Genomic DNA, 54,992 nt, shown 5'->3' on the forward strand with positions numbered 1-54,992 from the left:
CGATGAACTTCGGCGCCGCGCCGACGGCGTGTTCGGCTTCGGCAAGACCGCGTTCGGCCTCCCGCAGCAGGGAAACTGCCGCGGGGGTGGCAGGCGGCCGCACCGGCAATGGCAGCGCCGGCTGGCTGGAGTCGGCGCGGGACTCGACGACTAGGGACATAGCGCCTCCCTGTTCAGGCTGCTGGTGGCGGCATCCGGCGCCGAGGTGCTTCCCCCACCCCAGCACCGGATGCATCACCGGTGTCGAACCTGTGTTCGAGCAAGTTCGAGTCTAGCTTCGAACATGTGTTCGCTCAAGTCTTCGCACCGGCACTTCATCCGGTCAGGTCAGTTCGGCGACCACTTCGCCGATCGTGACCACGCTTCCGCGATCTCACCCGCCGGGCTCACCGCCGAGCCGAGCGCGAGTCGTGGCTGGCCAGAGCGCCGCCGATGCCAGGACAACGGCCGCGCTTTAGCCCCCGCGCGCGAGCACCGCGGCCGCCTGTTCGGTATCAGCGAACACCTGATCGAAAGTGATCACCAAATGCAAGTCGACCGCCGCTCCGTGCACCTCGGCACGTCCTCACGGTAACGACGGGGTACGACAATCCAGCCCACTCGGGATTTCGCACCGAGACGGGCCGGCATCGCAGTGGTCGGCGGCGGCCTGCTCGCACGATCGGGTGAGCCCAGGAACCGGGCCGCTCCCGGGCCCGACCTGCAGATCGTCACGCCGGGCCGGTCCGCCGCCCAAGCCCACCTGCCCGGCGTCACTTTCCCTCCCGCCGCGGCGCGCGGGATTCGCGGGAACTATCCGGCGAACGAGGACGACCTGCACGATCGGGAGGGTTCCGGCAGAACCAAGGAAGGTCGTTGCACCCCATGATCCTCAGGCGTTTTTCCGTCGCGCTGGTAATCGCGGCCGCGGCGCTGGTGGCCGCCGCGCCCGCAGCACTGGCCCATGCCGATCTCGAAAGCAGCGATCCGGCAGAGGGCTCGTCGCTGACGGCCGCGCCCCAGCAGATCCAGCTGAAGTTCGAGACCGCCGTGACGCTGCCCGCCGATCCGGTCAAGGTGACGGGCCCGGCCGGGGCGAGCTGGACGGTCGGCAAGGCCACCGTGTCCGGCCAGACGGTCACCGCTCCGGTGCAGGCGACCGGCCCCGCGGGCGCGTACACCATCAACTGGACGGTCATCGCGAGCGATGGCGACGAAGTGCACGGCGAGGTGCATTTCTCCCTCACCGCGACCGCTCAGCCGAGCAGCACGACCCCGGCCCCCGCCCCGGCTTCGGCTCCGGCGAGCCAGGCCGCCGCGCAGACCACCCAGGACGCGACCGGTTCCAGCGCCTGGATCTGGATCGTCATCGTCGTGGTGGTGGTCGTGATACTCGGCGGCTTCGCCTTCGTGCGCTCCCGCCGCTCCCCGCGCTAGCCAAGGGGGATACGCCGTCGCCTGTGAAGGCGGTTCGTGATCTCATATCCGTATGAGCAGCCTCGAGCATCCGGCGGTGGCCAAGGTCGCCGCCGCACTCGCCGAAGCGGGCCAGAACCACGCCGCGCAGGGCATTCGGATCCTGCCGGCGGAAGTACGCACGGCGGCGCAGGCAGCCGAGGCGCTCGGGGTGGCGGTCGGGGCCATCGCGAACAGCCTGATCTTCCGTGCCGTGTTCGACGACGGGGCCAGGCCGCTGCTGTCGCTGACCTCCGGCGCGCACCGCGCGGACACCGGCGTGCTCGCGGAGCTGATCGGCGCGACAGCCGTGGAGAAGGCCGATCCGCGGTTCGTCAAGGAGCACACCGGTCAGGTCATCGGCGGGGTCGCCCCGGTCGGGCATCCGGCATCGGTCCTGACCCTGGTCGACACCGCGCTGGAGCAGTACGAAGAGATCTGGGCGGCGGCGGGGCACGCGAAGTCGGTCTTCCCCACTACTTTCGCCGATCTGCTGACGTTGACCGGCGGGCAAGCGGCGGACGTCGCGGGAGCGGGGACATGACGACGGTGTCGACCGAGTTCGTGCAGCTGACCGCAGACGACTTCCGCAGCCGCCTGCGCGAGGCGCTTGCCATCTACGTCGAGGCGATGCGCTACCCACCGGGCACGGCCGAACAACGCGCGCCGATGTGGCTGACGCACGCGCTGCGTGAGGGCTGGCGCTGTGTCGGTGCCTTCGATTCGCACGGCACGATGCTCGGGATCGCTTACGGCTACAAGGGAAGTCCCGGCCAGTGGTGGCACGAGCAGGTGCGCCGCGGGCTGATCAAGAGCACCGGCGAGGAGCACGCCGAGCACTGGCTGCGCGACTACTTCGAACTGACCGAGATCCACGTCAGCCCGCGTAGCCAGGGCGGCGGCATCGGTGAGCAGCTGCTGCGGCGTCTGCTCACCGGGGTGACCAACCAGCACGTCCTGCTCTCCACCCCGGAAGGCCCGAGCCGCGCGTGGAAGCTGTACCGCCGCGTCGGTTTCGTCGACGTGCTGCGGGAATACCACTTCGCCGGTGATCCGCGGCCGTTCGCGATCCTCGGCCGGAAGCTCCCGCTCGACGCGCCCACCGGATAGCCGGCGCGATACCGGCTATCCGGTGGTTTCCGCTACGCCCTCGTGTAGGTCAACGCGAGTGCGCCGACGAGCAGCGCCGCACCGGTCCAGCCGACCACACCGAGCTGGTCATGCAGCACGAACGCCGACAGGAACGCGGCGATGAGCGGCTCCAGCAACGCGGACAGCGCCGCCACCACCGCGGGCGCGGTACGCAATGCGAGGAAATACATCGCATACCCGATCCCGGTCGGCACCAGCCCGAAATACAGCGCCACCGCGAGCACGTCGGCCCGTAACGGCAACGCCATCCCGAACCACAACCCTGCCGGGGTGAGCAGCAAACCGCCGAGGAGACAGCCGAATGCCGTGGTACTGAAAGCATCCAAGCCCTCGACCGGCCGACGGGTGAGCAACGTGAGCGCCGCGAACCCGCCGCCCGCGGCGAGCGCCAGCGCGACACCCGCGGCCAGCTGCCAGCCGCCCGGGATTCCCTCGGGCGACCAGGTGAGCAGCACCAGGCCGAGCACGGCCACGCCGATCGCGACCAGGTTCACCGCACCGGGCAGCCGCCGCGTGCGAATCGCCGTCACGAGCGCCACGAACACCGGCACACTGCCGATGGTGACCATTGTGGACACACTGACCGAAGTCAGCGAAATAGCGCCGAAATAACAGGTCTGGAACTGGGCGAGCAGCACCCCGGCGGCCAGCAGCCGCCGCAGCACCGACTTGGTCCAGACCATTCGGCGCAGTGAGCCACGGGCCCACAGGAACAGCACGGTGCAGCAGCCACCGAGCAGCAGCCGGTACGCGGCGACCGGCAGCGGCTGCAGATGTCCTTTCGTGGCAAGGAGAGTTCCGGACAGGCCGCCGGTGCCCCAGAAGACACCGGCGATCATCAGCGTGACCGCCGACCGGCCGCGCGCGGGCGCGGCAACAGATGTGGACATGAAAAATCGCTCCTGCGTCGAAGAAGTCAAGGGACGACGACGCGGGGCGAAGACGTGGTGTGTCCGCCCCGCTAGACGCGGGGCGGCGGGGTGACGCGGAAGATCCGGTGCATGATCAGTCCAGTTGGGCCAGTTGTTCGCGGAGGGTGTCCAGTCCCATCCCGCCGAGCCGGAGCGCGCGGGTGTGGAAGTCCTTGATGTCGAAGCCCGGCCGCCTGCGCGCGTCCTCACGCGCCTCCAGCCACAGCTTCTCCCCGAGCTTGTACGAAGGCGCCTGCCCCGGCCAGCCCAGGTAGCGGTTGATCTCGTCCCGTACCAGCGGCGGGTCGGTGATGGTGCGGGTGAGCATGAACTCCAGGCCCAGCTCCGGGGTCCACCGCTCGCCCTCGTGGAATCCGGTGCCCTTCGGGATCTCCAGTTCCAGGTGCATCCCGAAGTCGACGAGCACCCGGCCGGCACGGAACAGCTGCTCGGACAACATGCCGAACAGTTCGCCGTCGTCGGAGAGGTAGCCGAGGTCCTGCATCAGCCGCTCGGCGTAGAGCGCCCAGCCCTCGCCGTGCCCGGAGGTGAAGGCGAGCAGCCGCTGGTAGCGGTTGAGCGAGCGCTCGTACACCGCCGTCGCGATCTGCAGGTGATGGCCCGGCACGCCCTCGTGGTAGACGGTGCTGACCTCACGCCAGGTGGAGAACTCGTCCCGGCCCGGCGGCAGCGACCACCACATCCGGCCAGGGCGGGAGAAGTCCTCGTTCGGCCCGGTGTAGTAGGCGCCGGCCCCGCCCCCGGGCGGCGCGATCTTGCACTCCAGCGCCATCAGCTCGTCGGGGATCTCGAAATGCTTGCCGCGCAACGCTTTCAGCGCGTTGTCGGACAGTTCCTGCATCCAGGCTTCGAAATTCGCCTTGCCCTGCACGCGATACCGGGGGTCCTCGTCCAGCGCGGCGGCTGTCTCGGCGAGCGTCGCGCCGGGCTTGAGGCGCGCGGCGACCTCACGCATTTCGGCTTCCAGGCGGGCGAACTCACCCCAGCCCCACTCGTAGGCCTCGCGCGGGTCGAGCGCGGCGCCGGTGAAGTACCGCGACCACAGCCGGTACACGTCCTCGCCGACGGCGTCCTTGGCCCTGGCCTTCGGGGCCAGCTCCGCGCGCAGGAACCCGGCCAGCTCCGCGTACGCCTCCTGGGCCTGGCGGGCGCCGTGCTGAAGCTCCTTGCGCAGCGACTCCGGCACGTCCTTCGCCTCGCCGACGAAGCTGTCGAAGAAGCCCGTCTCGCCGCCGAGACCGGCCCAGGTCTCCGCCTGCTCCGCGACCTTGGTGACCTGGCGCAGCGCGGGCGCGTTGCCGGCGTCCGCGGCCACCAGCAGCGACGCGCGCACGCCGTCGAGCGCTTCGGGAACCTTGGTCAGCCGGGCCGCGATGGTGGCCCACTGCTCCGCGGTGTCGGTCGGCATCAGGTCGAACGCCATCCGCAGCTCCTGCACCGGGCTCGCGATGACGTTGAGCGAAGCCTCGTCCAGCCCCGCTTCGTAGATCTCGATGTCCAGCCCGACGCGCTCGGCGAACACCGCCTTGGCGGCACGCTCGGACGCGTCCGACGGCTCCGCCGCCTGCACCGCGGCCAGCGCGCGCCTGGCCAGCGAGGCACGCGCGGCGTGGCCTTCGGGCGAATAGTCGGTCAGCTGGTCGTCATGCCCCGGGATCCCGATCTCGGTCGCCGCGACCGGATGCGCGGCCGCGAAGTCGTCGACGTACTGGTCGCAGATCTCGTGCACGGAAGCCATGCAAGAAACCTACCTCGACCCGCAACGGCTTTACGCGCGCGCGGGGAGGAGGCCCAGTCTGCTCACCACTTCGCGGGTGGCCTTCGCCCGGTTGAACGTATAGAAGTGCAGATCCGGTACGCCCTCGGCAAGCAGGCGTTCACACAGCTCGGTGACCACGTTCAGCCCCTCCTCACGGAAGGCCTTCGGCTCGTCCGACAGCGGCTCCAACCGGTCGAGCAGCGAACGCGGGCAGGACGCGCCGGAGAGCTTGATGGTGGTGTGCAGGGTGCGTGGCGTGGTCAGCGGCATCACGCCCGGGATCAGCGGCGCGTCGCAGCCGGCCGCGGCGACCCGGTCCCGGAGCCGGAGGAAGTCCTCGGCCTCGAAGAACAGCTGCGCGATGCCGAAATCCGCACCGGCGTTGAACTTGCGCACCAGGTACTTGGTGTCGGTGTCCAGATCCGGCGAACGCGGATGCCCGTAGGGGAACGCCGAGACACCGACGCAGAAGTCGCCGAGGGAACGCACCAGCGTCACGAGTTCCTCGGCGTAGTTGAGGCCCTGCGGATGCGCCACCCAGTCGCCGTACGGGTCGCCCGGCGGGTCCCCGCGCAGCGCCAGGATGTTGCGCACGCCGACGGCGGCGTACCAGCCGATGACGTTGCGCAGCTCGGCCACCGAGTGGTTGACCGCCGTGAGGTGGGCCATCGGGACCAGCGTGGTCTCCGTCGCGGCGCGGGCGATGTTGCGGATCGTGCCGTCGCGGCTGGAACCACCGGCGCCGTAGGTGATGGACATGTACGCCGGGTCCAGCGGCTCCAGCTGGCGGATCGACTTCCACAGGACGGCCTCGTCTTCGGCGTCACGTGGGGGGAAGAACTCCACCGAAAACACCGGGGAATCGCCCCGCAACCGCTCAAGCACCGAAGTCATGCGCACATCGTAGCTAGCCGACCTCGGCGAGGTCCCCACTCTGGGACAGGGCACTCCATCGCCGCGCCAGCACCGCGCAGATCATCAGCTGCGCCTGATGGAACAGCATCAGCGGCAACACGATCAGCCCGACGGTGTGCGCCGGGAACAGCACGGTGGCCATCGGCAGCCCGCTGGCCAGGCTCTTCTTCGAGCCGCAGAAAACGATCGCGATCTCGTCCTCGCGCGAGAACCCCAGCCGCGGCACGGCGAACTTCAGGGTCCAGAACACGGCGTAGAACAGCAGCAGGTTGACGGCCAGCAGCGCGACCAGCGACACCCAGCTGAGCTGGTGCCAGATCCCGGCGACCATGCCCTCGCTGAACGCCGTGTAGACCACGATCAGGATGACCGTGCGGTCCGCGCGGCCGAGCACCTTCTTGTGCCTGGTGATCCAGCCGCCGATCCACCGCCGCGCGATCTGCCCGGCGATGAACGGCACGAGCAGCTGCACCACGATCGACGTGACCGAATGCAGCGAGAAGCCGTTGCCCGTGGTGTTGAGCAGCAGCCCCACCAGCAGCGGGGTGAGCACGATCCCGATCAGGCTGGAAAAGGTCGCGCTGCAGATGGCGGCCGCGACGTTGCCGCGGGCGATCGAGGTGAACGCGATGGACGAGTTCACCGTGGACGGCAGCGCGCACAGGAAGATCACGCCGGAGATCAGCGCCGGGCTGAGCACGCCGCCGGGCAGTAGCCGGGTCAGCAGGCCCAGCAAGGGAAACAGCACAAAGGTGGCCAGCAGGATCGTCAGGTGCAGCCGCCAGTGCTTGAGCCCTTCGAGGGCCTCCGCGGTGGACAGCCGCGCGCCGTAGAGGAAGAACAGCGCACCGACACCGATCGCGCTGACCGCCGAGGCGACGTCCGCCCCGCCGCCGCGAGCGGGCAGTAGCGCGGCGATGCCTACCGTGGCCAGGATCCCGAGGATGAACGGGTCGAGCCTGGTCTTGGCGAGCAGCGCGGAGCCACGCATCACTGTCCTGCCTTCCGTACTGGGTACCCCTCGATCCTCCGGCGACCGTCGCCGATTGTGAAGCATGATTACTTCCATAACTGTTATCGCAAACCGTGATATAGGCTGCAGGCATGCTCGACCCGGTCTGGCTGAAAACGTTCCTCACGGTCGCGGAAACCCGCAGTTTCACCCGCGCCGCGCACCGGCTCGGGCTCCGGCAATCCACCGTCAGCCAGCACGTTCGCAAGCTCGAACAGGCCGCGACCCAGCAGCTGTTGGTACGGGACACGCATTCGGTCGAGCTGACCGCCGATGGGGAGGCGATGCTCGGGTTCGCCGCGAACGTCATCGAGACCATCGACCGCGCTATGAGCTATTTCACAGGGACCGAGCTGCGCGGCCGGGTGCGGTTCGGCGCCTCCGAGGACTTCGTCGTCGGCCCGCTGCCGGAGCTCCTCGGCGAATTCCGCCGGACGCATCCGCAGGTGGATCTGGAGCTGACCGTTGCGCTGTCCGGGGTGCTGCACGAGCAGCTGCGCGCCGGAGAGCTGGATCTGGTGCTCGCCAAACGGCATCCGGGCGAAGACAGCACCGGTGCACTGTGGACGGACGAGCTGGTGTGGGTCGGCCGCGAGGGGTTCGAGCTCGACGAGAGCGCGCCGGTGCCGCTGATCGCGTACCCGCCGCCGAGCATCACCCGCGCCCGAGCGATGGAATCCTTGCACGCCAACGGAAAGAACTGGCGGATCGTGTGCACCAGCGGCAGCCTCAACGGGTTGCGCGCGGCGGCACTGGCCGGGCTGGGGGTGGTGGTGTTCGCGCGCAGTCTCGTGCCGGCGGGGCTGGTGGAGCTTCCGGCCGGGCACGGGCTGCCGGATCCGGGCCGGGTGGAGTTCATCCTGACCGCGCGGCGGGCGGCGATGCGCGGGCCGACGGCGGCGCTATCCGAGGTGATCCGCGCCGGTGCCAGCCGGTTGCACGGCACGCCCTGACCGCTCGCGCAGCAACGCCGTCGGCGTGATCCCGGCCAGCCCACGGACTTCACGGGTGAGATGGGCCTGGTCGGAGTAACCGGTGTGGGCGGCGAGATCCGCGAGTGTCCACAGGGGATAGTGGCGGTCGGCAACGGTCAGGAATCGCTGGAAACGACCGACGCGCTGTACCGCTTTCGGCCCCACGCCTGCGTTCTCCAGCAACAACCGCCGCAGATGCCTTGCTGTCACACCGATCTCCCCCGCCACCCGGCTCACATCGCCCGAGGACCACAACATCCGCACCGCTTCGCGCACCCGAGGATCGAGAGAAGCGGGACGAAGCAGCTCCGGGACCCGGCCCGCCCACACCTGTTCCGCGAGCAGCCGCGCGGCATGATCGGACAGCACGGCGTCCAGCGGGACGGCCTGATCGCGGATCTCCTCCGCGGAAGGCCCCAGCGCGGCCCGCAACGCGCCGGGCCGGAAACGGACGGCACGGAAATGCGTACCCGGGCGAAGATCATGCAGCGCCACGGACATCGTCGGGCCGACCAGCGTCGCTTCCCCGTCGGCGCTCACGATCACGTCGGCACACGCGTCCGGCAACACGCGTTGCAGCTTGCCTGTCCCGGCGATCCGCTGCTCCCACCAGCAGCTCAGCAGGCCGGGCCCGGGCAGCTCCCGGTACACCGAACGGGGGTCCGTTTCGTGCAAGACCGAGCCGGCTGCCGGTGCCATGCTCCCATTATGGAACAGAACGTGAGCTTCGTGACTCTCGCGACCGCGGACCTCGACGCGGCCCGCGACTTCTACGTGACCGGTCTCGGCTGGACCACGATCCTGGACGTGCCAGGGGAAGTCCTCTTCTTCCAGATCGCGCCCGGCACCGTGCTGGGCCTGTTCGACGCCGCGAAATTCGCCGAGGACATCGGACTTCCCACCGCGCCCGGCGTTTCCGGTGTGACCCTCGCCCACAACCTGAACAGCGCGCGGCAGGTGGACGAGTGCGTCGCGGCGGCCGAACGCGCCGGCGCGACGGTGGTGAAACCCCCACAGCAGGCGGCTTTCGGCGGTTACCACGGGCATTTCGCCGATCCGAACGGGGTCGTCTGGGAGATCGCGCACAATCCCGGCTGGACAGTCGATGCATCCGGTCGGGTGGCAATCGGCGTGATCGAGTAACGACCGGGCGCACGAGGACGACACACCAGAGTCCAGAGCAGCGACGAAGGGGCACGGATGCTGCGGGTACTCGGTGTACACGGCACCGGCACCTACCGTTATCACCGGCGCGCCGGTTCGGTCGAGGGCGCGGCTGTCGCGCTGGGTACCGACTGGTTCCGTCACCTTGGCACGGCGATGCCGCCCAACTCGGCGGTCGATCTCCGGCTCGCCTACTACGGCCACGAGCTGCGCACGGAACTCGAAGAGGATCCGGCGTTGCTGGAGCCCGGCGAGCAGCAGCTGCTCATCCAGTGGGCCGAGCTGCTGCGGCCGGGAGCAGCGCCGATCACGGACCCGCGGGACGCCGCGGAGCTGATGGCGCACAACTTCGGCCCGGCCACCCGCCTGTTCGCGCTCTCCTTCTGCCGTGAGCTGCACGCCTACCTCACCGATCCGGAGCGGCGCGCGGCCTGCCGGCACGCGGTCGCGGCAGCGCTTGCCGAGCACCGGCCGGATGTGGTGCTCGCGCATTCGCTCGGCGCGGTCGTGGCGTACGAATCCCTGTGGGACAACAAACACGCCGACGTCGGACTGCTGCTCACGGTGGGCAGCCCGCTCGCGATGCCGGGCATGCTGCCCACCGGGGCCGAACGCAGTCGCCCGCCGTCGGTCCGGCGCTGGGTGAACATGGCCGATGTCGGGGACATCGTCGCGGTGCCGACGATGGACTTCCCCGGCGCGGAGAACGTGTCGATCGTCGCCGGGATGTGGGAGTACCAGACCCCGGGCGCCTACCTGCGCTCCCGCGACGTCACGCTGACGATGTTCGGCTCGCGGCCGACCGGCACCCTCGGCTGAGCCGGATTCCCCTTACTCCCCACCAGGTTTGAAGAGGTCCTTCTCGGTGATACCCGGGCCCTGGCCGGCCCGGATGAACCATTCGGTGCCGAAGACGTAGGCGAACGCTTCGTCCGGAATGGACAGAAAGAACGACTCCTCGCTGATCTGGCTCGCGTGCGCCCGCATCGCGCGCCGCTTGAAGTCCAGGTACGCCGTCACGTCGACGGCCGCGGTGAGCTCCGCCTCCGGCTTGCCCATCTCGGTGGTTTCCGCCGGCTCCGGCTGCCCCGTCTGCCTCGCCATCTCCCGGATCCCGGCCAGCATGTGCTCACGGTTCGTGGTCGCCTGGTAGACCCGCGGGGTGCCGGCCAGCTCGCCCGCGCGCAGGCCGACCCGGTGCACCTGGATGTGGTCCGGGTGGCCGTAGTTTCCGTAGTCGTCGTAGCAGGTGAGGACGTCGGCGTTCTCCTCGCGCAGGATCTGCGCGAGCTTGGCCGCCGCCTCCTCGACCGACGCCGTCCAGAACGAACCGGGCTCGTCGTTGGTGGGCTCGCCCATCATCCCGGAGTCCACGTAGCCCAGGAACTCCACGCGCGCCACGCCGAGGATTTCCGCCGCCGCCTTCGTCTCGATCACGCGGCGGTCGGCCAGCAGCTCTCCCTCGGCGAGGAACCCGTCCGGCACCTCGCCGTGCTCGCCGCGAGTCGCCACCACGAGCACCACCCGGTGCCCCTCCTCGAACGCCTTCCGCATCACCCCGCCACAGGCGATGCACTCGTCGTCGGGATGCGCGTGAAAGGTCACCAAGGTCGCCACACCGCCGAGGTTACTGATGAACGACTCAGTCGGGCCACCGTCACACCACGGCCACCCCGCGATCGCGAAACCCTTGGCGACCCCGGACGATAGGGCGTATGGACTACGACGCCGACCTGCCGGAGCACGTGGAAGCCGAGCTCGCCCGCTTCCTCGACGAGGCCGGGGCCGACATCCGGGCCGTCGAGCCCGGCTTCGCGACGGGCGTCGACGCGCTGGGCGAGTTCGTGCTGCGCGGTGGCAAGCGCTTGCGCCCGACATTCGCCTGGTGGGCCTGGCGTGGCACGGGCGGCGACCCGGCGGACGCGGCCGGGGTGCTGCGCGTGGTGTCGAGCCTGGAGCTGGTGCAGGCCTGCGCGCTGATCCACGACGATCTGATCGACTCCTCGGATTCCCGCCGCGGCCGCCCGACGGTGCACGTGGCGTTCGCCGACCTGCACACCGCGGAGCGCTGGCTGGGCCCCGCGCCGGCGTTCGGCCTCGCCGCCGCCGTGCTGATCGGTGACCTCGCGCTGGCCTGGGCCGACGACATGTTCGGCTCCGCCGCCCTGCCCGCCGCGAAGCTGGACGCGGCCCGGCCGGCCTGGCGCGCCATGCGCACGGAGGTGCTGGCCGGGCAGTTCCTCGACGTCCGCACGCAGGTGACCGGCGACGCCTCGCCCGCGGCCGCGCTGCGCGTGAGCAGGCTGAAGACGGCCGCTTACACGGTCGAGCGCCCGCTGCACCTTGGCGCGCTGCTGGCGGGTGCGCCGCGGTCGCAGATCGAGACGCTGCGCGAGTTCGGCCGTGACATCGGGGTGGCCTTCCAACTGCGGGACGACCTGCTCGGCGTGTTCGGCGACCCGTCGGTCACCGGCAAGCCCGCGGGCGACGATCTGCGTGAGGGCAAGCGCACCCTGTTGATCGCGCTCGGCCTGCGCCAGGCCGGGGACGAGCAGGCGAAGGTGATCACGAACGCCATCGGCAATCCCGCGCTGTCACAGGGTGACGTGGACCGGGTACGCGAGACCCTGACGGAGGTCGGCGCGGTGACGGCGGTCGAGGAGCGCATCGACGAGCTGACCGAGACAGCACTGAAGGCTCTCGACCGAGCGCAGTTGGCCGAGCCCGCGGGCGCCGAACTGGCCGGGCTCGCGGCCAAGGCGACGCGAAGGACGTACTAGTGCGCGGCGATCATGTGGTGGTGATCGGTGCCGGCCTGGCCGGGTTGTCGGCCACGCTGCATCTGCTCGGCGCCGGTCGTCGTGTCACGTTGCTGGAGCAGGAAGACCGGCCGGGCGGCCGGGTCGGACAGCAGGAGCGGGACGGGTTCTCGGTCGACACCGGCGCCACCGTGCTCACCATGCCGGAGCTGGTGGACGAGGCGCTGGCCGCGGTCGGCGAGCGCAGCAGGCTGCGGCTGATCCGGCTCGATCCTGCCTATCGCGCGCATTTCGCCGACGGCAGTTCGATCGCCGTGCGCACCGACCCGGAGGCGATGGAAGGTGAGATCCGCGCCTTCGCCGGCGCGCGTGACGCCGAGGGCTATCGGAGGCTGCGACGCTGGCTGACCGAGTTGTACGCGGTGGAGAAGGACAGGTTCATCGGCGCGAACTTCGACTCGCCGCTCGATCTCGTCCGCCCGGAACTCGCGAAACTGGTGGCACTGGGCGGTTTCGGGAGGCTGGGCCCGCATATCGCCCGGTTCCTGGCCGATCCCCGGCTGCGCCGCCTGTTCTCCTTCCAGGCGCTCTACGCCGGGCTCGATCCACGGCACGCGCTGGGCGCGTACGGGGTCATCCCTTACATGGACACGATCGCCGGGGTGTACTACCCGCTCGGCGGGATGGGCCGGGTCGGGCAGACGATGGCCGATGCCGCCGAAAACGCGGGCGCGAAACTGCGGTTCGGCACCGAAGTCGCTTGGCTGGAAAGGATTTCCGACCGTGTCCGCGCGGTGCGCACCCGGGGCGGCGAGCGGATCGAATGTGACGCCGTCGTGCTGGCCACCGAGCTGACCACCTCCTACCGGCTGCTCGGCGTCCGGCCGAAACGCCTTGTGCCACTACGGTTTTCGCCATCCGCCGTGGTGTTGCACGGCCGTACGGCGCGCCGCTGGCCGAAGCTGGATCATCACACGATTTTCTTCGGTGACGCCTGGGAACGCACCTTCGCCGAGATCATCCGGCACGGCACGCTGATGACCGACCCGTCACTGCTGGTGACCCGCCCGACGGCGACCGATCCGACGCTGTCGTCGAACGGGCATGTGGTGTCCGTGCTCGCCCCGGCGCCGAACCTGCGCGCCGGGCGGATCGACTGGCCGCGCGTCGGCCCCGCCTACCGCGACGAACTCCTGCGCACCCTGGCCGCCCGGGGGCTCGACGGCTTCGCCGAAGAGTACGAAGTGGACGAAATGGTGACCCCGCACGACTGGGCGCAACGCGGAATGGCCGCGGGCACACCGTTTTCGCTCGCGCACACCTTCGGCCAGACCGGCCCGTTCCGGCCGCGGAACCTGGTGCGCGGAGTGGCGAACGTGGTGCTCGCCGGCTGCGGGACCACGCCCGGCGTCGGCATCCCGCCGGTGCTGATCTCCGGGAAACTGGCGGCCGCGAGGATCACCGGGCGATGAGACTGGAGGACGCCTACCGGGCCTGCCGCCGGATCAACGCCCGCCACGGCAAGACGTTCTTCCTCGCCACCCGGCTGCTTCCCGCGCACGCCCGGCCGGCAACGCACGCGCTCTACGCCTTCGCCCGCACCGCGGACGAACTGGTCGACAACCCCGAACCGGGCAGCAGCCCCGAAACCGCGCTCGACGAGCTGGAACGCGCGCTGGACAAGATGTTCGGCGGGCACCCGCAGACCGATCCGGTGTTCCAGGCGCTGGCCGACACCGTGCGACGCTACGACCTCGACCGCGACCTGTTCGACGCGTTCCTGCGGTCGATGCGGATGGACCTGACTGTCACCGAGTACACGAGTTTCGCCGCGCTGGCCGAGTACACCTACGGTTCGGCGAGCGTGATCGGCCTGCAGATGCTGCCCGTGCTGGGCACCGTCGTGCCGCGGGAAGAAGCGGCGCCGAGTGCCGCGGCGCTCGGGGAAGCGTTCCAGCTGACCAATTTCCTTCGTGACATCGGCGAAGACCTCGACCGTGGGCGGCTCTACCTGCCCACTTCCGAGCTGGCCGCGTTCGGCGTGGACCGGGCGCTGCTCGAATGGTGTCGAACGCGCGAACGCAGCGACCCGCGGGTGCGCCGCGCGCTGGCGCTGCTCGTGGCGCGCGGCCGGGCGCTCTACCGCCGGGCCGAGGGCGGGATTCCGTTGCTGAGCAAGGAATCCCGGCCGTGCATCCACACCGCGCTGGTGCTCTACCGGGGCATCCTGGACGAGATCGTCCGGCACGACTACGACGTGCTGTCCGCGCGAGTTTCGGTCCCCTTGTCCCGCAGGCTGCGCGTGGCCGCCGCACACGCCGGAAAGGCCGGGTGGAGTTCAGTCTTCTAGGTGGCGAAGCCACTCCAACCACCTGCGGAACCGGCACCGCTGCGGGTTCCGAGGTTCCGCCACCCGCGCCGGATCAAGATATTCACTAGGCTGGGGATCATGACGAGTGCCGACCGGTTCGTGCGGGTGGGCCTGCAGTTGCAGCCCCAGCACGCCGACTACAAGACCATCCGTGAGACGGCTTCGCGTGCCGAGGACCTCGGCGCGGACATCGTTTACAACTGGGATCATTTCTATCCCCTCTACGGTGACCCCGATGGCCCGCACTTCGAGTGCTGGACGATGCTCGGCGCGTGGGCCGAGTCCACGTCGCGCGTCGAGATCGGCGCCCTGGTCACCTGCAACAGCTACCGCAACCCCGAGCTGCTGGCCGACATGGCGCGCACGGTGGACCACATCAGCGGCGGCAGGCTGGTGCTGGGCATCGGCTCCGGCTGGTTCGAAAAGGACTACGACGAGTACGGCTACGAGTTCGGCACGGCGGGCGGCAGGCTCGACGACCTTGCCGAGTCGCTGCCGCGGATCGAGTCCAGGCTCGCCAAGCTGAACCCGGCGCCCACCAGGAAGATCCCGGTGCTCATCGGTGGCGGCGGCGAGAAGAAGACGCTGAAGCTGGTGGCCAAGCACGCCGACATCTGGCACAGCTTCGGTGACCCCGAGGTGGTCGAGCGCAAGGTCGGCATCCTCAAGCAGCACTGCGCCGACGTCGGCCGCGATTTCAACGAGCTGGAGCTGTCGGTCGGCGTGCGGGGCGAGCCGGCCGAGCTGGGCCCGAAGCTGCGCGCGCTGGGCGTCTCGCAGTTCACCGTCGGCGTGGGCGGGCCCGAGTACGACCTGACCCTGCTCGGCAAGTGGATCGACTGGGCCAAGACGCAGAACAACTAGTTTCCTCAGGACCGGGCGCGGTGAGCGGCCACGCGAGCGCGCGTGGCGCAACGGCTTGAGCAGTACCGTTTCCGCTCCCCGCGCCCGGTGTCTACAAAGGACTTTCCGCATGCGCAGATCCCGCCGGGCGGACGCTGCCGCTCGGTGAGGCGGAAGGCCAGCGCCAGGCTCGAAGACGTCAGCAGCCACTCGCCCCATGGCGCATCGTCGCTGCTGTCCACGTGCAGGTGCCACGCGAAACCGCCGTCGTGCGTGGTGAGCCGGGGCGGGCGGGCGTGTTCGGCCAGTGCCACGTTGAGCGCGGCGGCGGCCGCGGCCGTCGTCTCCGCCGCGAAGACCTCCCGCAGCACCACCGCCGCCTCGCGCATCTCGGCCAGGTCGTCCTCGCCCAGCTCGATCGGCTCGGGTTCGTCGTGCGCGAGCAGGACCTCACGCACCTGAGCCGCGGTCGCGGGCCCGGGCAGCAGCACGTTCACCAGGTCCGCGGCTCGCTGGGCCGGATCCATCATGCCGATAGTGTAACGTCTTTTTCATGTTAAGCCGTTACCTGGCGGGCGCGGCGACGGCGCGTACTGGGGACGAGATGTCCGGGCCGGCCCTGTTGCTGCTCGGGCTGACCGTGACCGGCTCACCGATCGCGGCTTCCGCCCTGCTGGCGGGGCTCACGGTTTCCTCCGCTGTCGGCGGCCCGATGTTCGGCACGCTCCTCGACCGCAGCAACCGTCCGGGCCGGCTGCTCGCTGTCACGCTCGCGGCATACGCGCTGGGCCTCGGCGCGATTCTGGCTTCACTCGGCCACTTGCCGATCGTGGCCGTGGTCGCGCTCGCGGTGCTCACCGGATTGTTCAACCCTGCCGTCGCCGGCGGCTGGACAGCTCAGCTGCCGCACGTGCTCGGCGCGCGCGGCCTGACCCGGGGCACGGCGCTGGACGCGCTCACCTTCGACGTCGCCTCCCTCACCGGCCCGGCGCTGGCCGCGCTGATCGCCGACCGGCTTGGCGCCCCCGCGGCATTGGCCACCGCCGTGGGCCTTGTCGTCCTCGCACTGCCCTCGGCGTGGTCACTCCCGGCAACGGCACCCAGCACCGGGAAAACCGCCTGGACAGCCGGTTTCAGGGCGATTCTCGCGTATCGCCCGCTGCTGCGCGCCACCGTGACCTCGACGCTTTCCTACGTCGGGGTCGGCATGTTCGTGGTCTGTCTGCCGTTGCTGGGCGAACGACGCTTCGGCGCCGCCACGCTCGGCACGCTCCTGCTCACCGTCGTGGCCGTGGCTTCCCTGTTCGCGAACGGCCTGCTGGTGCGGAAACCGTGGCCGTGGCGGCAGGACACGCTGCTGCTGGGGAGCACGCTCCTGCTCGCCGCGAGCTACGCGCTGGCCATCCTGCCCGGGTTCGCCGTGGTGTTCGCCGCCGTGCTGACCGGAATCGGTGAAGGCCCACAGCTCGTCGCACTGATGGGCATCCGGCACCGCGAAGCACCGGCGGAACTGCGCGGACGCGTGTTCACGACCGGCGCCAGCCTGAAAGTGACCGGGTTCGCCGGCGGTTCGGCGCTGGCCGGACCACTGGCCGCCCACTCGCTGACGGTGTGCCTGTGCACGGCGGCGGCGATGGAACTGCTGGCCGCGGCGGCCTATCCGGCGCTCAGAACGCCATCGCCTGCGCGCGCCGCTTGACCTCCGTGCCGTGGTTGGTCCGCAACGCGTTGATGGGTGTGACCCCGGGCAGCGACTCGTCCTCGGTGTAGAGCCACCGCAGCATCTCGGTGCGCGTGAAGCCGGCGTCGCCGAGCACTGTCAGCAGCCCTGTCAGCCCTTTCACCGGGGTCGCGCCCGTCAGGAAATCCGCGGGCACGAGGAGATCGCCCTTGCGGCGGATGGCGATCAACTGCCCGTCCCGCAACAGCTGGCGCACCTTGTTCTCCGACAGGCCGAGCTCCGTGCTCACCTCGGCGAGCGAGAGCACCGAGACCTCCGGGCCGAGAATGTCATCAGCGACTGGAATCGCACTCACAGCTGACACTGTGCCACATGGGGTATCACTCAGGGCAATAACGCACGAGCGACGTAACGAAACTTCAACGCGACGAACAAGTTGATCATGGCCTGCGGCCACACGGGTGGCGGAAGTCCGTACGATCGCCTCCGTGACAACCACCGACACCGGTCTGGCCGGAACGCTGCTGGAGCGGCGTTACCGGGTCGACACCCCCATCGCGCGGGGCGGCATGTCCTCGGTGTACCGGGGCGCCGACACGCGGCTGGACCGTCCGGTCGCCATCAAGATCATGGACCCCCGCTTCGCCGACGACCGGTCCTTCGTCGAGCGCTTCGAGCGGGAGGCCAAGTCGGCGGCCAGGCTGCACCATCCGAACGTGGTCACGGTGCACGACCAGGGCGTCGACGGCGATCACGTCTTCCTGGTGATGGAGCTCGTTGACGGCGGCACCCTCCGTGACCTGCTCGACGACCGCGGCGCGCTCGATGCCGCACTCGCCCTGAGCGTCACTGAGCAGATGCTTTCGGCGCTGGCCGCCGCGCACGCCGCCGGCCTGGTGCACCGCGACGTCAAACCGGAGAACGTGCTGATCGGGCGCACCGGCACCCCGCCGACCGGAGTGGTCAAGGTCGCCGACTTCGGCCTCGTCCGCGCGGTCGCCAGCTCCGGCACGACCAGCTCCAGCATCATCCTCGGCACCGTCGCGTACCTGGCGCCCGAGCAGGTCACCACCGGTCTGGCCGGTGAGCGCGGCGACGTGTACTCGGCCGGGATCGTGCTGTACGAGATGCTCACCGGGCGGGTGCCCTACACCGGGGACACCGCGATTTCCGTGGCGTACCGGCACGTGAACGACGACGTGCCGGCGCCGAGCGCGGTGAATCCCCAGGTGCCGGCGGCGCTGGACGACCTGGTGCTGCGCGCCACCCGCCGCGATCCCGAAGCCCGCCCGGCCGACGCGGGCGCGTTCCTCCGGGAGCTGCGCGAGATTCGCGCGTCACTGGGCCTGGGGCCGGTCGCCATCCCGGTACCGCCGGGCAAGGACGACCGGGTTCCGGATGTGGAAAAAACCGTGCCCGCTTTCGCCCCGGTCGGCGGCACTTCCCCGGTTTCCGGGCCGCGCGGCACGCGCGCGCTGCTGCGCCCCGAGGCGACGCGGGCCACCGGGTTCGGCCAGCTGCCGCCCCCGGTTCCGCCACCGGCAGCATCCGCCGAGCCGTCGGCGCACAGCGACCGCAACCGGAGAATCACCCTGTGGGCCATCGCCGCGGTGGTGCTCGTCGCGCTGCTCGGCGGCGGGTTCTGGTGGCTGACCAGCGGGCAGCAGGCATCTCGCACGGCCGCTGTCCCGGCGGTTGCCGGAATGGATCAGGCGACGGCGACGGATACGTTGCGCGCCAACGGTTTCACCGCGAAGGTCACCCAGCAGCGGAGCAACACGGTGGCCGCCGGGCTCGCCGTGCGCACCGATCCGGCAGGTGGTTCGTCGGCCCTCAAGGGCTCCGAAGTCACGCTGGTGATCTCCTCCGGCAAACCCACGGTGCCTGACATCTCCTCGGACACTTCGGTGCAACAGGCCGAAACCGCGATCATCGCGGCCGAACTCGTGCCGGCCCACGACGCCAACGCCGACCAGTACAGCTCCACCGTGCCCAGCGGCAACGTCATTTCGGTGAATCCGCAACCGGGCACCCAGCTCGACGTGAACGGCACGGTCACGATCATCGCGTCCAAGGGCCCCGCGCCACAGCCGGTGCCCGATGTCAGCGGAATGTCCCACGACCAGGCGTTCCAGACCCTGCAGGCGGCCGGGTTCCAGCCGTTCGACGCGGGCACGGAGTTCTCCGACAAGGTCACTGCGGGCAACGTGACGCGCACGGACCCTGAGGCGGGCTCGGAGCCGGAGGGGTCCGCGCTGCGCGTCGGTGTGTACGTTTCCAACGCCGTGCAGGTTCCGTCGGTGATCGGCCAGTCGATCCAGGACGCCGTCCAGACCCTGGAGGCCGCCGGGCTTCAGGTGGAGGGCAAGGGCAAGAACAATCACGGCTTCGGCATCGTCATCCAGACGGATCCGGACGCGGGCAAACTGGTGAAGAAGGGCAGCAAGGTCAATCTGAAAACATTTCCGTAATTAGCCCGGAAATGGTCGCCGAGCCGGACCTTTCGCTGGAATAGTTCGTCTACTGTGGACAATTGCTCCTCCTTTCGAGTGAAGGAGGATCCTGTTAGCGCCCTTGAAACACAACGACTACGCTCTCGTCATGTCTGTGCGCTCCAGTAGTAGCAACTCCATTCCTGTACCCGACCACCGAAGGGTCGACTATGGCTGGCCGCCAACTCAGCGGGCTCGATGTCGCTTTCCTGTGCCTTGAGGCTGAATCCACCCCCATGCACATGGGCGCCGTGGTGATCTTCACTCCGGGCCGGCCGGTGGATCCCGGCGAAATCGCGAAACTGCTTGCCGAACGGGCGACCAGGATTCCCCGGCTGCGGCAGCGCGTCAGCCCCGGTTTCTTCCCGCCGGGCGCGGCGAACTGGACCGACGACCCGTTGTTCGACCCGCACGAGCACATCGACACCCACGAACTGGGTGAGTTCTACGAGGAGGATCCGCTCGCCGCGCACGCCGCCGAGTGGATGGAAGAGCCGCTGGACCTGCACCGTCCGCTGTGGCGGGCGCACGTGGTCACCGGCCTGCCGGACAACAGATTCGCCTTGCTGCTCAAACTGCACCACGCGCTCACCGACGGAGCGGGCGCGTTCGCCGTCGCCGCCGGCCTGCTCGACGAACTGCCCATCACGAAGGCACTGGTGAACGCGCCGGAACCGCGGGCGCGGCCGCGTTCCCCGATCGCGATGCTCAAGGAAACCCTCAGCGACGGCAGGCAGACGGCCGGGATCGCCACCTCGATCCTGCGCGCCGCCCGGCCGTATCCGGTTTCCCCGTTGTCCGCGCCGAGTTCCGCCAGCCGTCGGCTCGGCTTCGTCCGGCTGGAGGAAGCGGAACTGCGCCAGATCCGCGGCGCTCACGGCGGAACGACCAACGACGTGATTCTCGCCGTGCTCTCCGGAGCGTTGCGGCAGTGGATGATCAACCGCGGGCAGCGGGTCGAGCGCAGGCCGTTGCGGGCGCTGATCCCGGTGAGCATGCGCGCCAGGGAAGGCGTCGGCGCGAACCGGCTTTCCGGTTACCTGTGCGACCTTCCGGTGCACCTGGATGATCCCGTGCAGCGGCTGCGCGAGGTCCGGCACGAGATGAACCGCAACAAGGCCACCGGCCCGCACACCGGCGCGGGCGCGGTGCCCGTGCTCGCCGAGCGGATCCCGGCGCCGTTGCACCGGCTGGCCACGCGTGCCGCCGGACAGGCATCCGGGCTGCTGTTCGACATGGTGGTCACCAACGTGCCGCTGCCCAAACTGGAACTGACCCTCGACGGCGCACCGCTGCGCGAGGTGTACCCGCTGGTCCCGCTGGCGCCGCGCAACGCGCTGGGCATCGCGGCGGCGGTCTTCCACGGTGGTGTCCACATTGGACTCCAGGTGAACGGCGCGGCGGTGCCGGACACCGGTTCGCTGCGGGACGCGGTACTCAAGTCGGCCGCTGCTCTATACGAGCGGTCTGTCTAACTCATCGCGGCGTGTGTAGGTCATTATTGATCCATGCCGGTCCCCCCAGCTGCGTGGCTGCCCCATGCGACCAGAAGCGCGATCATCGTGCCGGTACCGGACGCGGAACAAACCGTGGCCTGGCACCGGCGCGGACTGGCCCCGCCGGGTGTGCCGCTGGTGCCCGCGCACGTGACCGTGTTGTACCCGTTCGTACATCCACAACGGATCGACGCGGACACGATCACCGGAATCGAGACGGCGTTGTCCGGGGTCGAGGCGTTCGACTGTGTGTTCTCGCAGGTCAAGTGGTTCGGCGAGGAAGTACTGTGGCTGGAACCCAAGCCGGATCAGCATTTTCGGTCGCTGACCCATGCGGTGTGTAAGCGCTTTCCGGCGCTGCTCCCGTACGACGGCGAGCATCCGGACACCGTGCCACACCTGACGGTGGCGGACAGTCGCACCGGGAACGCGGAGAGCAAACGCCGGGTGGCCACCGACATCACGGCCGCACTCCCCATCCACGCCCGCATCGACACGGTGCGGCTCGTGGCGGGTTATGACGAACATGGCCCTTGGCACCCCATCGCGGAGTTCTCGCTGGGGTAGGGGTCGCGTCGCAGACCCGCCCGGAGTTGGGTGATCGTCCCGTCGCGTGCGACGCCGAAATCACTTTGCCCCGGGCCCGCGCCTCCGGCGAGGAGAATCGTTTTTCCCTTGCGTAGCAACGGTTACGCTGCAACAGCAACGGACGCGCGCGGAGCGCGCTCTGTGTACCCCACCCCCGCCCCGATCGCGCAGTGTTCAAGGGCGCTGGGGATCGGTTCGGTGGCGGCGTGTGAGCAGGGTGGCGGCGCGGCTTGCGTTGCCGGGTCGCTGGTGCCGGGGTGGCGGTTGGGTGTGGCGTGTCAGCCGCGCAGCATCTCCGCTACCAGGAAGGCCAGCTCCAGGCTCTGCTGCGTGTTCAAGCGCGGATCACAAGCCGTCTCGTAGCGGCCGGCCAGGTCGACGTCCGAGATCTCCTGGGCACCGCCGAGGCATTCGGTCACGTCCTCGCCGGTCAGCTCGACGTGGATACCGCCGGGGTAGCTGCCCAGCTTGTGGTGCACCTCGAAGAAGCCTTGCACCTCATCGATGATCCGGTCGAAATGCCGGGTCTTGTACCCGGTCGACGACTCGTGCGTGTTGCCGTGCATCGGGTCGCACTGCCAGATCACCTTGTGCCCGGTGGCCTCGACCTTCTCCACGATCGCGGGCAGCACCTCGCGCACCTTCCCGTTGCCCATCCGCGCGATGAGCGTCAAGCGGCCGGGCTCGTTGTGCGGATCGAGGCGTTTGACGTACTCCACGGCCTGCTCGGGCGTGGTGGTCGGGCCGATCTTGACACCGATCGGGTTGGCCAGCAGCTCCGCCAGCGCGATGTGTGCCCCGTCCAGCTGCCGCGTCCGCTCGCCGACCCACAGGAAGTGCGAGGACAGGTTGTACAGCTTCGGGTTCGCCGCATCCGCGTTGTCCAGGCGCAGCAACGCCCGTTCGTAGTCGAGCAGCAACGCCTCGTGGCTGGCGAAGATCTCGGTGGACTGCAGCGAAGTGTCCGTGACGCCACAGGCCGACATGAACCGCAGCCCGCGGTCGATCTCCCCGGCCAGCGCCTCGTACCGCTCGCCGGCGGCCGACGTCCGCACGAAGTCCTTGTTCCAGTCGTGCACCTGCGCCAGCGAAGCCATCCCCGCCCCGGTGAGCGCGCGCACCAGGTTCATCGCCGCACCGGCGTTGGCGTACGCGCGGATCATGCGGCCGGGATCGGGGATCCGCAGCTCGGGCTTGGCGACCAGCGAGTTGACGATGTCGCCTCGGTAGACCGGCAGGCCCAGCGCGTCGGTGGCGTTCGAGCGCGGCTTGGCGTACTGGCCGGCGATCCGGCCGACCTTCACCACCGGCAGGCTCGCGCCGTAGGTGAGCACCACGGCCATCTGCAGCAGCGTGCGCAGGTTGGCCCGGATATGCGGCTCGGTGTTGGACTCGAAGGTCTCCGCGCAGTCGCCGCCCTGCAGCAGGAACGCCTCGCCGCGGGCGACCATCGCGAGCCGGCCGCGCAGGCGGTCGATCTCCAGCGGCACGGTGATCGGCGGGACGCTCTCCAGCACCCCGCGGACCCGGCGGGTGGCATCGGGATCGGGCCACTCCGGCTGCTGCGCGGCAGGGCGCGACAACGCGACGTCGAGCTGTTCGCGCAGCTCGGGCGGCAGCGGCGGAAGTTCCGGGAGGGTGTCGACGGGGACGTCCACTGTCCAGTTCACGGCACCCAGGATATCGACGCCACCGTGAGCCCTGTCCGCCGGTAGCCGACGACACCGGATCGTGCGCGACCGGCCCGGCTGAGGCCGGCCGCGCACGAACGGCTCAGCGTTGCCCGGAACTCACCGGATCACGCGGCGCGACCGTCGGCTTGGCGCGGTCCCCGTGCCCCGGCCACCACGCGGCGCGGCCGATGAGCGCGGTCAGGCTCGGCACGAAGAACATCGCCATCACGAACGCGGCGACGAGAATGCCGAAGGAGAGCGCGAAACCCATCTCCGCCAGCAGCGAGTTCCCGGCCAGCATGAGCGCGCCCAGCGAGCCGGCGAGGATGACGCCTGCCGCGGCGATCGTCGGCCCGGTGTGCCGGACCGCCAGCGCAGCCGCTTCGCGGGGCGATTTGCCCGCCTTCACCTCCTCGCGCAGTCTCGCCATCATCAGGATGTTGTAGTCGGTGCCCAGCGCGACCACGAACATGTAGATGATCAGCGGGATCATGAAGATCAGCCCGGACTCGCCGACGATGCCCTGGAACAGCCATGTGGTCGCGCCGAGCGTCGCGGCGAAGCCGAGGCCCACCGACGCCATCACGTACCACGGCGAGACCACGCTGCGCAGCAACAGCCCGAGCACGATCATGATCAGCACCGCGGCCACCGGGAACACCACGCGATAGTCGCGGTTCATCGTGTCCTGGATGTCCACGTACACCGCCGTGACGCCGCCGACGAGCGCCTTGGCACCTGGGGGCGCGGCGGCGTGTGCGGTGTCACGCAGCGGGCCGCTCACCGTGTCGATCGCCGCGGAGGAGGCCGGATCGTCGGCCAGCACCACCGAGTAGTTCGCGACGGCGTGGTTGCCGTTCAGCTGCGGTTTGCCGACCTGGCCCACCCCGTGCACCCCGGCGATCTTCGCGCCGAACTCGTCCAGCTCGGCCTGGCTGAGCGCCGTGCCGTTCTCGTTCTGCAGGTAGACGTTCGTCGGCGAGGTCGCGCCCGCGGGCAGGCTCCTCTCCAGCGCCTTCATGGTCACCTGCGATTCGGCCGTGTCCGGCATCGAGCCCGAGGACAGGTCGAAGCTCGGATTGAAGCTGAACAGCCCGATCGCCAGCGCCACCATCACCACGCCGGACACGCCCGCGAAAACCGCCGGACGGCGCCCGACCGCGCGGCCCACCGCACCGAACCGGGCGGCCTTGGGCTCACTCCGCCAGGCCTTTGACGGCCAGAACACCTTGGTACCCAACAGCGAAACCACTGCCGGGACAAGGGTCAGCCCGGCCAGCAGGGTCACCGCGACGGCGATCGCGAGCGATGGGCCCATCGACCGGAAGAAGCCGAACAGCGACAGCGCCATGGTCAGGAACGCGATGATCACCACGGCCGCCGCCGACGTGATCGCCTCGCCGACCCGGCTCACCGCCGTCACCATCGCCTGTTTCGGTTCGTCGCCGGCGCGCAGGCGTTCCCGGTAACGGAACATCAGGAACAGGATGTAGTCGGTGCCGACGCCGAAGAGCACCACGATCAGGATCGAGGAGATCGACGAATCCGCCTGCATACCGAAGAGTTTGACCACCCACGCGATCAGCCCGTTGGCGATCTGTGAAACGACTCCGATGAGGATGATCGGCAGCAGCGCGATGATCGGACTCCGGAAGATCAGCAGCAGCAGGACGAGGATCAGCAATACGGTCGCGATCCCGACGATGCCCTGCGAATTGCTCGACGCCTCCTGCGAATCCAGTTGCTGCGCAACGGTTCCCGTGGTGCCGGCCTTGAGGTCCGTGCCCGCGACGGCCGCCTGCAGCTCGGTGCGGAACGCCTTCGCCGACGAGGTCAGCTCCTGCGCGTTGGACCCGGACAGCTGCGGCATCTTCAGCGCGGAAATCGCCACCGGCGCACCCTCCGCGGCCGGCGGCGGCACGATGGCCTCGATGTCCTTCAGGTGCTTCCCGCTCAGGTCGGTGACGACCTGGGAGACCTTGTCGGCATCCGCTTTGGTCAGTTTCCCGCCGTCGGCGCGTTCGAACACCACGATCATCGACGGGCTGAAGGCGGACGGGAAGGCCTGCTGGCCCAGCGTCGCCGCCTGGATGGACTCGTAATCCCTTGGCAGCGCGTCACTTTCGTCCGTGCTCTTCGGCAGCCCCGGCGCGGTGGCGATGACCACGACGGCCAGCAGCACCCAGGCCGCGACGACCCACCACGGCCGGTGCACGACAAATCTGCCGAGCCTCGCGAACACACCTTTGTCCAGTGTTTCCGGCACGGAAACCATGCTCACCCCTGTCAGCCCCTGTGTCGGGTCGAAATTCACCCGATGTTGAGGCCAGTGAACCGAGAAGGGCGGCGGGCTGCCAGGTGAGTGCGGTCACTCCTGAGGGTTCGCTGAGAACCCCGCACCAGGACGCGAACAGGAACCGGGCGCTAGACCACTGCCAGCGGCAACGCCGTGGGGTGCACGGGCGCCGGGAGATCAGAAGCACCGGTGAGGTACGCGTCGACGGCGTTGGCCACCGAGCGGCCCTCCGCGATCGCCCACACCACAAGGGAAGCACCGCGATGCGCGTCGCCGCAGACGAAGACGCCGGGCGCCTCGGTCTGCCAGTCCGCACCGCAGCCGATCCGGCCCCGCTCGGTCAGCTCGATGCCGAGGTCGTCGAGCAGCCGCATGTGCTCCACGCCTTCGAAACCGATCGCCAGCAGCACCAGGTCCGCCGGGATCTCCTCGACCTCGTCGTTGACCAGCACGACCTCACGCACGCCCGTCTCCGGGTTCCGCGAGACGCGCACCTTCTGCAGCTCCAGCGCGCGCACGCGGCCTTCGTCGTCACCGACGAACCGCTTCACGGCGACCCCGAACACGCGCTCGCCGCCCTCCTCGTGCGCCGGGTACGTGCGCAGGATGTACGGCCACGTCGGCCACGGCGACCTGTCGTCGTCTCGGGTGCTCGGCGGCATCGGGTAGTTGTCCAGCTGCGTCACCGACAGCGCACCCTGGCGGGTGGCGGTGCCGTAGCAGTCGGCGCCGGTGTCCCCGCCGCCGATGACGATGACGTGCTTGCCCTCGGCGTCGATCTCCGGCGGCCCGTCGCCCTCGACCTGCCTGTTCGCCTGAACCAGGTGCTCCATGGCCAGGTGCACACCGGCCAGCTCGCGGCCCGGGGTGACCGTGTCGTCCCGGCCGCGCAGCGCGCCCACCGCGAGCACCACCGCGTCGTAGCGGGCACGCAGCTCCTCGACCGTCAGGTCGACGCCGACCTCGCAGCCGGTGACGAACTGCGTTCCTTCCTTGCGCAGCTGGGCCAGCCGCCTGTCCAGGTGCTTCTTCTCCATCTTGAACGCCGGGATGCCGTAGCGGAGCAGCCCGCCGAGCCTGTCGTCCCGCTCGAAGACCGTCACCTCGTGGCCGGCGCGGGTCAGCTGCTGCGCCGCGGCCAGACCCGCCGGCCCGGACCCGACGACCGCCACCCGCTGCCCCGAGGACACCTCCGCGGCCTGCGCCTCGACGAGCCCCATTTCCCAGGACTGGTCGGCGATCGTGGCCTCGACCCGCTTGATCGCGACCGGACCGCCGGAGGCGGGCGAGATCGACAGCACACAGCCCGCCTCGCACGGTGCGGGGCACAACTTCCCGGTGAACTCCGGGAAGTTGTTGGTGGCGTGCAGCCGATCGCTCGCGGCCGCCCAGTGGCCCTCGCGCACCAGGTCGTTCCACTCCGGGATCAGGTTGCCCAGCGGACAACCGGAACCGCCGGAGTGACAGAACGGGATACCGCAGTCCATGCACCGGCTCGCCTGGGTGCGCACCTCTTTGTTGCGCTCCTCGGCACCGAGGTCGGCGTAGACCTCACGCCAGTCGTGCACTCGCTCCTCGCGCGGGCGCTTCTTCGGCTCCTCGCGCTCGAACTTCATGAAGCCCGTCGGGTCAGCCACGAGCCACCTCCATGATCGCCTCGTCCACATCGCGCCCGGACGCCTTCGCCGCCTTGGCCGCCGCCATCACCCGCGCGTAGTCGCGCGGCATCACCTTGGTGAAGGAGGCGGAACGGCGCGGCCAGTCGCCCAGCAGCGACGCGGCCACGGCCGAGCCGGTCAGCTCTTGGTGGCGCGTAACGATTTCCTTGAGCCAGGCCAGATCCTCGGGCTCCGGCGAAAGCAGTTCGACCATCTCGTCGTTGACCCGGGCGCGGTCGAGATCGAGCACGTAGCCGATGCCGCCGGACATCCCGGCGGCCACGTTCCGGCCGGTCGGCCCGAGCACCACGGCCCGGCCGCCGGTCATGTACTCGAAGGCGTGGTCGCCCACCCCCTCGGCGACGAGCACCGCGCCGGAGTTGCGCACCGCGAACCGCTCCCCGACCTGCCCGCGCAGGAACATCTCGCCGCCCGTGGCACCGTACGCCAGCGTGTTGCCCGCGATCACCTGGCGCTCGGCCGCGAAAGTCGCGTCCTGGTGCGGGCGCACGATCACGCGGCCGCCGGAAAGGCCCTTGCCCACGTAGTCGTTCGCGTCGCCGATCATCTCCAGGGTGACCCCGCGCGGCAGGAACGCGCCGAGCGACTGCCCGGCCGAACCGGTCAGCGTGACGTGGATCGTGCCGTCGGGCAGACCCTCGCCGCCGTAGCGGCGGGTGATCTCCGAGCCGAGCAGCGTGCCCACGGTGCGGTTCACGTTGCGCACCGGGAGCTCGATGTTCACCCGGTGCGCGTCCTCCAGCGCCGCCTCGGCCAGCTGGATGAGCGTGCGGTCCAATGCGTGCTCAAGCCCGTGGTCCTGCTCGCGGATCTTGCGCCGGGAACCTCCGTAAGGGGTGTCCTTCGGCATCTCGAAGATCGGCGCCAGATCGAGGCCGTTGGCCTTCCAGTGGTCCACGGCCTCGTCCACGTCGAGCACGTCGGCCCGGCCGATAGCCTCGTCGAGGGTGCGGAAGCCCAGTGCGGCAAGGGTTTCCCGCACTTCCTGGGCCACGAACCGGAAGTAGTTGATCACGTGCTCGGCCTGCCCGGTGTAGCGCTTGCGCAGCTCCGGGCTCTGCGTGGCGACCCCGACCGGACAGGTGTCGAGGTGGCAGACGCGCATCATCACGCAGCCGGCCACGATCAGCGGCGCGGTCGCGAAGCCGTACTCCTCGGCGCCGAGCAGCGCGGCGACCACCACGTCCCGCCCGGTCTTCATCGCGCCGTCCACCTGCACGGTGATCCGGTCGCGCAGGCCGTTGAGCATCAGCGTCTGCTGTGTCTCGGCGAGGCCGATCTCCCACGGCGTGCCCGCGTGCTTCAGCGAGTTCAGCGGCGAAGCGCCGGTGCCGCCGTCGTGCCCGGAGATGAGCACCACGTCGGCGTGCGCCTTGGACACGCCGGCCGCGACCGTGCCCACGCCCAGCGAGCTGACCAGCTTCACGTGGATGCGGGCCTTTTCGTTGGCGTTCTTCAGGTCGTGGATCAGCTGAGCCAGGTCTTCGATCGAGTAGATGTCGTGGTGCGGCGGCGGGGAGATCAAGCCGACACCCGGGGTGGAATGCCGGGTGCGCGCGATCCACGGGTAAACCTTGTTCGGCGGGAGCTGACCGCCCTCGCCGGGCTTCGCGCCCTGCGCCATCTTGATCTGGATGTCGTCGGCGTTGACCAGGTACTCGCTGGTCACCCCGAACCGGCCGCTGGCGACCTGCTTGATCGCGCTGCGGCGCTCCGGGTCGTACAGGCGCTCGGGATCCTCGCCACCTTCACCGGTGTTGGAGCGCCCGCCGATCCGGTTCATCGCTATCGCCAGCGTCTGGTGCGCCTCGGCCGAAATCGAACCGTAGGACATCGCGCCGGTGTTGAACCGCTTGCAGATCGACTCGATCGACTCGACCTCTTCGATCGGCACGGGCTCGCGCTCACCGGGCTTGAACTTGAACATCCCGCGCAGTGCGCCACCCTCGCGGGCGAGCCGGTGCACCTCGTCGGTGTAAGCCCGGTACGCCTCCTCGCGGCGCGTCTTCGACGCGTGCTGCAGCAGGAAGACCGTCTCCGGGGTGAACAGGTGCAGCTCGCCCTCGCGCCGGTACGCGTACTCGCCACCGGTGTCCAGGCGGCGGTGCACCCGGTCGGTCGGGTTGTCCGGATACGCCCGCCGGTGCCGCACCGCGACCTCCTCGGCCAGCACCTCGAGCCCGACCCCGCCGAGTTTGGAGGTGGTGCCGGTGAAGTACTCGTCGAGCAGTTCCTGCGACAGGCCAAGGGATTCGAAGACCTGGGCCGCGGTGTACGCGCTCACGGTCGAGATGCCCATCTTGGACATGATCTTCTGCACGCCCTTGACCAGCGCCTTGACGTAGTTGCGGATCGCCTGGCGCGGCTCGATCCCGGTCAGCGTGCCCTGGTTGATCATGTCTTCGATCGTTTCGAAGGCCAGGTACGGGTTCACCGCCGCGGCGCCGTAGCCGAGCAGCAGCGCGATGTGGTGCACCTCGCGCGCGTCCCCGCTCTCCACGACCAGCGCGACACGCAGCCTTTCCTTGGTGCGCACCAGGTGGTGGTGCACCGCGGAGACCAGCAGCAGCGACGGGATCGGCGCCATCCGGTGGTCGGAGTCGCGGTCGGACAGCACCAGCGTGCGCGCCCCGGCCGCGATCGCCTCGGACGCCTCGCGGCGGACGCGCTCGATCGCTTCGTGCAGCGCCTTCCCGCCACCGTCCACTTCGAACAATCCGGACAGGACGGTGCAGGCGAACCCGGGCAGGTCGCCGTCGTCGTTGATGTGGATGAGCTTGGCCAGCTCGTCGTTGTCGATCACCGGGTACGGCAGCTGGATGTGCCGGCAGGACGCCGGGGACGGGTCGAGCAGGTTGCGCTCGGGACCCATGATCCGGCTCATCGAGGTGACCAGCTCCTCGCGGATCGCGTCCAGCGGCGGGTTGGTGACCTGCGCGAAACCCTGCTTGAAGTAGTCGTAGAGCTGCCGCGAGCGCTTGGACAGCACCGCGGGCGGGGTGTCGGTGCCCATCGAGCCGATCGGCTCCGCACCCTTGGCCGCCATCGGCCCGAGCAGGATCTTGAGCTCTTCCTCGCTGTAGCCGAAGGAAAGCTGGCGGCGCAGCACCGAATCGTGGCTCTGCGTCACGTGATCACGGTCGCGCAGGTCCGCCAGCTGCAGCAGCCCCGCGTGTACCCACTCGCCGTAAGGCAGCTTGCGGGCGAGCGCCGTCTTGACCTCGTTGTCGTCGACGAGACGGCCGGCTTCGGTGTCCACCAGGAACATCCGGCCCGGCTTGAGCCGTCCCTTCGCGACGACCTCCTCCGGCGGCACGTCCAGCACCCCGGCCTCACTGGCCAGCACGACACGGCCGTCAGCGGTCTGCCACCATCGCGCCGGGCGCAACCCGTTGCGGTCGAGCACCGCGCCGACGAGCGTACCGTCGGTGAACGTGACGCAGGCCGGGCCGTCCCACGGCTCCATCAGGTTCGTGTGGAACTGGTAGAACGCGCGGCGCTCGGCGTCCATCGTGGCGTGGTTCTCCCACGCCTCGGGGATCATCATCAGCACCGCGTGCGGCAGGCTGCGCCCACCGAGGTGCAGCAGCTCCAGCACCTCGTCGAAGGAGGCGGAGTCCGACGCGTCGGGCGAACAGATCGGGTACAACCTGGACAGATCGCCGGGCAGGATGTCCGACTCCAGCAGCGCTTCGCGGGCGCGCATCCGGTTCCGGTTGCCGCGAACGGTGTTGATCTCGCCGTTGTGCGCGACGAACCGGAACGGGTGCGCCAGCGGCCACGACGGGAAAGTGTTCGTGGAGAAGCGGCTGTGCACCAGCGCGATCGCGCTCGCCAGCCGCTCGTCACGCAGGTCGGCGAAGAACGCCGGCAGCTGCTCGGGGGTGACCATTCCCTTGTAGACGATGGTGCGCGAGGACAGCGAAGGGAAGTACGTGCCGCACTCGGCCGCCTCGGTGTCGTGCTCGGCGCGCTTGCGCAGGCAGAACGCGAGCCTGTCCAGCGCGATCCCGGACGGCCGGACCCCGTCGGCATCCGGTTTGCCCGCCACGAAAAGCATCGCGAAATGCGGCATCACCGAACGCGCCGTCGGCCCGATGCCGGCCGCGTCGGCGTCGGTGGGCAGTTCACGCCAGCCCAGCACGTCGAGGCTTTCCTCTTCGGCCAGCCGTTCGATCAGCGCGACGGCCTTGGCGCGCTGCTCCTCGTCGACCGGCAGGAAGGCGATCCCGGCGGCGTAACGCTGCGCGCCGGACGAGTCCGGTGTGGGCAGTGCGAAGGGGGTTTCGGTCCGCAGCAACGCATCCGGCAGCTGCAGGAGGATACCGGCACCGTCGCCGGAGGTCGGTTCGGCGCCCGCCGCACCGCGGTGGTCGAGGTTGGTCAGCGCGGTCAGCCCGTCGGTGACGATCCGGTGTGATCGCCGTCCGCGGATGTCGGCCACCATGGCGACACCACAGGAATCCTGTTCGGTGGCAGGGTCGTACAGGCCCTGCTTGCCTGGGAGGGCGGAGAAGATCATGCGGGGACCTCCTTCGTCGTCGTCGTGCTCAGTTCGGAAAGTTCCCCCGGTTTTGCTGTGCTCGGGACGACGATGGCCCGCTGATTAGCGCGACCTTAACACCCAGGAAACACAACGGCACCCTCTCGGAGAGTGGATTTTCTCATCGAGGAGGTAACGATCTGGCTGCGGCGAACGACATCGTTCCTGATGGGCGGAAACGCCTCGCTGCGGTCCAGTGTAGCCCTGCGCTGAATCCTTCCAAGATTACGCGAACGTCCGCCCTGGCGGCCAGATCCGCCGGTGGTAGCGTTCCTCACGCTGGTCAGCGGCGTGCTGACCGCGGACGCGTTCGGCAGCGAAACCGGTGTGAACCCGGTGCTGTGCCGCAACTGTGATGGGTCGGCCACGTTCGGTCGACCCGAGCCAGGTCGCCTGCCGTTCTCGCCCGACGCCACCTACCTCCGGTACAGAGGTGCGGCGTGACCGGGGACGGCACGGCGCGCCACCGGCCGAACCCCCGAGGTCGCCATGTCGCGCAGGCTCGCAGTCCTGCTGCTGTCGTCACTGCTCGTGCTCGCGGGCTGCGCCAGCCACGAACAGAACGAGGATTCCACCGCCAAACCGGACACCGAGGCCACCTTCCCGGTGACGATCGGCTCGGTCACGATCGACAGCCAGCCCACCCGGATCGTCTCGTTGTCACCGTCCGCGACCGAGACGCTCTTCGCCGTGGGCGCGGGTCAGCAGGTGGTCGCGGTCGATTCTTATTCGGACTATCCGAAAGAGGCGCCACACACCTCGCTTTCCGCGCTGAGCCCCGATCCGGAGGCCATCGCCGGCTACCGCCCCGACCTCGTCGTGGTGGCCGCCGACAACACCGGACTTGCCGCCGCACTGGCGAAAACCGGCACCAAGACGCTCGTCATGCCGGACGCGAAGAACCTGGACGAGGCCTACGCCCAGTTCGTCGAGCTCGGCAAGGCCACCGGGCACCAGGCCGAGGGCGAAAGCCTGGCGAACCAGACCCGGTCGGACATCGACAAGATCGTGGCCGGCACCCCGAAACCGGCGAAGCCGCTCAGCTACTACTACGAGCTGGATCAGACGTACTACAGCGCGACGTCGGCCACCTTCATCGGCCAGGTGCTCGGCCGGTTCGGGCTGACGAACATCGCCGACGGCAACGATCCGTCGAATTCCGGCGGATACCCGCAGCTTTCTGCAGAACGCATTTTGCAGGCCGATCCGAGCCTCATTTTTCTTGCCGACAGCACGTGCTGCGGGCAGAACGCGCAGACCGTCGGCGCGCGCCCGGGCTGGAACACGCTGACCGCCGTCAAGCAGGGCCACATTTTCGCGCTCGACGAGGACATCGCCTCCCGCTGGAGCCCGCGCATCGTCGACCTCGCGCGTGCGGTGTCGGACGCGGTCACTCGCGCCGAGCAGTGATCCGTCCCTCGTGAACACGACCCGGTTACGCCTGTGGACGGTGTTGCTCGCCGTGCTCGTGCTGCTGGTGGTGCTGGTGGTCGCGGTGCTGCTCGGCGCCGGCGATCTCGGCTGGCAGCGCGTGCTCGGCGAGATCTGGGCGGAGGTCACCGGCGGCCGCTCCCCGCTGTCCGAACGGGAGGCCGCGATCGTCTGGCAGCTGCGGGTGCCGAGGGTGCTGCTCGCCGGGCTGGTCGGTGCCGCGCTTGCCATGTCCGGCGCCACTTTCCAGGGCGTGTTCCGCAACCCGCTGGCCGATCCGTACCTGCTGGGCGCGGCCGCGGGCGCCGGGATGGCGGCAACGATCGTCGTCGTACTCACCCCGCACGCTGGCGGCTGGCTGCCCGCGGCCGCGTTCGTCGGCGCGCTCGGCGGGGTCGGGCTGAGCTGGCTGCTCGGCCGTTCCTCGGGCGGGACAGGAACATCCACCCTGCTGCTCGCGGGCGTCGCGGTGGGTTCGTTCCTGTCCGCCGTGCAGACGTTCGCGCAGCAGCTGAACACCGAGACGATCAAGCAGGTCTACACGTGGATGCTCGGTGGGCTGAACGTCAGCGGGTGGCACGAGGTGCTGATCGCACTGCCCTACATCGCCGTCTCCGCCGTGGTGCTGTGCGCTTCCGGCCGGTTGCTCGACGTGCTTTCCCTCGGGGACACCGAAGCCGCGTCGCTCGGCGTCCGGCCGGGGCGGGTGCGGCTGGTGTTGCTGGTCGCCGCGTCGCTGGCCACGGCGGCGGCGGTTTCGGTCAGCGGGCTGATCGGGTTCGTCGGCATCGTCGTGCCGCACATCGTCCGGATGCTGGCCGGGTCCAGCTACCGGGTGGTACTGCCGCTGTCGCTGCTGGCCGGGGCCGCGTTCCTGATCGTGGCGGACCAGATCGCGCGCACGATCCTGCCCGGCGAACTGCCACTGGGCGTCGTCACCGCGTTCGCCGGAGCGCCGTTTTTCGTGGTGGTACTGCGTTCTTCCCGGGGGCAGCGCACATGACGTCACTGAAGCTGCGGAACGTGCACGCGGGCTACGACGGCCGCCCGGTCGTGCGCGACGTGAGCGTGCAGGTGCCGGACGGCAGCTGGCTGGCGATCGTCGGGCCGAACGGCGCGGGAAAGTCCACCCTGCTCAAGACGATGGCCGGGCTGCTGCCGGGCGGCGGTGAGCTGTCCGTCGACGCACATCCGGTGAACACGTTGTCCCGCCAGGAAAAGGCCCGGCTGCTCAGCTATGCCCCGCAGGACCCGGTGCTGCCGGCCGGACTCACCGTGACCGACTACGCCTTACTGGGGCGCACCCCGCACCTCGGCCTGCTCGCCCGCGAGAGCGCCGCCGATCTGTCCATTGTGGAGGATGTGCTCGCCAGGCTCGACCTGACCGCGCTCGCCGGGCGGCGGCTGGCCACGCTTTCCGGTGGGGAACGCCAGCGCACCGTGCTGGCCAGGGTGCTTGCCCAGCGCGCCGGCCTGCTGCTGCTCGACGAACCCACGACGGGGCTGGACATCGGGCACGCGCAGGCGCTGCTGGAGCTGATCGACCGGCTGCGCCGGGAGGACGGCACCACGGTGGTGTCCACATTGCACGACCTGACTTTCGCCGCCCAGTACGCCGGGCACCTGCTGTTGCTGGCCGGCGGGGAGGTCGTCGCCGCGGGCGCGCCTGACAAAGTGCTGACAGCACCGGCGCTGGCTCGCCACTACGGTGCAGCTGCCGACATCCTGACCGCCGAGCACGGCGAACTCGTGGTCGCGCCGGTCCGGCCGAAGTAGACGTTCCGGACTTTTCGCTTTTTCCCCGAAAGCGAGTACGGGGCGGGTACGGGTGCTTTATTCTCACCCCCGGTAACAGGTGACGAACTTCTGTGGGGGGACTGTCCGTGGACTTCCATGTCGACCCGGATGCGGTGAAGGGCTACGCCGAGACGCTCGACGGGCTCAACTCCGCGATCGACGCGATCAACGAGTACATGCACACCTACGGCCTGGACAAATCCGGTTTCACCGGGCTGTTCATCGTGCTGCATCCGGTGATCGACCTCGTCGGCTCGCTCTTCGGCGACACGCTCGGTTTCGGCAGACAGCGGCTGGCGTCGCTTGTGGACGGTGTGAAACAGACAGCGCAGGCGTACCAGGACATCGACGAGCAGGCGGCCAAGGCGCTGGAGGACCTGCTCCGGGAACTGCAGAACGAGAACGTTCCCGTCATCAACTGACCCGGCCGAAACGGATCCCACCCCATGGCACGCACGCACCACACGACGCCCCACAACCGGCCAACCCAGCCGACGCATACGCCGCCGCGCACGCAAACGCCGCCGAACCACCCACAGACGCAGCACCCGAACCAGCCCGCGCAACCCACACAGCCGACGCAACCGCCGCAGCAACAGCAGCCGCAACATCCGCAGCAGCCAGGTCAGACGCATCCGCAGCAGCGCGGCGGCACTGGGGACGACGGCTCCACCCGCCCCAGCCAGACCGACGACAGCGGCACCACGCGCCCGTCCTCGGAAGAGGGCGGCGAGGAGCGCCCGCGGTCCTCTTCGGACGGTGGTGATTCCGGCTCGGACGAAGGCGGCAACACGCCAGACGGCAACGGCGGCGACCCCGGCTCGGACGAAGGCTCAGACTCGGGCTCCGACGAAGGTTCCGACGACGGCGGAGACAAGGGCGGAGACGAGAGCGGGGACGGCGAGTTCGAGCCCACCACCCCCAGCGGCCAGCTCTCCGACGGCTCCGAGATCTCGGACGTGCTGCAGCCGCCGGAGCCCGGCGACGGTTCCGACGTGCAGCAGCTCGTACAGGACGCCGGGATCGAGGTCATGGCGGTGGACTGGGTGTTCCAGCACATCGCCGGCCAGAGCCTCGTCGACATGGTGATCAAGCCGATCACCGGCGACTTCACCAAGATGCGCCAGAACGGCGACGCCTGGGAAACCATCGGCGACGCGATGAAGCAGTTCTCGGCGACGATGTCGGGGAACGCGGGCATCATCACCGAGAACGACTGGAAGGGCCCGTCCGCGCTGGCGCACAAGGCTTACGTGGACATCGGCTGGAAGGCCGGGCTCGCCGTCGAGGGCCAGGTCGCCAAGCTGATCGCCAAGGGCTTCTTCGCGGTGGCCGACGGTTCCGAGAAGCTCGCCGCGGAAGCGTTGAAGCTGCTGAAGAAACTGATCGACAAGCTCATCGAGATCGCCGCCAAGGCGTGCGTCCCGGTGGTGGGCTGGGCGGCCGAGGCCACCACGATCATCGACGCGCTGGACATCGCGAACCAGATCTTCTCCATCATCGAGATGATCAAGGACATCGTGCAGAAGGTGCAGTCGATGTGGCAGTCCATTCAGGACATCGGCTCGCAGCTGGCGAAGATCAAGGACATCAAGAGTATCGGCGACGTGGTCGACATCGGCAAGAACATCAAGGGCGACGTCAGCGACATTTCGTCCGACGCCAAGGATGTCGCCGGTGACGCCAAGGACATCGGCTCGACAGCGAAGGACATCGGCAAAACCGCCTCGGGCGGCGAAGAAGAGGACGAAGGGGAGTCCCAGAGCCGCAGCAGGCCGCGAACCTCCGCCGCCAGCAGCTGACCCGCCTTCGACGAGTACGTGGAGTAATCCTGATGACCCAGCCCGATCTGGACTCCTGGAAGCCGCCCGCCCTGCGCGAAGCCGAAGCGCAGCTGGACGAGACGATGGTCAAGGCGCGCGACCTGATCAAGAAGACCGAGGAGAAGCTCAAGCAGCTCCCCGACATCGACAACACGGCCAAGCCCGAGGACATCGCCCGCATCAAGGCGGCCGCGGAACGGCCGGATGCCCCCGCGGAAATGCGGGCGCTGAAGAAGAAGGTGGACGCCGGTGAGCTGACCTGGAAGGACGTGCTCGAAGGCAAGGCGCTCAAGGATCCGGCGGTCCGCGAGGCGATGCGCGCCAGGCTCGGAGAGATGCGTGAGATCTACCAGGAGGCCGAAGAAGGCGCCACCCTGGAGGAAATCCTCGAAGCGCGCGGCGTCACGGGAAGCGTTTTCAACGGCGGGGGTGCCACCCGCCCGCAGGCCGCGCCGCAGCCGGTGCAGCAGAGCGAGGACGACTACTTCGCGGGCAACAACTTCCTGGCGGGCCGCCAGGCTCCCCCGCCGCCTCCGCCCCCGCAAGCGCCTCCCCCACAGCCACCGGTGCCCCCGGCCAGGCCGCCGCAGCCGCACCGGCCGGCCCCGCGCGTCCGTCCGCCGCAGGAGCCGCCCGCTGACGACTTCTTCGAAGACCCCTTGGCGCCGCGGAACAAGCCGACGGCGCCGCCGCAACAGCCGAAGCCGCAGCCGCGTCGCCGCCCGCGGGACGATGACGGGGATGACGACGACTACTTCGGCGGTCCCGTCATGCGCTGACGAACTTCCGGATGAACTAGAACCTGTTACCAATCCGGCCGAAGGAATGCGGCGACGGTCAGCAGCCCGACCTGTTCGTAGAGCCGTTTCCACCGTAGCTGCCGTTGGATTGGCAACCAGTAACACAGTACAGTCTCCCCATGATCCTCGATCGTTTCCGGGTGGACGGCAAGATCGCCGTGATCACCGGTTCCGGCCGTGGCATCGGCGCCGCCGCTGCGGTCGCACTGGCCGAGGCCGGCGCCGATGTCGTCATCTCCTCCCGCACCGAGGACGACCTGGCGAAAGTGGCCGCCAGGGTCGCCGAAACGGGCCGCCGGGCGCACGCCGTCCCGGCGGATCTGACCGATCCGGCGGCCGTCGGGGCGCTGGCCGCCGCGGCGGTCGAAAGGTTCGGCAGGCTGGACATCGTGGTGAACAACGTCGGCGGCACGCTGCCGCGGCCGTTGCTGGAGAGCACCCCGGAGTTCCTCGAAGAAGCCTTCCGCTTCAACGTTTCCAGCGCGCACGCGCTGACCACCGCGGCCGCGCCGGCGATGCTCGAAGCCGGTGGCGGGGCCGTCGTGAACATCTCCTCGAACATGGGCCGCATAGCGGGCCGTGGCTTCGCCGCCTACGGCACCGCGAAGGCCGCGCTCGCGCACTACACCCGCCTGGCCGCGGTGGATCTCGCGCCACGGATCCGGGTGAACGCGATCGCGGTCGGCTCGGTGGCCACCTCGGCGCTGGAAATCGTGGTGGGCAACCCCGAGATCAAGGCGAAAATGGAGGCGGCCACCCCGCTGCGGCGGATCGGTGATCCCGAGGACATCGGCGCCACCGTGGTCTTCCTCGCCTCACCTGCCTCGGCCTACTTCACCGGCAAGGTGCTGGAGGCCGATGGCGGGTTGCAGACGCCCAACCTCGACCTCGGCCTCCCGGACCTCTAGGACTTCTCGGTGTCCTCTGGCGGGTCGTCCTCGGCCTTCGTCGACTCGGCGCTCGCGGCGACCGAAGCCTTCTCGGGCTCTGGCGCCGCGATGTTCTTGCTGAGCAAGGTTTCCGGCAGCTCCCGCTCGCCGCGGCGGCGGGCGAGCACGAAGTACGCCACCGCGCCGAGGAACACCAGCAGCGCGACCCACACGTTCACCCGCAGCCCGAGCACGTATGTGGCGTCGTCGGTGCGCATCAGCTCGATCCAGAACCGGCCCAGTGTGTAGCCCGCGACGTACAGCGAGAACGCCCGCCCGTGGCCGAGTTTGAACCGCTTGTCGGCCCACACCACGAGCGCGGCCACCAGCAGGTTCCAGATCAGCTCGTACAGGAACGTGGGGTGTACCGGGCTCTCCGGCAGCGGGATGTGCCCGAACGCCACCCCGTTGGGACCCTGGTCGGGGATCGTCGGGTTGTTCGGGTCGAACCGCTGGTAGACCTCCATCGCCCAGGGCAGGTTCGTGTGCGCCCCGTAGAGCTCCTGGTTGAAGTAGTTGCCGATCCGGCCGACCGCCTGCGCGGTGACGATGCCCGGGGCGATCGCGTCGGCCATCGCGGGCAGCGGGACGCCCTTGCGGCGGCAGCCGATCCACGCGCCGACCGCGCCGAGCGCGATCGCGCCCCAGATGCCCAGCCCGCCGTCCCAGATGTAGAGCGCCTGCACCGGGTTCTTGCCCGGCCCGAAGTATCGCCAGGAGTCGGTGATGACATGGTAGAGCCGCCCGCCGACCAGGCCGAACGGCACCGCGAACACGGCGATGTCGACCACGGTGCCCTTGGTCCCGCCGCGCTGCACCCAGCGGCGGTCACCCCACCAGATGGCGATGATGATGCCCACGATGATGCAGAGGGCATAGGCCCGGACCGGGATCGGGCCGAGATGCCAGACCCCCTGCGACGGGCTCGGGAACGACGCGAGGTACACGGTCGAGGCGTTATGCACGGGGCCACCGTAACGTGCCCGGGTAACAGGTCCACGTCAAGCCCGCACGTTGGACCCGCTCAGCCGGAAGTACGGCCGTTCAGCGCGGCCGATCCGGCGGCGAGCACGCAGCCGAGCGCGAAGATGACCGTCAGCCAGAGCGGCCCGCCGCGCAGCCCGTTCCACACGGCGGCCGCCGCCGACAGCACGGACACGAGGATGTTCCGGACCTGCAGTGGACTCGGTTTCGCCATGAACGCAGCTTTTCACGCGCTCATCGGGTGGCAGCGACCGGCTGCCGCACACCCTCGGCCAGTTCGGCCGTCAGCGCGCGCACCGCTTCGGCGCTTTCGGCCGCCTTCGTCACCAGCGCGGACCCGACGATCACGGCGTCCGCGAAACCCGCGACCTCGGCCGCCTGCTCCCGGGAACGCACCCCGAGCCCGACGCCGACGGGCAGATCCGTGTGTGCGCGAGTGCGGCGTACCAGCTCCGCCGCTCCGGAACCCACCTGGTCCCGCGCGCCGGTCACGCCCATCACAGCGGTCGCGTACACGAAACCCGACGAGACCTTGGTGGTCAGGTCCAGCCGTTCCTCCGAGGAGGACGGGGCGACCAGGAAAATCCGGTCCAGCCCGTGCGCCTCGGACGCCGCGATCCACTCCGCGGCCTCGTCCGGGATCAGGTCCGGGGTGATCAGCCCGTGCCCGCCGGCCGCGGCCAGGTCACGCGCGAACGCGTCGACCCCGTAGCGGCGCACCGGGTTCCAGTACGTCATCACCACCGCGCGCCCGCCACGCGCCGACACCGACTCGACCACCTCGAACAGGTGCCGGAGCCGGAACCCGCCCTTGAGCGCGGTGTCCGCCGCGAGCTGGATGGTCGGGCCGTCCATCACCGGGTCCGAGTACGGCACGCCGACCTCGAGCAGGTCCGCGCCACCGTCGATCATCGCGGCGAACATGTCCTTCGAGCCCTCGACGCTGGGGTAGCCGGCGGGCAGGTAACCCGCCAGCGCCGCCCGGCCCTCACCGTGGGTCTGCTCGAACAAGGCCTTGAGCGTCACGCCTCTACCAATCCGAAGTACTTCGCGGCAGTGTCCATGTCCTTGTCGCCACGGCCGGACAGGTTCACCAGGATCAGCGCCTCGCGGCCCAGCTCCTGGCCCAGCTGGATGGCCCCGGCCAGCGCGTGCGCGGACTCGATGGCCGGGATGATCCCCTCAGTGCGCGACAGCAGCTTGAACGCGTCCATCGCCTGCGCGTCGGTGATCGGCCGGTACTCCGCGCGCCCGCTGTCCTTGAGCCACGAGTGCTCCGGGCCGACACCGGGGTAGTCGAGGCCCGCCGAGATCGAGTGCGACTCCTGCGTCTGCCCGTCCTCGTCCTGCAGCAGGTACGACAGGGCGCCGTGCAGGTTGCCCGGGGTGCCCTCGGTCAGCGTCGCGCCGTGGCGGCCGGTCTCCACGCCGTCGCCGCCGGGCTCCAGCCCGACGAGGCGGACGTCCGGGTCGTCGATGAAGCCGTGGAAGATGCCGATGGCGTTGGACCCGCCACCGACACAGGCCGCGACCGCGTCGGGCAGCCTGCCGGTCTGCGCCAGGACCTGCGCCCTGGCTTCCTCACCGATCACCTTGTGGAAGTTGCGCACCATCATCGGGAACGGCGACGGCCCGGCCGCGGTGCCGAACAGGTAGTGCGTCGTGTCGGCGTTGGCGACCCAGTCACGGAGGGTCTCGTTGATCGCGTCCTTGAGCGTGCGGGAACCGGATTTCACCGGCACCACCTCGGCGCCGAGCAGCCGCATCCGCGCCACGTTCAGCGCCTGCCGCTCGGTGTCCACCTCGCCCATGTAGACGACGCAGTCCAGGCCGAGCAGCGCGCAGGCGGTGGCCGTGGCCACGCCGTGCTGTCCGGCACCGGTCTCGGCGATGACCCGCTTCTTGCCCATCCGCTTGGTGAGCAGTGCCTGGCCCAGCACGTTGTTGATCTTGTGGGAGCCGGTGTGGTTGAGGTCCTCGCGCTTGAGGAAGATCCGCGCCCCGCCGGCGTACTCGCTGAAGCGGGCGGCCTCGGTCAGCAGCGACGGCCGGTTCGCGTAGTCCCGCAACAATCGGTTGAGCTCGTTGACGTAGTCCGGGTCGACCCTGGCCTTCTCGTACTCGGCGGCCACCTCGTCGACGACGCCGATGAGGGCCTCCGGCATGAACCGGCCCCCGTACGGGCCGTAGTAGCCGCGCTCGTCCGGGTCGTGCTCGTTGTGCTCGGCGTTCATGCGGGACACCCGCACCCGGTCGGTCCTCCACACAGTCGCTCCTTCGTCGCGCCTGCTTCGTGCGGTGCCTCGATGGGCTGAGTGCTCATCGGCTCGGCCTCGGGCAGGCGGGGTGCGAACCGGCGGTGACGAGCTTGATCAGCGCGCCCTTCGGGTCACCGGAGGCGACCAGGCCCTCGCCGACCAGCACGGCGTCCGCCCCGTGGCCGGCGTACGCCATCAGGTCGCCCGGCCCGCGCACACCGGACTCGGCGACCTTCGTGACGTCGAAGGGCAGCCCGGGGGCGAGCCTGCCGAACACGTCCCTGTCCACCTCGAGGGTGTGCAGGTTGCGCGCGTTGATGCCCATGATCTGGGCCCCGGCATCGAGCGCCCGGTCCGCCTCTTCGGCGTTGTGCACCTCGACCAGCGCGGCCATGCCCAGCGACTCGACCCTGTCCAGCAACGCGACCAGCGCGTTCTGCTCCAGGGCCGCGACGATGAGCAGCACCATGTCCGCGCCGTGCGCACGAGCCTCGTGCACCTGGTACGGACTGACGATGAAGTCCTTGCGCAGCAAGGGAACATCGACCGCGGCACGGACGGCGTCGAAGTCGGCGAGCGAGCCGCCGAACCGGCGCTGCTCGGTGAGCACGCTGATCACGCGCGCACCGGCTTCTTCGTAATCCTTGGCCAATGCGGCCGGGTCGGCGATCTGCGCCAGATCACCCTTGGAGGGGCTGCGGCGCTTGACCTCCGCGATCACCCCGATCGACGACTCACGCAGCGCACCCGTCGCATCACGCGGTGGGGCCGCCTTGGCGGCGAGCCGCTTCAGTTCGTCGAACGGCAGGGCCTTCTCGCGCTCGGCGAGATCGGCACGGACACCTTCGACGATTTCTTCGAGAACGCTCACCAGACGCCTCCGTTCCCGGATGCATCCAAGTTTTCACTCGAAAGCTGGCTCACAAACACCTTCCCCTTCCCGCAGAAAAGATGCTAACTCGCCTCGATTCCCGGGCCGGTCCCGGGTCGAACATGCAGTGACAAAGGCGAAAGAGCGGCGCACAACACCGGCACCGGGCACACTCCGCGTGACCGGCCTGGGCTACCTGGTCGGATCTTCTCCTTCGGAGAGCGCCTCCCAGAGTTCGGTGTCGGGGTCGCGGACGGTTTTCCGCTTCCCTGGCGCGGCGTACTTCGCACCGAGCCGGGGCATCGTGCCCGCCCGCCTCGTAGCCAGTAACCCGCCGAGGATCATGAGAATTCCCCCGAGCAACGCCAGACCACGCCCGCTGTAGATCGCCGCGACGGGCGCCCCGTCCGGATACCCGCCGAAGGCGAAGCCACTCACCGCCGTCCAGCAGGCGGCCGCGCCCGCCAGTGCCAGCAACACGCCGAGTATCCGCCGCGGCCAGCCGCCGGTGGCGATCATCCCGGCGACGCCGGCCAGCGCGAGCACGGCCAGCGGCACCAGCGCGCCGGAATGTTCCGCGCCGGTTTGCTTGTCCAGCACCATTCCGCGCACTCCGGCGTCACGCAGGGTGGCCGTCCAGACCAGGCGGGACGAACCCCACAGCGCCGCCGCCCCGAGGAGCAGCGCCACCGCGATCGTCCACAGTGGACGCTTAGACGCTGGCGATGTCATCTGTCGGATCCAATGCCCTGGCGGGGGCCATCGTCTGCGCGGCCGCGACGGCGGACAGCACCGTACGCGCCTTGTTGAGCGATTCGTTGTCCTCGTAGTCGGCCACCGAGTCGGCGACCACCCCGCCGCCGGCCTGCACGTAGGCCACGCCCTCCCGCACCAGCGCGGTGCGGATGGCGATCGCCGTGTCGGCGTCGCCTGCGAAGTCCAGGTAGCCCACCACGCCGCCGTAGAGCCCGCGGCGGACCGGCTCCAGCTCCTCGATCAGCTCCATCGCGCGCACCTTCGGCGCCCCGGACAGGGTGCCTGCCGGGAAGCACGAGGCCACCGCATCGAAGGCCGTGCGGTCGTCCCGCAGCTCGCCGGTGACGGTCGAGACGATGTGCATCACGTGGCTGTAGCGCTCGATGGTGAAGAAATCGAGCACCCGCACTGTGCCCGGTTTGCACACCCGGCCGAGGTCGTTGCGGCCGAGGTCGACGAGCATCAGGTGCTCGGCGCGTTCCTTCTCGTCCGCCAGCAGGTCCTTGGCCAGCTGCGCGTCCTCCTCCGGATCCACCCCGCGCCAGCGGGTGCCCGCGATCGGATGCGTGGTGGCCCGCCCGTCGCGCACCGTGACCAGCGACTCCGGGCTGGAGCCGACGATGTCGAAACCGTCCAGCCGCAGCAGGTACATGTACGGGCTCGGGTTGGACGTGCGCAGCACCCGGTAGATGTCCAGCGCGTCGGCCTGGGTCTCCATCTCGAACCGCTGCGACGGCACGACCTGGAACGCCTCCCCGGCCTTGATCGCCTCGACGGCCTTCTCCACGGCCTCGTGGTACTCGGCCTTGCTGCGGCGGCGGGTGAACTCCGGCGCCGGGCGCTCGAACACCGCGGTGGTCGAGGCCGCGGCCGCGCGCAGCTGCTCGGTCATCGCCTCCAGCCTGCGGACCGCGTCGTCGTAGGCGGCGTCCACCCGCTCCGGGGAGTCGTCCCAGTTCACCGCGTTCGCGATGAGCGTGACGGTGCCCTCGTGGTGATCGAAGGCCGCCAGGTCGGTGGCCAGGAGCATCGTCAGCTCGGGGATGTCGATGTCCTTCTCGGCCAGTTCTGGCAGCTTTTCCAGCCAGCGCACCGCGTCGTAGCCGATGTAGCCGACCATCCCGCCGTGCAGCGGCGGCAGGCCGGGCAACGGCTCCGTGTGCAGCGCCGCGACCGTCTCGCGCAGCACCGTCATCGGGTCGCCCTCGGTGGGCAGGCCGACCGGCGGTGTGCCGGTCCACACCGCTTTGCCGTCACGCACGGTCAGCGCCGCCGGGCTGCGCACCCCGATGAACGAGAACCGCGACCAGGACTGCCCGTTCTCCGCCGACTCGAACAGGAACGTGCCGGGCCGGTCCGCCGCCAGCTTGCGGTACACGCCGACCGGGGTCTCCCCGTCGGCGAGCAACCGCCGGACCACCGGGATCACCCGGCGCCCCTCGGCCAGCGCGCGGAACTCGTCCCGGCCGGGGCTCACGGAACCGAGCCCGCCGGATGCGGAATTCGCGGAATGGACAGTGACCATGACCGCCATTGTGCCGCTCCCGGCGCGGAGCACCCGCACCGGGCATTAATTCATGTGTTGTTGAATTCTGTTCCCCCGCGAGTCATGATGGAGGTATGCGCACCACGGACGACCAACCGGCGGGCGGCAAACGCCGCGGCCGCCGCCCCGCCGGGCAGGACACCCGCAATGCCCTGCTCGACGCCGCTCGCGAGGTGTTCTCCGAGAGCGGCTACGAGGGGGCGACAGTGCGCGCCATCGCCGCCAGGGCCGGGGTGGACGCCGCGATGGTCAACCACTGGTTCGGCGGCAAGGAGGCACTGTTCGCCCGCGCCGTGCTCTCCCTGCCGTTCGACCCCCAGACCTTGGTCGGGACGCTCGTCGAGGGTGATGTGGACACCCTCGGCGAGCGTGTCATGCGACGGTTCCTGACCGTATGGGACGCGACCGCCGGCGGCGCGTTCCCCGCGTTGATCCGGAGTCTGGCCAGTCACGACAAGGCCGCGATCACGCTGCGGGACTACCTCATCGAGAACATCCTCAACCGGATCATCGCGCGGCTCGAGTCGGATCACCCCCAGTTGCGGGCCGGGCTCGCCGCCTCCCAGCTCATCGGCATCGGCATGGTGCGGTATGTCGCGGAGTTCGAACCGCTCGCCTCCGCCGACGTGGAGACCGTGGTCGCCACCGCCGGGCCGACAATGCAGCGTTACCTCACCGGCGATCTCGGACTGCCGCGTTCGAATTACGATGCCGATCGCCACTAATCCGACTACGGCTACGGCGGAAATGGGTTTCCACGAGCAAGTCCGCCGCGGTTGGTGCCCGCCTGCTTCCGGTCGGATCAGTAACCGCGTCATTCCACGGCACGGATTCCCTCCTTGTTTCCGTTGGTCAGCCCCAGCCTCTGCATAGCGCGGTCCACATCGTTCACGTGCTCCACCGCGATCCGTTCCGCGGCGCGCACGGAGAACTGCGCCGCCTCGACGAACTGGCGCAGGTCGGCGGAATCCGTGGTGGACAGCTCACCGGGGTTGTCCATATCCGCCTGGAGCACTTCCTCCACGGCGGCCTCGACGGAGAGCAACTCGGCCATCACGTCGTCGATCCTGGTGACCAAGTGCCGCGCCCTACCGCGTAATTGTTCGTAATAGCACCGTGTATCGCTCATCGCACACCTTTCGAAAGTCGGCTACTGTTGCCGAACACATTCCCGAATATCGGGGCGGTTGGCAACGAATCAGACAACGAGATGTGAAATTCACCCGGAAGATCGATTGGGTGCCCTCGCGGCGTGACCGACGGGTGCGAAGGATTCCCTTGCACCGCAGGAAAATCAGCCCTCGTCGGCCAGTAGCAGCCGCTCGTCGGAGTCGAAGCAGCTGTGCGTCCCGGTGTGACACGCCGGTCCGGTCTGGTCGACGCGCACCAGCAACGTGTCCCCATCGCAGTCCACCCGGACCTCGCGGACGTGCTGCACGTGCCCCGACGTCTCGCCCTTCACCCACAATTCGTTGCGGCTACGGGAAAAGTACGTCCCTCGCCGGGTAGTCAGGGTTTGCGCGAGCGCCTCGTCGTTCATCCACGCGACCATCAGCACGTCTCCGGTCGTGTGTTCCACCACCACCGCGCACACCAGCCCGGCGTCGTTGCGCTTGAGCCGCGCGGACAGCTCCCCGTCCAGGCTCATGCGGCGTCTCCCAGCAGATACCGGCGCACCGGGCCGGAGTTCAACAGCACCCACGTGTAGATGTAACCGACGGCAAGCACCGCCGAGAAGAGTTTGAGCCACAGCACCGAACCGCCGAGCAACAGGAACGCGTGCAGCAGCCCCAGCAGCGCGGCCACCCCGAACCCGAAGAACCGCGAAGAAGGCATCCGCAGCGCCAGCCCGCCGGCCACCAGACCGCCGAGCAGCACGCTCGCGACCGGCATGATCAGCGTGCGGCCCGAGGCCTCGGACGTGGTCACGATGATGATCCCCACCAGCAGGTAGGCCAGCCCCAGCCCGAGCAGCAGCGCGATGGCCACCTTCACCTCGACCGCGACCCGCCAGGACGAAAGCTTCACCGGATCTCGACTCCCCCGGCGCGCAGCGCGTCCTTCACCTGACCGATCTTCAACTGTCCGAAGTGGAACACGCTGGCCGCCAGCACCGCGTCCGCGCCGGCCCGCACGGCGGGCAGGAAGTGCTCCACCGCGCCCGCGCCGCCGCTGGCGATCACCGGCACCCGCACGACCTTGCGGGTCAGCTCGATCAGCTCCAGATCGAACCCGTTCTTGGTGCCGTCGGCGTCCATCGAGTTCAGCAGGATCTCGCCGACGCCCAGCTCCTCGCCCCGCGCCGCCCACTCCACGGCGTCGATCCCGGTGCCCTTGCGGCCACCGTGCGTCGTCACCTCGAAGCCCGACGCGGTGGGCTCGCCGCCCTCTGGCACCCGGCGCGCGTCCACCGACAACACGATGCACTGGGCGCCGAACCGCTGCGACGCCTCACGCAACAGCTCCGGCCGGGCGATGCCGGCGGTGTTGATGCTCACCTTGTCCGCACCCGCACGCAGGAGGCGGTTCACGTCGTCGCAACTCCGGACTCCACCACCGACCGTCAGCGGGATGAACACCTGCTCGGCCGTGCGGCGGACGACGTCGAACGTGGTCTCGCGGTTGCCCGAAGAAGCGGTGACGTCCAGGAAGGTCAGCTCGTCGGCGCCTTCGGCGTCGTACGCGCGCGCGAGCTCCACCGGGTCACCGGCGTCACGCAGGTCGGCGAAGTTCACGCCCTTCACCACCCGCCCGGCGTCGACGTCCAGACAGGGGATCACTCTCACCGCAACGGACATGCTCCCAGCGTACTGTCCGGCCTGGCGCGCTTAGGATCGCGGCATGGCAAGAGCGGGGCGGCGGCCGGGGCCCAGCGAGACCCGGGAGGAGATCGTCGCCGCGGCACGGAAACTGTTCGCCGAGCAGGGCTACGACGGCGCGACGATTCGCGGTATCGCCGCCGAGGCGCGGGTCAACGCCGCGCTGCTGCACCATTTCTTCGGCACCAAACAGCAGCTGTTCGTGGCGGCGATGAACCTGCCGGTGAACCCGCTCGACGAGCTGCCGCGACTGCTGTCCGGCCCGCCCGAGCGGACCGGCGAGCGGATCGTGCGGATGTTCCTCGGGCTGTGGGCGGAGCCACGCTCCCGTGAACCGTTCCTGGCGATCGTCCGCTCGGTGTCCGGGAACGAGCAGGCGGCCACGATGATGCGCCAGTTCCTCACCCGCGTCGTGCTCAGCAGGGTCGCCGAGGCACGCGGCGTGCCGCCGTTGCGCGCCGCCGCCGTGGCCTCCCAGCTCATCGGGCTGGTCATGCTGCGTTATGTGGTGCGGGTGCCGGCACTGGCCGACGCCGACGACGAGGAACTCGTGGCGCTGGTCGCGCCTGTCATCCAGTCCTATCTCACCCCCTGACATAGGGTCGTCACGTGTGGTGGGGTTTGTTGTGCGCGCTGATCGCGGCGGTGGCTTATGGGGTCGCGTCGGTGTTCCAGTCGGTCGCGGCGCGTTCCGTGGAAAGCAGCGAGAACGCCGTCGATCCCCGGCTGCTCTTCCGTGTACTCAAGCAATGGCGGTACGTGCTCGGGCTGGGCATGGACACGCTCGGTTTCGTCGCACAGCTGATCGCGCTGCGCGCGCTGCCGTTGTTCGTGGTGCAGGCGGCGCTGGCCGCGAGCCTCGCGGTCACGGCGGTCGCCGCCATCGCCATCGGCGCCCGGCTCGGCCGTCGTGAGTGGACGTCCGTGGTGGTCGTCTGTGTCGGGCTGGCCTTGCTGGGAATTTCCGCGGAGAGCGAAGGGTCGACTCCGGTCGGGCTGACATTCCACATCGGACTCGCGGTGGCCACGGTCGTGCTCGGCCTGCTGGGCCTGGCCGCCGGGAAGACGCCCGAAAGGTTCCGCAGCCCCGCGCTGGGGCTGGTCGCCGGGCTCTGTTTCGGCATGGTCGCGCTCGCCGGCCGGGTGGTGTCGACGAGCAGCCTGACCGCGGTACTGACCGATCCCGCCGCGTACACCGTGGCGGGCGCGGGCGCGCTGGCGATGCTGTTGTTCGCCTCCTCCCTGCAACGCGGGAGCGTCACCACCGCGACCGCGCTGATGGTGGTGGGCGAGACTTTGCTGCCTTCCCTGATCGGCATCCTCGCGTTGGGCGACACCACCCGGCCGGGCTTCGGGCTCATCGCCGTGTCCGGCTTCGTGCTGGCTGTCGCGGCGGCACTCTCGCTCGCGCGGTTCGGCGAAGTCTGAACCTTCCGCCTCTTGACCGGGGCCGCGGTGCGTGCGCAAAATTAAACACATGATTAATTCAGCCGTCAGCGTCGACGGTCTGCGCGTCATCCGCGGTGGCCGCGAGGTCGTGCGCGGGGTGACGTGCGAGGTGCCGCGCGGCGGGATCACCGGGCTGCTCGGTCCGAGCGGCTGCGGGAAGACGACGCTGATGCGCTCGATCGTGGGCGTGCAGATCGTCGCCGGCGGCACGGTGACCGTGCTCGGCCTGCCCTCGGGCAGCAAGCCGTTGCGGCACAAGATCGGTTACGCCACACAGAATCCGGCGATCTACGCCGATCTGACGGTCGCCGAGGCGCTGCGCTACTTCGCGGCAGTGCTGCGCGCGCCGGAGTCCGATGTGGACAGAGTGATCGCGGAGGTCGGGCTGACCGGTGAGGCGCACAGCCTGGTCGGCAATCTCTCCGGCGGCCAGCACAACCGCGCGAATCTGGCAGTCGCGCTGCTCGGCACGCCGGAACTGCTCGTGCTCGACGAGCCGACCGTCGGCCTCGATCCGGTACTGCGCGACACGCTGTGGGAACTGTTCCGGAAGCTCGCCGCCCGCGGGACGACGTTGCTCGTTTCCAGCCATGTGATGGAAGAAGCCGCGCGCTGCGACCGGCTGCTGCTCATGCGGGACGGCAGCCTGCTGGCCGAGGAGTCCCCCGCCGAGTTGCGCGAACGCACCGGCGCGGCCGATCTGGAACAGGCTTTCCTGCGGCTGATCCGCGATCAGGAGGCGGCGCGCTCATGAACCCGGCACTCACGCTCGCCACCGCGCGGCGCATCCTCACCCAGCTCCGGCACGATCCGCGCACCGTCGTGATGCTCATCGTGGTGCCGTCACTGCTGATGGTGCTGCTGCGGTACGTGCTGAATTCGCCGCTGATGTTCAACCGCACCGCGCCCGCGCTGCTCGGGGTTTTCCCGTTCCTGATCATGTTCCTGATCACCTCGATCACCACGCTGCGGGAACGGACGACGACCACGCTCGAACGGCTGATGACGATGCCGGCAGGCAAACTGGATCTGCTGTTCGGGTACGCGCTGGCATTCGGACTGCTGGCGGTGGTGCAGGTGGCGCTCGCGGCCGGGATCTCGTTGGCCTGGCTGGATCTGGACATCCAGGGTTCGCTGTGGCTGCTGTTGCTGATCGCGGTGCTGGACGCGTTGCTGGGCATGGCGCTCGGGCTTTTCGTGAGCGCGTTCGCCCGCACGGAGTTCCAGGCGGTCCAGTTCATGCCGGTGTTCGTACTGCCGCAGATCCTGTTGTGCGGCCTGTTCGCGGCCAGGGATTCGATGGGCTGGGTCCTGCACTGGCTGTCGAACGTGATGCCGCTTTCCTACGCGGTGGAGGCACTGAGCCGAGTCACCGGAACGTCCACTGTGGATGGCACGCTGATCAGGGATCTGGTGATCGTCGCATGCTGCGCGTTGCTCGCGCTGGTGCTCGGGGCGGCCACGCTGCACCGCCGCACACCGTGAATTGCGGCTAGTTTGGGCGGTATGACTGCTGAGGTGGAACGACTGGGCGCCGAGAAGTACGTACTGCTGACCACCTACCGCAAGGACGGCACCCCGGTGTCCACGCCCTTGTGGCTCGCCGTGGACGGCGGTGAGCTGGTGGTGTGGACGGAGCGCAAGTCCGGCAAGGTCAAGCGCATCCGCCGGGACGGGAAGGTCCAGGTGCAGGCCTGCGACTTCCGCGGCACGAAGACGCACGGGGCTGTCGTGCCGGGCCAGGCAAGGCTGATGGACGAGGCCGGCACCGAACGCGCCCGCCGGTTGATCGAACGGAAGTACGGCATCGTCGGCCGGGTGACCATGTTCTTCAGCCGGCTGCGCGGCCCGAAGGACCGGACAGTCGGGCTCGCGATCGCCCTCGACGCCTGACGGCGCGCGTCAGCGGACGGCGGCGAGAGCTTCGGGGAGGGTGAAGGCACCGGCGTAGAGCGCCTTGCCCACGATCGAACCCTCCACACCGTCGCTCGCCAGCGCGGCCAACGCGCGCAGGTCTTCGAGGCTGGACACGCCACCGGAGGCGATCACCGGGGCGTCGGTGCGCGCGGCGACCTCGCGGAGCAGGTCCAGGTTCGGGCCCTTGAGCGTGCCATCCTTGCTCACGTCGGTGACCACGTAGCGGGCGGCGCCGTCCCGGTCCAGCCGCTCCAGCACCTCCCACAGGTCGCCGCCGTCCTGCGTCCAGCCGCGCGCGGCGAGCCGGTGGCCGGCCTCGGTGATCCGCACGTCCAGCCCGATCGCGACCCGATCGCCATACGTGGCGACGGCTTTCGCGGTCCACTCCGGATCTTCGAGCGCGGCCGTGCCGAGGTTCACCCGGCGGGCGCCGGTGCCCAGCGCCGCCTCCAGCGAGGCGTCGTCGCGGATCCCACCGGACAGCTCCACCTGCACATCCAGCTCACCGACCACGCGGGCCAGCAGCTCGCGGTTGGAACCCTTGCCGAAGGCCGCGTCGAGGTCGACCAGGTGGATCCACTCCGCGCCGTCCCGCTGCCAGGCCAGCGCGGCGTCGAGCGGTTCGCCGTAGGAGGTCTCGGTGCCGGCCTCGCCCTGCACCAGGCGGACCGCCTGGCCGTCGGCCACGTCAACAGCGGGAAGGAGCGTGAAAGTCACGTGGTGACTATAGGTGAGGGGGTTCAGAGGGTGCGCAGCCAGTTCTCCAGCAGGTGAGCGCCCGCGTCCCCGGACTTCTCGGGGTGGAACTGGGTGGCCCACAACGGCCCGTTCTCGGCGGCCGCGACGAAGTCCTCGCCGTGGTGCGCCCAGGTGACCTTCGGCTCCCGGCCGGGCAGCCCGGACTCCAGCTCCCACGTGCGCGCGGCGTACGAGTGCACGAAGTAGAAGCGGGCGTCGGCGTCGAGGCCCGCGAACAACTCGGAATTCTCGGGAGCACGGACCGTGTTCCAGCCCATGTGCGGCACCACGTCCGCGTGCAGGCGGTCGACGGTGCCCGGCCACTCGCCGGTGCCCTTCGACTCCACCCCGTGCTCGACGCCGCGCTCGAACAGGATCTGCATGCCGACGCAGATGCCCAGCACCGGACGCCCGCCCGCGAGCCGGGTGCCGATCATGCGGTCGCCGCCGACGGAGAGCAGCCCCTCGATACAGGCGGCGAACGCGCCCACCCCGGGCACCACGAGACCGTCCGCGTTGAGCGCCGCATGGGGATCCGCGGTGACCTCGACCTCGGCGCCGACGCGCTGTACCGCGCGTTCGGCGGAACGAAGGTTCCCGGACCCGTAATCCAGAATCACGACGCTAGTCACGGGTCCAGTCTAGGCTGGGCCGACAACGGCCTCCAACGACATCGGCACCGGTGGCGGACCCCGGCGACCGGACCCCGGGGGCAGGCCCGAGGGAGTGACCATGCTGTCGCAGAGCAGTCCGGACATCCATCCCGAACGCACCGGCCGCAGCACCCGGAGAGTCATCGGCCTCACCGGCGAACTGGCCGATGCCCTGAGCGATTTCGACGCGGGTGTGCTGACGCCCGGCGAACTGCGCGAGCTGATGCGCGGGATGAACTCCACCGCCTCCGCGCTGACCCGGATCCTCGACCGGTTGCGGGAACGGCCGGAACTGGTCGGGCGCGAACCCGGTCAGTACCCGAGTTTGCACACGGAACTGGACCAGGCCGCCGCGGCGGCCGAGGACCTCCAGGTGACGGCCGCATCCCTGGCCCGGTTGCTGCCGACGCAGACGCTGGCGTCCGCGGGTGCGCTGGCGCCCGCGAGGGCGGGTGCGGGTGCGGTGCCGATGTCTGTGCATGGCCGGGCCCGGTAGGGCAGACGCGGCGGCGCAGCGAGCGCGGCGCGGGCGGACACCGGCTGGCACGGACACGGACACCGACTGGCACGGGCACCGGCACCGGCACCGGCACCGGCACGGGCGAGAATGCGATGCGAGCGCAGCGGCAAGCATCGCGGTCCGCGGCACAGGCGGCGAGCCTGGCGAACTGCGCGAGCTGATGCGCGGCATGGATTGCACCGCCTCCGCGCCGGCCCGGATCCTCGACCGGTTGCGGGAACGGCCGGAACTGGTCGGGCGCGAACCCGGTCAGTACCCGAGTTTGCACACGGAACTGGACCAGGCCGCCGCAGCGGCCGAGGACCTCCAGGTGACGGCCGCATCCCTGGCCCGGCTGCTGCCGACGCGGGCGCTGACGCTTGCGGGCGCGGGCGCGGGTGCGGTGGCGCCCCGAGTGCGGGCGCGGTGCCGACGGCTGTGCGTGGCCGGGCCCGGTAGGGCGGCCCGGTAGGGCAGACGCGGCGACGCAGCGGAGCGCGGCGCGGACGGACACCGGCCGGGCACGACGGACACCGGATGGCACGGCGGCGCACCGGCGAGCACGAGCGGCGCACCGCGGGCGTGCCGAACCCGCCAGCACGGCGAACGCCGCCCGAACGCACGTGCAGCAAGCCGTGCGTGCGCACCCGCATACCAGCACGGCGAACGTCGCCCGCCCCGCGCGCGCAAGCCTCGCGCGCGGCCAGACACCAGCCCGGAACCGCCGGGCGCCGGCCCGGCGCCCGGCGCACGTGCCGACCCCCAAACCCGCGCGCGGCCATGACAAAGACGGGCGCGTGAATGCTCACCGGCGTTCGTGTATCGGCCGGGTTTCGATACCCGGCCGGGGAGCGGCGCACTGCGCCGCGTCCTTTGTGGAAACGATCCCTCCTTCAGCAAGAAAATCCACTGTGGACCGAAAACGCCCGCACACTCAGCAGCCACCCACGCGACGGCGCCGGCAGGGAGCCGCGCCACACGTGGCAACCTCGACTTAAGTTGAAGTCAAGGCTAGGCTGGGAGTGTGACCAAGCTTGCCGACCACCTCAGCATCGGTCAGGTCGCAGAACGCAGCGGCGTGCCACACACCGCGCTGCGCTTCTACGAGGACCGTGGGCTGATCACCTCCGAGCGCTCTTCGGGCAACCAGCGTCGTTACTCCCGCTCGGTGCTACGCCGCATCGCCTTCATCCGGGCGGCGCAACGGGTCGGCCTCAGCCTCGAGGAAGTCAGCGCGGCGCTGGCCACGCTCCCGCACGACCACGCGCCGACCAAGGCCGACTGGGCGCGCCTGTCCCGCACCTGGCAGGACGAGCTGGAAGCCCGCATCGACGCGCTGCAGCGCCTGCGTGATCGGCTGACCGGTTGTGTCGGCTGCGGTTGTCTCTCCCTTCGGGTGTGCGGCCTGTACAACCACGACGATCAAATGGCCCGCTTCGGCCCCGGAGCCCGGCTGCTCAAGCCGGCGGTGGAGGGCGGGGCCTGACCCCGCACGGCCTCGTCGAGCCCCGGCGCGAAACACCGGCACACGGCACCGGCGGATCGGCTCCCGGAATCTGGTCCGGATAAATCTTCAGCGCCACTTCGCAGTCGCACCGCGCGCCTCGACGCACGAATCGCTGCTCGAGCGCCACCGCACCCGGGGCGTTGTGCTCGCGCCAGCGAGTGACCCAGCGAAACTTGTTGGCACAGCCGAAATCCGCGAGCATCCGGCCGACGTAACACGGCAGGCATTCGCGTTCGCCCGGTTCGCTCCATTGTTCCCGGAGCAGGGCGTCCATGGCGGCGAAGTCGTGCATGATTCCTCCCAGTTGGTGCTTACGTACTGCTTACCACCAGGCACCGACAGTCTTGCGCGAAAAGGTCGTCCATGAGCCAATGAAGGCCTGGACGAACGAGGAGAAATGCTGTCCCGCAAAGACAAAAAGTGGTTCACTTCCGACGAGACGGGTACGCAGG

57 protein-coding genes (1 of these 57 running past the window's edge) are annotated in these 54,992 nt (G+C 69.5%); 30 read left to right on the forward strand and 27 right to left on the reverse strand.

Annotated features, from left to right (window positions below):
- Window positions 1–160 carry the beginning of an SAV_6107 family HEPN domain-containing protein gene (locus VHD82_RS05415; protein ID WP_325697619.1) on the reverse strand. The gene continues 332 nt to the left of window position 1, outside the view, so only the first 160 of its 492 coding nucleotides appear in the window; the start codon lies at window positions 158–160; its stop codon lies off the left edge, out of view.
- Between the two features lie 704 nt (window positions 161–864).
- Between VHD82_RS05415 and VHD82_RS05420 the strand changes: the two genes are divergently transcribed.
- From VHD82_RS05420 to VHD82_RS05430, 3 genes are read left to right on the forward strand one after another with little or no spacing between them, the layout of a single operon-like run.
- A complete protein-coding gene (locus tag VHD82_RS05420; protein ID WP_325697620.1) occupies window positions 865–1,416 on the forward strand; it encodes a copper resistance CopC family protein in 552 nt (183 codons plus the stop codon).
- 52 nt (window positions 1,417–1,468) lie between these two features.
- On the forward strand, window positions 1,469–1,978 hold the full coding sequence (locus VHD82_RS05425) for a YbaK/EbsC family protein (RefSeq protein ID WP_325697621.1): 510 nt from the start codon (window positions 1,469–1,471) through the stop codon (window positions 1,976–1,978).
- Window positions 1,975–2,544 carry an N-acetyltransferase gene (locus VHD82_RS05430; RefSeq protein ID WP_325697623.1) on the forward strand — a complete coding sequence of 190 codons (570 nt, stop codon included), beginning with the start codon at window positions 1,975–1,977 and terminating at the stop codon, window positions 2,542–2,544. Before VHD82_RS05425 ends, VHD82_RS05430 begins: the two co-directional genes overlap by 4 nt.
- 32 nt (window positions 2,545–2,576) lie before the next feature.
- Here VHD82_RS05430 and VHD82_RS05435 read toward each other — a convergent pair whose 3' ends face one another.
- The 4 genes from VHD82_RS05435 to VHD82_RS05450 all read right to left on the reverse strand — a co-directional run bounded on the left by VHD82_RS05435 (window position 2,577) and on the right by VHD82_RS05450 (window position 7,183).
- Window positions 2,577–3,476 (reverse strand): DMT family transporter, encoded by a 900-nt coding sequence (locus VHD82_RS05435; RefSeq protein ID WP_325697625.1) that lies wholly within the window; start codon window positions 3,474–3,476, stop codon window positions 2,577–2,579.
- 115 nt (window positions 3,477–3,591) lie between these two features.
- Window positions 3,592–5,256, reverse strand: a complete 1,665-nt coding sequence (locus tag VHD82_RS05440; protein WP_325697626.1) for a DUF885 domain-containing protein — start codon at window positions 5,254–5,256, stop codon at window positions 3,592–3,594.
- 30 nt (window positions 5,257–5,286) lie between these two features.
- A complete protein-coding gene (locus VHD82_RS05445) occupies window positions 5,287–6,171 on the reverse strand; it encodes a methylenetetrahydrofolate reductase (protein WP_325697627.1) in 885 nt (294 codons plus the stop codon).
- Window positions 6,172–6,184: 13 nt separating this feature from the next.
- On the reverse strand, window positions 6,185–7,183 hold the full coding sequence (locus VHD82_RS05450) for a bile acid:sodium symporter family protein (protein ID WP_325697629.1): 999 nt from the start codon (window positions 7,181–7,183) through the stop codon (window positions 6,185–6,187).
- 113 nt (window positions 7,184–7,296) lie between these two features.
- Between VHD82_RS05450 and VHD82_RS05455 the strand changes: the two genes are divergently transcribed.
- On the forward strand, window positions 7,297–8,157 hold the full coding sequence (locus tag VHD82_RS05455) for a LysR family transcriptional regulator (protein ID WP_325697631.1): 861 nt from the start codon (window positions 7,297–7,299) through the stop codon (window positions 8,155–8,157).
- Here the strand turns inward: VHD82_RS05455 and VHD82_RS05460 are convergent.
- The gene (locus VHD82_RS05460; RefSeq protein WP_325697633.1) at window positions 8,107–8,877 is read right to left on the reverse strand and encodes a DUF6597 domain-containing transcriptional factor; all 771 of its coding nucleotides are present in this window, start codon (window positions 8,875–8,877) and stop codon (window positions 8,107–8,109) included. The genes VHD82_RS05455 and VHD82_RS05460 overlap by 51 nt on opposite strands.
- Window positions 8,878–8,898: 21 nt before the next feature.
- Here VHD82_RS05460 and VHD82_RS05465 point away from each other — a divergent pair, with 21 nt between their 5' ends.
- Window positions 8,899–9,321: a VOC family protein gene (locus tag VHD82_RS05465; RefSeq protein ID WP_325697635.1), complete on the forward strand. Its 423-nt coding sequence runs from the start codon at window positions 8,899–8,901 to the stop codon at window positions 9,319–9,321.
- A gap of 57 nt (window positions 9,322–9,378) precedes the next feature.
- Entirely contained in the window at window positions 9,379–10,161 is a 783-nt protein-coding gene (locus tag VHD82_RS05470) for a hypothetical protein (protein WP_325697637.1), read from the forward strand.
- Between the two features lie 12 nt (window positions 10,162–10,173).
- Here VHD82_RS05470 and VHD82_RS05475 read toward each other — a convergent pair whose 3' ends face one another.
- Entirely contained in the window at window positions 10,174–10,959 is a 786-nt protein-coding gene (locus VHD82_RS05475; protein ID WP_325697639.1) for a PIG-L family deacetylase, read from the reverse strand.
- A 98-nt stretch (window positions 10,960–11,057) separates the two neighbouring features.
- On the opposite strand from VHD82_RS05475, the gene VHD82_RS05480 reads away from it, so the two are divergent.
- From VHD82_RS05480 to VHD82_RS05495, 4 genes are all read left to right on the forward strand, one after another.
- The gene (locus VHD82_RS05480) at window positions 11,058–12,122 is read left to right on the forward strand and encodes a polyprenyl synthetase family protein (protein WP_325697641.1); all 1,065 of its coding nucleotides are present in this window, start codon (window positions 11,058–11,060) and stop codon (window positions 12,120–12,122) included.
- Entirely contained in the window at window positions 12,122–13,573 is a 1,452-nt protein-coding gene (gene crtI, locus VHD82_RS05485) for a phytoene desaturase family protein (protein WP_325697643.1), read from the forward strand. Before VHD82_RS05480 ends, crtI begins: the two co-directional genes overlap by 1 nt.
- Complete coding sequence (locus VHD82_RS05490) at window positions 13,570–14,451, forward strand: phytoene/squalene synthase family protein (protein WP_325697645.1); 882 nt, start codon at window positions 13,570–13,572, stop codon at window positions 14,449–14,451. Before crtI ends, VHD82_RS05490 begins: the two co-directional genes overlap by 4 nt.
- A 99-nt stretch (window positions 14,452–14,550) precedes the next feature.
- Window positions 14,551–15,336 (forward strand): LLM class F420-dependent oxidoreductase, encoded by a 786-nt coding sequence (locus VHD82_RS05495; RefSeq protein ID WP_325697647.1) that lies wholly within the window; start codon window positions 14,551–14,553, stop codon window positions 15,334–15,336.
- A gap of 5 nt (window positions 15,337–15,341) precedes the next feature.
- Here VHD82_RS05495 and VHD82_RS05500 read toward each other — a convergent pair whose 3' ends face one another.
- Window positions 15,342–15,845 (reverse strand): CGNR zinc finger domain-containing protein, encoded by a 504-nt coding sequence (locus VHD82_RS05500; RefSeq protein ID WP_325697649.1) that lies wholly within the window; start codon window positions 15,843–15,845, stop codon window positions 15,342–15,344.
- A gap of 23 nt (window positions 15,846–15,868) precedes the next feature.
- Between VHD82_RS05500 and VHD82_RS05505 the strand changes: the two genes are divergently transcribed.
- A complete protein-coding gene (locus tag VHD82_RS05505; RefSeq protein ID WP_325697651.1) occupies window positions 15,869–17,014 on the forward strand; it encodes an MFS transporter in 1,146 nt (381 codons plus the stop codon).
- On the opposite strand, the gene VHD82_RS05510 is transcribed toward VHD82_RS05505, so the two are convergent.
- A complete protein-coding gene (locus tag VHD82_RS05510; protein ID WP_325697653.1) occupies window positions 16,983–17,351 on the reverse strand; it encodes an Rv2175c family DNA-binding protein in 369 nt (122 codons plus the stop codon). The two genes, VHD82_RS05505 and VHD82_RS05510, sit on opposite strands and share 32 nt — an antisense overlap.
- A 133-nt stretch (window positions 17,352–17,484) precedes the next feature.
- On the opposite strand from VHD82_RS05510, the gene pknB reads away from it, so the two are divergent.
- The 3 genes from pknB to VHD82_RS05525 all read left to right on the forward strand — a co-directional run bounded on the left by pknB (window position 17,485) and on the right by VHD82_RS05525 (window position 21,551).
- A complete protein-coding gene (pknB, locus tag VHD82_RS05515; protein ID WP_325697655.1) occupies window positions 17,485–19,467 on the forward strand; it encodes a Stk1 family PASTA domain-containing Ser/Thr kinase in 1,983 nt (660 codons plus the stop codon).
- A 191-nt stretch (window positions 19,468–19,658) separates the two neighbouring features.
- A complete protein-coding gene (locus VHD82_RS05520) occupies window positions 19,659–20,963 on the forward strand; it encodes a wax ester/triacylglycerol synthase family O-acyltransferase (RefSeq protein ID WP_325697657.1) in 1,305 nt (434 codons plus the stop codon).
- Window positions 20,964–20,996: 33 nt separating this feature from the next.
- Window positions 20,997–21,551, forward strand: coding sequence for a 2'-5' RNA ligase family protein (locus VHD82_RS05525; RefSeq protein ID WP_325697659.1), 555 nt, complete (start codon window positions 20,997–20,999; stop codon window positions 21,549–21,551).
- A 299-nt stretch (window positions 21,552–21,850) separates the two neighbouring features.
- On the opposite strand, the gene VHD82_RS05530 is transcribed toward VHD82_RS05525, so the two are convergent.
- The 4 genes from VHD82_RS05530 to gltB all read right to left on the reverse strand — a co-directional run bounded on the left by VHD82_RS05530 (window position 21,851) and on the right by gltB (window position 31,742).
- Window positions 21,851–23,254, reverse strand: coding sequence for a class II 3-deoxy-7-phosphoheptulonate synthase (locus VHD82_RS05530; protein ID WP_325698001.1), 1,404 nt, complete (start codon window positions 23,252–23,254; stop codon window positions 21,851–21,853).
- A 91-nt stretch (window positions 23,255–23,345) separates the two neighbouring features.
- Complete coding sequence (locus tag VHD82_RS05535; RefSeq protein WP_325697661.1) at window positions 23,346–25,520, reverse strand: MMPL family transporter; 2,175 nt, start codon at window positions 25,518–25,520, stop codon at window positions 23,346–23,348.
- 149 nt (window positions 25,521–25,669) lie between these two features.
- A complete protein-coding gene (locus VHD82_RS05540; RefSeq protein ID WP_325697663.1) occupies window positions 25,670–27,178 on the reverse strand; it encodes a glutamate synthase subunit beta in 1,509 nt (502 codons plus the stop codon).
- Window positions 27,171–31,742: a glutamate synthase large subunit gene (gltB, locus tag VHD82_RS05545; protein ID WP_325697665.1), complete on the reverse strand. Its 4,572-nt coding sequence runs from the start codon at window positions 31,740–31,742 to the stop codon at window positions 27,171–27,173. The genes VHD82_RS05540 and gltB overlap by 8 nt, the downstream gene beginning before the upstream one ends.
- A gap of 510 nt (window positions 31,743–32,252) precedes the next feature.
- Here gltB and VHD82_RS05550 point away from each other — a divergent pair.
- From VHD82_RS05550 to VHD82_RS05580, 7 genes are all read left to right on the forward strand, one after another.
- Window positions 32,253–33,173 (forward strand): ABC transporter substrate-binding protein, encoded by a 921-nt coding sequence (locus VHD82_RS05550; protein WP_325697667.1) that lies wholly within the window; start codon window positions 32,253–32,255, stop codon window positions 33,171–33,173.
- A 10-nt stretch (window positions 33,174–33,183) separates the two neighbouring features.
- A complete protein-coding gene (locus VHD82_RS05555; protein WP_325697669.1) occupies window positions 33,184–34,197 on the forward strand; it encodes an iron ABC transporter permease in 1,014 nt (337 codons plus the stop codon).
- Window positions 34,194–34,970 (forward strand): ABC transporter ATP-binding protein, encoded by a 777-nt coding sequence (locus tag VHD82_RS05560; RefSeq protein WP_325697671.1) that lies wholly within the window; start codon window positions 34,194–34,196, stop codon window positions 34,968–34,970. Before VHD82_RS05555 ends, VHD82_RS05560 begins: the two co-directional genes overlap by 4 nt.
- Before the next feature lie 92 nt (window positions 34,971–35,062).
- The gene (locus VHD82_RS05565; RefSeq protein ID WP_325697673.1) at window positions 35,063–35,413 is read left to right on the forward strand and encodes a hypothetical protein; all 351 of its coding nucleotides are present in this window, start codon (window positions 35,063–35,065) and stop codon (window positions 35,411–35,413) included.
- Between the two features lie 24 nt (window positions 35,414–35,437).
- Window positions 35,438–36,793: a hypothetical protein gene (locus tag VHD82_RS05570; protein ID WP_325697674.1), complete on the forward strand. Its 1,356-nt coding sequence runs from the start codon at window positions 35,438–35,440 to the stop codon at window positions 36,791–36,793.
- 32 nt (window positions 36,794–36,825) lie between these two features.
- Entirely contained in the window at window positions 36,826–37,593 is a 768-nt protein-coding gene (locus tag VHD82_RS05575) for a hypothetical protein (RefSeq protein ID WP_325697676.1), read from the forward strand.
- A 140-nt stretch (window positions 37,594–37,733) separates the two neighbouring features.
- Complete coding sequence (locus tag VHD82_RS05580; RefSeq protein WP_325697678.1) at window positions 37,734–38,522, forward strand: SDR family oxidoreductase; 789 nt, start codon at window positions 37,734–37,736, stop codon at window positions 38,520–38,522.
- Here the strand turns inward: VHD82_RS05580 and lgt are convergent.
- The 7 genes from lgt to VHD82_RS05615 all read right to left on the reverse strand — a co-directional run bounded on the left by lgt (window position 38,519) and on the right by VHD82_RS05615 (window position 44,937).
- The gene (gene lgt / locus VHD82_RS05585; RefSeq protein ID WP_325697680.1) at window positions 38,519–39,508 is read right to left on the reverse strand and encodes a prolipoprotein diacylglyceryl transferase; all 990 of its coding nucleotides are present in this window, start codon (window positions 39,506–39,508) and stop codon (window positions 38,519–38,521) included. The two genes, VHD82_RS05580 and lgt, sit on opposite strands and share 4 nt — an antisense overlap.
- Window positions 39,509–39,567: 59 nt before the next feature.
- Window positions 39,568–39,741: a hypothetical protein gene (locus VHD82_RS05590; protein WP_325697682.1), complete on the reverse strand. Its 174-nt coding sequence runs from the start codon at window positions 39,739–39,741 to the stop codon at window positions 39,568–39,570.
- 20 nt (window positions 39,742–39,761) lie between these two features.
- The gene (trpA, locus tag VHD82_RS05595; RefSeq protein WP_325697684.1) at window positions 39,762–40,553 is read right to left on the reverse strand and encodes a tryptophan synthase subunit alpha; all 792 of its coding nucleotides are present in this window, start codon (window positions 40,551–40,553) and stop codon (window positions 39,762–39,764) included.
- Window positions 40,550–41,761, reverse strand: coding sequence for a tryptophan synthase subunit beta (trpB, locus tag VHD82_RS05600; RefSeq protein WP_325698003.1), 1,212 nt, complete (start codon window positions 41,759–41,761; stop codon window positions 40,550–40,552). The genes trpA and trpB overlap by 4 nt, the downstream gene beginning before the upstream one ends.
- An 85-nt stretch (window positions 41,762–41,846) precedes the next feature.
- Window positions 41,847–42,656, reverse strand: coding sequence for an indole-3-glycerol phosphate synthase TrpC (gene trpC / locus VHD82_RS05605; protein WP_325697686.1), 810 nt, complete (start codon window positions 42,654–42,656; stop codon window positions 41,847–41,849).
- Window positions 42,657–42,848: 192 nt separating this feature from the next.
- Window positions 42,849–43,388 (reverse strand): Trp biosynthesis-associated membrane protein, encoded by a 540-nt coding sequence (locus VHD82_RS05610; protein WP_325697687.1) that lies wholly within the window; start codon window positions 43,386–43,388, stop codon window positions 42,849–42,851.
- The gene (locus VHD82_RS05615; protein ID WP_325697689.1) at window positions 43,369–44,937 is read right to left on the reverse strand and encodes an anthranilate synthase component I; all 1,569 of its coding nucleotides are present in this window, start codon (window positions 44,935–44,937) and stop codon (window positions 43,369–43,371) included. Before VHD82_RS05615 ends, VHD82_RS05610 begins: the two co-directional genes overlap by 20 nt.
- Window positions 44,938–45,032: 95 nt before the next feature.
- Between VHD82_RS05615 and VHD82_RS05620 the strand changes: the two genes are divergently transcribed.
- The gene (locus tag VHD82_RS05620) at window positions 45,033–45,683 is read left to right on the forward strand and encodes a TetR/AcrR family transcriptional regulator (protein ID WP_325697691.1); all 651 of its coding nucleotides are present in this window, start codon (window positions 45,033–45,035) and stop codon (window positions 45,681–45,683) included.
- A gap of 89 nt (window positions 45,684–45,772) precedes the next feature.
- Here the strand turns inward: VHD82_RS05620 and VHD82_RS05625 are convergent, their stop codons facing one another.
- The 4 genes from VHD82_RS05625 to hisF form a co-directional block, all read right to left on the reverse strand.
- Complete coding sequence (locus VHD82_RS05625; protein ID WP_325697693.1) at window positions 45,773–46,087, reverse strand: hypothetical protein; 315 nt, start codon at window positions 46,085–46,087, stop codon at window positions 45,773–45,775.
- 165 nt (window positions 46,088–46,252) lie between these two features.
- Window positions 46,253–46,606: a phosphoribosyl-AMP cyclohydrolase gene (gene hisI, locus VHD82_RS05630; protein WP_325697695.1), complete on the reverse strand. Its 354-nt coding sequence runs from the start codon at window positions 46,604–46,606 to the stop codon at window positions 46,253–46,255.
- A complete protein-coding gene (locus VHD82_RS05635) occupies window positions 46,603–46,986 on the reverse strand; it encodes a hypothetical protein (protein ID WP_325697697.1) in 384 nt (127 codons plus the stop codon). The genes hisI and VHD82_RS05635 overlap by 4 nt, the downstream gene beginning before the upstream one ends.
- Window positions 46,983–47,756: an imidazole glycerol phosphate synthase subunit HisF gene (hisF, locus tag VHD82_RS05640; protein ID WP_325697699.1), complete on the reverse strand. Its 774-nt coding sequence runs from the start codon at window positions 47,754–47,756 to the stop codon at window positions 46,983–46,985. The genes VHD82_RS05635 and hisF overlap by 4 nt, the downstream gene beginning before the upstream one ends.
- Window positions 47,757–47,799: 43 nt before the next feature.
- Between hisF and VHD82_RS05645 the strand changes: the two genes are divergently transcribed.
- Genes VHD82_RS05645 through VHD82_RS05665 form a run of 5 tightly spaced genes read left to right on the forward strand, consistent with a single transcriptional unit; the run spans window position 47,800 to window position 51,119 of the window.
- Window positions 47,800–48,372 (forward strand): TetR family transcriptional regulator, encoded by a 573-nt coding sequence (locus VHD82_RS05645; RefSeq protein WP_325697701.1) that lies wholly within the window; start codon window positions 47,800–47,802, stop codon window positions 48,370–48,372.
- Between the two features lie 14 nt (window positions 48,373–48,386).
- The gene (locus VHD82_RS05650; protein WP_325697702.1) at window positions 48,387–49,205 is read left to right on the forward strand and encodes a hypothetical protein; all 819 of its coding nucleotides are present in this window, start codon (window positions 48,387–48,389) and stop codon (window positions 49,203–49,205) included.
- Between the two features lie 49 nt (window positions 49,206–49,254).
- On the forward strand, window positions 49,255–49,980 hold the full coding sequence (locus VHD82_RS05655) for an ABC transporter ATP-binding protein (RefSeq protein WP_325697704.1): 726 nt from the start codon (window positions 49,255–49,257) through the stop codon (window positions 49,978–49,980).
- On the forward strand, window positions 49,977–50,711 hold the full coding sequence (locus VHD82_RS05660) for an ABC transporter permease (protein WP_325697706.1): 735 nt from the start codon (window positions 49,977–49,979) through the stop codon (window positions 50,709–50,711). Before VHD82_RS05655 ends, VHD82_RS05660 begins: the two co-directional genes overlap by 4 nt.
- A 21-nt stretch (window positions 50,712–50,732) precedes the next feature.
- Entirely contained in the window at window positions 50,733–51,119 is a 387-nt protein-coding gene (locus tag VHD82_RS05665; protein ID WP_325697708.1) for a PPOX class F420-dependent oxidoreductase, read from the forward strand.
- 9 nt (window positions 51,120–51,128) lie between these two features.
- Here the strand turns inward: VHD82_RS05665 and priA are convergent, their stop codons facing one another.
- Complete coding sequence (priA, locus tag VHD82_RS05670) at window positions 51,129–51,860, reverse strand: bifunctional 1-(5-phosphoribosyl)-5-((5-phosphoribosylamino)methylideneamino)imidazole-4-carboxamide isomerase/phosphoribosylanthranilate isomerase PriA (RefSeq protein ID WP_325697710.1); 732 nt, start codon at window positions 51,858–51,860, stop codon at window positions 51,129–51,131.
- 23 nt (window positions 51,861–51,883) lie between these two features.
- The gene (gene hisH / locus VHD82_RS05675; RefSeq protein ID WP_325697712.1) at window positions 51,884–52,513 is read right to left on the reverse strand and encodes an imidazole glycerol phosphate synthase subunit HisH; all 630 of its coding nucleotides are present in this window, start codon (window positions 52,511–52,513) and stop codon (window positions 51,884–51,886) included.
- Between the two features lie 100 nt (window positions 52,514–52,613).
- On the opposite strand from hisH, the gene VHD82_RS05680 reads away from it, so the two are divergent.
- The 3 genes from VHD82_RS05680 (at window position 52,614) to soxR (ending at window position 54,519) form a co-directional block, all read left to right on the forward strand.
- Window positions 52,614–53,030, forward strand: coding sequence for a hypothetical protein (locus VHD82_RS05680; RefSeq protein WP_325697714.1), 417 nt, complete (start codon window positions 52,614–52,616; stop codon window positions 53,028–53,030).
- Between the two features lie 193 nt (window positions 53,031–53,223).
- Entirely contained in the window at window positions 53,224–53,505 is a 282-nt protein-coding gene (locus VHD82_RS05685; protein WP_325697716.1) for a hypothetical protein, read from the forward strand.
- Between the two features lie 552 nt (window positions 53,506–54,057).
- Window positions 54,058–54,519 (forward strand): redox-sensitive transcriptional activator SoxR, encoded by a 462-nt coding sequence (gene soxR, locus VHD82_RS05690; RefSeq protein ID WP_325697718.1) that lies wholly within the window; start codon window positions 54,058–54,060, stop codon window positions 54,517–54,519.
- Here soxR and VHD82_RS05695 read toward each other — a convergent pair.
- The gene (locus VHD82_RS05695; RefSeq protein ID WP_325697720.1) at window positions 54,491–54,832 is read right to left on the reverse strand and encodes a DUF2695 domain-containing protein; all 342 of its coding nucleotides are present in this window, start codon (window positions 54,830–54,832) and stop codon (window positions 54,491–54,493) included. The genes soxR and VHD82_RS05695 overlap by 29 nt on opposite strands.
- Window positions 54,833–54,992: the final 160 nt, after the last annotated feature.

Origin of the sequence: Amycolatopsis sp., from assembly GCF_035546795.1 — a bacterium.
In the GTDB taxonomy this organism is placed as follows: Bacteria; Actinomycetota; Actinomycetes; order Mycobacteriales; family Pseudonocardiaceae; genus Amycolatopsis_E.

Excerpts from the sequence above, each read along its gene's own strand:
- VHD82_RS05420 (WP_325697620.1), top strand. The coding sequence starts at position 865 with ATGATCCTCAGGCGTTTTTCCGTCGCGCTGGTAATCGCGGCCGCGGCG.
- VHD82_RS05425 (WP_325697621.1), top strand. The coding sequence starts at position 1,469 with ATGAGCAGCCTCGAGCATCCGGCGGTGGCCAAGGTCGCCGCCGCACTC.
- VHD82_RS05430 (WP_325697623.1), top strand. The coding sequence starts at position 1,975 with ATGACGACGGTGTCGACCGAGTTCGTGCAGCTGACCGCAGACGACTTC.
- VHD82_RS05435 (WP_325697625.1), bottom strand. The coding sequence starts at position 3,476 with ATGTCCACATCTGTTGCCGCGCCCGCGCGCGGCCGGTCGGCGGTCACG.
- VHD82_RS05440 (WP_325697626.1), bottom strand. The coding sequence starts at position 5,256 with ATGGCTTCCGTGCACGAGATCTGCGACCAGTACGTCGACGACTTCGCG.
- VHD82_RS05445 (WP_325697627.1), bottom strand. The coding sequence starts at position 6,171 with ATGACTTCGGTGCTTGAGCGGTTGCGGGGCGATTCCCCGGTGTTTTCG.
- VHD82_RS05450 (WP_325697629.1), bottom strand. The coding sequence starts at position 7,183 with ATGCGTGGCTCCGCGCTGCTCGCCAAGACCAGGCTCGACCCGTTCATC.
- VHD82_RS05455 (WP_325697631.1), top strand. The coding sequence starts at position 7,297 with ATGCTCGACCCGGTCTGGCTGAAAACGTTCCTCACGGTCGCGGAAACC.
- VHD82_RS05460 (WP_325697633.1), bottom strand. The coding sequence starts at position 8,877 with ATGGCACCGGCAGCCGGCTCGGTCTTGCACGAAACGGACCCCCGTTCG.
- VHD82_RS05470 (WP_325697637.1), top strand. The coding sequence starts at position 9,379 with ATGCTGCGGGTACTCGGTGTACACGGCACCGGCACCTACCGTTATCAC.
- VHD82_RS05480 (WP_325697641.1), top strand. The coding sequence starts at position 11,058 with ATGGACTACGACGCCGACCTGCCGGAGCACGTGGAAGCCGAGCTCGCC.
- VHD82_RS05490 (WP_325697645.1), top strand. The coding sequence starts at position 13,570 with ATGAGACTGGAGGACGCCTACCGGGCCTGCCGCCGGATCAACGCCCGC.
- VHD82_RS05495 (WP_325697647.1), top strand. The coding sequence starts at position 14,551 with ATGACGAGTGCCGACCGGTTCGTGCGGGTGGGCCTGCAGTTGCAGCCC.
- VHD82_RS05500 (WP_325697649.1), bottom strand. The coding sequence starts at position 15,845 with ATGATGGATCCGGCCCAGCGAGCCGCGGACCTGGTGAACGTGCTGCTG.
- VHD82_RS05505 (WP_325697651.1), top strand. The coding sequence starts at position 15,869 with ATGTTAAGCCGTTACCTGGCGGGCGCGGCGACGGCGCGTACTGGGGAC.
- VHD82_RS05520 (WP_325697657.1), top strand. The coding sequence starts at position 19,659 with ATGGCTGGCCGCCAACTCAGCGGGCTCGATGTCGCTTTCCTGTGCCTT.
- VHD82_RS05525 (WP_325697659.1), top strand. The coding sequence starts at position 20,997 with ATGCCGGTCCCCCCAGCTGCGTGGCTGCCCCATGCGACCAGAAGCGCG.
- VHD82_RS05535 (WP_325697661.1), bottom strand. The coding sequence starts at position 25,520 with ATGGTTTCCGTGCCGGAAACACTGGACAAAGGTGTGTTCGCGAGGCTC.
- gltB (WP_325697665.1), bottom strand. The coding sequence starts at position 31,742 with ATGATCTTCTCCGCCCTCCCAGGCAAGCAGGGCCTGTACGACCCTGCC.
- VHD82_RS05550 (WP_325697667.1), top strand. The coding sequence starts at position 32,253 with ATGTCGCGCAGGCTCGCAGTCCTGCTGCTGTCGTCACTGCTCGTGCTC.
- VHD82_RS05560 (WP_325697671.1), top strand. The coding sequence starts at position 34,194 with ATGACGTCACTGAAGCTGCGGAACGTGCACGCGGGCTACGACGGCCGC.
- VHD82_RS05570 (WP_325697674.1), top strand. The coding sequence starts at position 35,438 with ATGGCACGCACGCACCACACGACGCCCCACAACCGGCCAACCCAGCCG.
- VHD82_RS05575 (WP_325697676.1), top strand. The coding sequence starts at position 36,826 with ATGACCCAGCCCGATCTGGACTCCTGGAAGCCGCCCGCCCTGCGCGAA.
- VHD82_RS05580 (WP_325697678.1), top strand. The coding sequence starts at position 37,734 with ATGATCCTCGATCGTTTCCGGGTGGACGGCAAGATCGCCGTGATCACC.
- VHD82_RS05590 (WP_325697682.1), bottom strand. The coding sequence starts at position 39,741 with ATGGCGAAACCGAGTCCACTGCAGGTCCGGAACATCCTCGTGTCCGTG.
- trpB (WP_325698003.1), bottom strand. The coding sequence starts at position 41,761 with ATGAACGCCGAGCACAACGAGCACGACCCGGACGAGCGCGGCTACTAC.
- VHD82_RS05610 (WP_325697687.1), bottom strand. The coding sequence starts at position 43,388 with ATGACATCGCCAGCGTCTAAGCGTCCACTGTGGACGATCGCGGTGGCG.
- VHD82_RS05615 (WP_325697689.1), bottom strand. The coding sequence starts at position 44,937 with ATGGTCACTGTCCATTCCGCGAATTCCGCATCCGGCGGGCTCGGTTCC.
- VHD82_RS05620 (WP_325697691.1), top strand. The coding sequence starts at position 45,033 with ATGCGCACCACGGACGACCAACCGGCGGGCGGCAAACGCCGCGGCCGC.
- VHD82_RS05625 (WP_325697693.1), bottom strand. The coding sequence starts at position 46,087 with ATGAGCGATACACGGTGCTATTACGAACAATTACGCGGTAGGGCGCGG.
- hisI (WP_325697695.1), bottom strand. The coding sequence starts at position 46,606 with ATGAGCCTGGACGGGGAGCTGTCCGCGCGGCTCAAGCGCAACGACGCC.
- hisF (WP_325697699.1), bottom strand. The coding sequence starts at position 47,756 with ATGTCCGTTGCGGTGAGAGTGATCCCCTGTCTGGACGTCGACGCCGGG.
- VHD82_RS05645 (WP_325697701.1), top strand. The coding sequence starts at position 47,800 with ATGGCAAGAGCGGGGCGGCGGCCGGGGCCCAGCGAGACCCGGGAGGAG.
- VHD82_RS05655 (WP_325697704.1), top strand. The coding sequence starts at position 49,255 with ATGATTAATTCAGCCGTCAGCGTCGACGGTCTGCGCGTCATCCGCGGT.
- VHD82_RS05660 (WP_325697706.1), top strand. The coding sequence starts at position 49,977 with ATGAACCCGGCACTCACGCTCGCCACCGCGCGGCGCATCCTCACCCAG.
- VHD82_RS05665 (WP_325697708.1), top strand. The coding sequence starts at position 50,733 with ATGACTGCTGAGGTGGAACGACTGGGCGCCGAGAAGTACGTACTGCTG.
- VHD82_RS05680 (WP_325697714.1), top strand. The coding sequence starts at position 52,614 with ATGCTGTCGCAGAGCAGTCCGGACATCCATCCCGAACGCACCGGCCGC.
- VHD82_RS05685 (WP_325697716.1), top strand. The coding sequence starts at position 53,224 with ATGGATTGCACCGCCTCCGCGCCGGCCCGGATCCTCGACCGGTTGCGG.
- VHD82_RS05695 (WP_325697720.1), bottom strand. The coding sequence starts at position 54,832 with ATGCACGACTTCGCCGCCATGGACGCCCTGCTCCGGGAACAATGGAGC.